This window comes from Ochrobactrum sp. SSR (assembly GCF_030067775.1).
Lineage (GTDB): Bacteria > Pseudomonadota > Alphaproteobacteria > Rhizobiales > Rhizobiaceae > Brucella > Brucella teleogrylli.
Window position 1 is genome coordinate 228,257 of the sequence record NZ_CP125969.1, and the last position, 57,671, is coordinate 285,927.

Consider the following 57,671-nt stretch of genomic DNA (forward strand, 5'->3'; position numbering starts at 1 on the left):
AACGCTGCAACAAATGCAAATGCTGCACAGATCATGAGGACATTCAAAGATCGTGTCAGTCCCATCGGTCTGTCTCCTTCATATGCGCCAGACAAGCGTCCGGTGCGCGCTGGTAGAGACTGGAATCTAAGCGCAAAAAGCCGAGAACAAAAGAAGATTTCGTGCTGCAACCTGGCGTGATTGCGAAAAAAACCTTCTGTTTACCACCTAAGTTATTGAAATTTTTAACCTGAAAAATCTGTTCACATTTCATGAAAAAGACACAGAACTGACAGGATTTACAGGGAAATAGCCACAATTCCCACAATCCGCTCCTACAATGCGCCTATGCGAAATCCCGCTTTTTATCAGCGGATCAAAGCCAGATAGGCGGAGAGTGTTACCACCGAAATTACCGTCGAATAGAGAATGACGTTGGAGGTGATGGCCGCCTCGCGCCGGTAATGTTCGGCGAGCATGAAAGGGCCGGTGCCTGTCGGCAAGGCGGCGAGAAGGGCGGCACTTTCCGCCATCAGCGGCGGCAATCCGAAGACATACACCGCGAGCAGCCATGTGGTGAGCGGCTGGACGATCAGCTTGATCGACACGAGGAATGCAATGGCGTTGACGCTTTCGCGTTCGACCTTGCGCGATTGCGCGAGGAACAGGCCAAGCGCCACGAGCGCGCAGGGCGATGCTGCGCCGCCGAGCATTTTCAGGAAAGTTTCGGCAGGGGCAGGGATCGTCAGCCCGAGGAAAGAGAAAATCGCGCCAAGCGCCGGAGCAAAAAGCAGCGGATTGCGGATAAGCGAGCGGACGACTTTCCAGACGAGATGAAACGGCTTCTTCTCGGTTTGCAGGCCGATCTCGATCAGCACGATTGCAAAGGCGAAAGTCACGCAAACGGTGATGATGATGGAAATGGTGGTTGCGGCCAGAACGCCGGAACCGAAAGCGATCATCGACAGCGGAATGCCCATATAGCCGGTATTGGGATAGGCGGCATTGAGGCCGTCCAGCGCGGTGTCGGCAAGCGGCAGCTTTCCGCGCAGCCGCACCAGAAAGGGCAGGACGAAGGCGACGGCGCTGCTCAAGAGGAAGACGGCGATGAAGCCCGGTTGCCAGAGTTCGCTGCCATGGGTGTTGGCCATAATGTCGAACAGCAGCGCAGGCAGCGCCAGATAAACCACGAAGCGGTTCAGCTCTGCTATGGCGTGCGGTCCCAGTATTTTCAGCTTGAACGCCCCCCAGCCGGAAAAAATCAGCGCAAATACGGGCAGGACGACGATCAGGGTGGTGAGCATGAGGCAGGCATTCGCAGTCAGGGTGTCGGAAAGGAAAAGGCGCGGGGATTAGCCCGCGCCTTCATTGTGTGACTCAGAGCTTGTCCAGCAGCTCCTGGGTTGGCCAGGAATCGGCCGGCATGCCAAGCCGCATCTGTTCGGCGCGCACGGCATCGCGGGTCAGGAGACCGTAAACGCCGTCGATCTTCGCGCCCATATCATAGCCGCGCGCCTGAAGCTTGGTTTGCAGCTCCTTCATCTGATCCTGCGTCAGACCCGGAATTGGATTGCCGGGATCGAATGCAGGTGCACCCGCGAGGCGGGTCGCAAAATAGGCTGCGGTTGTGGCGTAGACGATGGATTTGTTCCATTCGACGAAGACGTCGAAATTCGCATAGGACAGGAAGGCCGGGCCCTTGCGGCCCAGCGGCAGCAGCAGCGAAGCATCGCCGTCATCCGGCCCAAGCGGACCCTTCAGGCCGGTCACTCCCTGCGCGGCCCACCAGGAGTGCGGCTTGCGGTTGGTGCGGATGGCTTCTTCCCAAGGCAAATCCTTGGTGATGCGCACTTCTTCCAGCCACGGCTGGCCGCGTTTCCAGCCAAGTTCCGAAATCATGCGACCGGCGGTCATCATGGCGTCGGGAACGCTGTTCTTCAGATCGACCTTGCCGTCACCGTCGCCATCGACGCCGCGCTCCAGATAATCCTTGGGCAGAAGCTGCATCATGCCGATTTCGCCAGCCCATGCGCCGGTCGTGCTCGCATCGACAACGCCCGTGTCGAACAGCTTGAGCAGCGCGATCAACTGCGGACGGAAAAGGTCCGGGCGGCGACAGTCGTAGGAAAGGGTAACAAGCGCATTCAGCGTGTCGAAATCGCCCTGAATCGCGCCGTAGTCGGTTTCAAGGCCCCAGAAGGCAGCGAGAACGGGACCCGGCACGCCATAGGTGTCTTCGACTTTCTTGAAGACATCGGCATATTTAACCAGATTTTCCTGGCCTTTTTTCAGGCGCGCTTCGGAGATGAGGCGCTTGGAAAATTCGGTGAAGGTCAGGTTGAAGACGGTCTGCTTGCGATCCCGGTCGAGCACCTTCTGTTCAAGCGAGGCCTTGTGCAGCTCGCTGATGCCCTTGTCGCCGACGCCAGCTTCACGCGCTTCCTTGGCCAGATTTTCGACCCACTGGCCGAGATCGGTTTCGCATTCGGGCTTGGGCATGTTCACGGCAGTTTCAGCCGGAGCCGCAGGTGCCGGAGACGCACTTGCGGTCTGCGCATGCGACACAGCGGTCGAAGCGAGCAGGGCGGCTGTCATGATGGAAGCAACAAACTTCATCGGTAACTCACACTATTTTGCAGGGCACAGGCTTGCCCTTCCGGGAATTGTTAAAGCTATTGCCCCAACAAGACCCGGAAATGAAGCAAAACTTGGTGCGATCAGCCAAACAGGCCCGTCTTAACGGCCCTTGTTGCTTTCCAGCCACTTTTTCCATGTGGCTGCGTCGCCCGCGAAGACATTGATATCCGCGTCGCCCTTGATGCCCGGAATGCTGCCCGTGCCGGTATATTGCCAGAAAGTCCACGGATGCGGGCCGTATTTTTCGTCCGGGTGGCCCGCGACCGAACGCAGCCAGAACGGATAGTCTGGAAGCTGGCGCAGGTCGTTATCGTCGAAGAAATCGACGGTCGTGTAGATGATCGGACGCTTGCCGTAATGCTTTTCGAGCGCTGAAAGGAAGATGCGCATTTCCTTGCGCACAACCGCTGCATTGGGCCGCAATTTGCAGGTCGGCGATTGCGGGTTCCATTCCATGTCGAGAACGGGCGGCAGTGCGGACGGATCGCGCGGTACGTTCTGGATGTACCAGCGTGCCTGTTCGATGGCCGGGCGGCAGAAATAATAGAAATGATAGGCGCTGCGTGGAATGCCTGCCTGACGCGTGCCGTTCCAGTGCTCGGCAAAGCGGTCATCGAGCCGGTCGCCGCCTTCCGTCGCCTTGATGAAGGCAAAGGAAATGCCGCTGGCGCGGACCGCGCTCCAGTCCACACTGGTCTGATATTTCGAAACGTCAGTGCCGTGGATCGGATAGTGCCAGGGCGTCTTGCCGGTCCAGTCATGCGGATCGCGGTCGCCGAAGCGCGGCGCCTTCACCGAACCCGATGGAGGTGGGATGCGGGCGACCGTACCGTTCTTTTTCACATCGGAAAAATCGTAATCCACTGTCGTACAGGCCGAAAGCAGAAAAACGCCCATGCAGGAGGCAAAGCAGGGGCCAAGAAAATTGCGGCTGGCCAGACGGCTCATGAGACGTTTCATGCAGGGTTTCCGGTGTCGCGAATCAGTCCCTACAACGGTTACGCGATCCGCACCCGGTCGTCACCAGCCTGTGGCGTTGTTGCTCCTAATTTTATGCAAAAGCCCGGATGACGGCGATCCACGCAAAGCCGTGATAAAGCACGCGGCGTTCCACTGTGAGGCCGCGTTCGGCAGCAAGCCGTTCGCACACGGCGAACATGTCCTGACGCGGCGTGACATGAAACCAGTCGAGCCATTTATAGAGCCCGCGCTTGAACCATCGGGGCAGGCGGCTTTGATCGCCGAAATCGACGATATGCAACTCGCCTTGTGGTGCCAGATGGCGAATGCTCTCGCGGATGACCGATTGCCATTGCGGGATCATCGATATGGCATAGGAAATGAAGATACGGTCGAAGCCTGTTTGATGGAAAAGCTGTTCGGGATCGAACTGCGCCGCATCGGCGCGTTCCAGCCGGGTGCGGCTTTCGATGCCCGCACGTTTGGCGGCACTGCGGGCCGTATCCAGCATTTCTGCTGAAATATCGATGCCATAGAGTTTTGCATCAGGGTAGTGTTCGGCCGTCTTGACGAGGTTGCGGCCCGTGCCGCAACCGATTTCCAGAACGCTGCCGCCTTCCGGCACATTGAGCGTCGCGATCATCTGGTCGCGGCCCAGCAGGTAATATTTGCGGGTCGCATCATAAAAGTGGCGCTGGCGGCGATAGACCCGGTCCATCAGCCGCGCATGACTTGCGCCCTGACTGTTGCCCTGCCTGCCTTCAGTATTTTGCAGCATGTCACGCGTCCTTCAGGACGTAAAGGTGAAAGCCGCCATAAATCGACGAGCGGTCGCGGTCATGCAATGCGCGGGATTCGTCTTCGCGGTATTCCCAGTGGTCGAGAATTTCCGGCGCGACGCGACCGGGCAGCAGGCTCGGCTCGGCGGCAGTGCGGAAAATCACGCGAGCGCCCGGTGCGGCAGTGCGTGTGATTTCGCTCCAGACGGCATTCAGCTGGCTGTCGTTCATCCAGTCTTGCGCGTCGAGAAGGATATAGCGATCCACCGATGCGGCGGGTTTGGCGGCCAGAAAGTCGGTGTAATTGGCGTTCTGCACCGTCATGCGGTCGGCGCGGGCGCGGACTGTTTCGAAATTGGCGCGCGACAGATAAGGCGGCAGCGGGCCGGTTTCTTCGTTGCCGCTATAGCCGCGTCCGAAAGCCTGCCAGGCAAAGTAGTTTTCCGTCAGCGGAAAGCCGCAGGCGAGCTTTTCAAGGCGGCTGCGCAGCACCTCGGCCATATTGCCGTTTCCGGCGGTGGCCAGCGCATCATATTGCTGGGGCGGAATGCCAAGACCGAACAGCGAGGATTTTCGTGCGGTTGCCCAGCGCACCATGCGTTTTTCCAACAAGGGCGCAAGTGCGGTGTCGAAGAAGCTGCGCTGTTCTTCCATGGTGCGCGATTTGAGAATATCGCGCGGATCAATGCCATAGAGCCGCGCCACGCGATGGCCCATGCCGATGAATACGCCGAGCAGGCCGTGACGGTAAAGATCGCGCCAGAAGATCGAAATGCGCTGGCGACCGTTCCACTTGCGCTTTTCCCAGTAAGCGCGGCTTTCGGCATCAAGATGCGGACGCACGAAGCGCTTATAGGCAGCCAGATTGGTCTTGTCGTCAGCTTTGCCATAGAAGCGGTAAAAGGCGCTGTAATCTGGCAGGTTCTTGAGCGCGGCCAGCTTCAGCCGGTTGAAGGCGACATGAGCCTCGTTGAGATCAACGGCCTCGACGCGGGCGGGATCGGCGGTGAGATAGGAAAGCGCGTTACAGCCGCCAGACGCGATAGTGACGATGCGATGACCGGGCTGAATGGCGAGGGCCGCCATGTCCACATCCGGATCTTCCCAGATTTGCGGATAGACCAGCCCCTTAAAGAGCCAGGCAAACAACCGTTCCGAAAAACCCGCGCGGGAAAGCGCATGGTTCTGAGTTACTGCACGCTTCAGAATAGTACCGTCGGCTGATTGGTCGGCCATGAATTCCCCTTTGGGACGAATCCCGTGCTTGGTTTCAAAAAAGTTAAACACTGGGCATGACATCGCTGTGACATAGGGGATTGACGGATTAATGATCGCTTCTGACTGGGAAATGCGGGATTAAGTGTCTGCAATATTGGCGTTTTATTACGGACAGTAAGACTAATTGAGAGAACCTTTCCTTTGGTCTGCCGTTTTCTTCTGTGACGGTGGGTATCGACAGGAGTTCTGTGCCTGATCCAACCGCAAAAGTGCCCGACCGGTAAGAAGCCGGATGGACACGAAGAAAGCTATGAAAAGAGCAGAGGGGTGTCTGCGCAAACTGCGCCATGCTCAACAGGGATAAGCTCGGATCGAGCAACCCACGCTAGGAAGGAGAGCCAAAATGAAGAAGTTTCTGATTACATCTGTTGCCGCTGTATCGCTTCTGGGCCTTGCCGCCTGCAACGACAAGAAGGATGACGGCGCAAGCAACGCTCCGGCACCGGCCCCGACGACGCCGGCCGCACCTTCGAACAATGATACGAACACCACGCCTGCAACACCGGCTCCGGCAAATCCGGGCACGGGTACGGGCGGTACCGGTACTGCGCCTGCTAATTAAGCCCGGGTGCTATTTTGTATCAATAAAGCGCGGGCAAGTTACGGCTGGTGAGCTGTCATAGACCCGTGTGGTAAACGTCATACGAATGGCGATCCGGGAAACTGGATCGCCATTTGTCCCAGAAGGAAGTGTAATGCATGAACGATCCCGCGGCATTTTACGGGAAAGACGGCGCGCAAGCGATTTCCGTGTTTAAACGCAGGCTATCTTCGGTTATGGCTTTGGTCATGAACCGTAACACCCTGTTTTTCGTTGCCGCCATTGTTCTGGTTGCGCTTGCTGCTTGCGGCAAGGGCAACGAGGAAAAGGCTGCCGCTCCGGCGCAGGACGGCGCTGCTGTTTCCCAGCCTGCCGCACCAGCGGAAGGCGCATCGGAAAAAGAGGGGCCAGATCTGGTCAAGGCACTGCGCGAGAACGCCGGTGTGACCACGCCCGAGGAACAGGCGGCTGCCATCGAACGCGCCCGCACCAATGCCGAATCCGCCGCAAAGGCTGTCGGGCAAAATGCCGAGCAGGCCCAAGCCGCCGGAGAAGCTGCTGCCGCGACGGCACAACGCTCCTTCAATGAACGCCAGAACGCCGTTCAATCCAATTAATTGGGAACGGCGTTCTCCTTTTTTGGTTTACACCATAACAGTTCAGGGCATTTCTTATCACAGACCGGTGATAAGCGCATATAAATCATTGTTTTTTCGACTTCGCTTCATGCAGGCGGTTTCCAGCCGCGACGGAATTTTGTAGAAAAGCCCCATGTCGATTTGGGTTCGCATCGGTGAGTTTGTGGCGTCAGTGACGTCGAACGCCATTACAGGCGTTATCGAGGCTGTGCGCACCGTTTTTGAAGGCGATGCCGATACGCGCAGGCGGGTGGCCTTCTCGATTGCCATGATCGCGCTCTCCGCAAAAATGGCGAAGGCCGACGGCGTGGTCACGCAGGACGAGATACGCGCTTTCCAGGATATTTTTGCGGTGCCGCAGGAAGAAACCGCGCATGTCGCCCGGCTTTACGATCTGGCCAAGCAGGATGTGGCGGGTTTCGAAAGCTATGCGCGCCAGCTGGCCGGACTTTGTCAGGAAGGCCAGACCGAGTGCCATCTACTGGAAGATATTCTCGACGGACTGTTTCATATCGCCAAGGCGGATGGCTATGTCCATGAAAAGGAATTGGCATTTCTAACCGAAGTCGCCGGTATTTTCGGCTTTGACGAGGTTGCCTTCGACCGCATCGCGATCCGGCATGTGCAGCGTGGCGAGGGCGATCCTTATGCCATTCTGGGTCTTGAACGCGGGGTGTCGTTCGATACTGCGCGCAGCCGCTACCGTTCGCTGGTCAAGCAGCACCATCCCGACCGGCTGGTTGCCGAAGGTTTGCCGCTCGAATTTATTGCTATTGCCAATGCGCGCCTTGCTGCCATAAACGCGGCTTGGGCGAGCATAGAAAAGCATTTGGAGGCTGCGTGATGCAGACGTCGAGCGAGGCAACCGGATTTCAGGATGAGGAATTGGCGGAACTGGCGCTGGAAAAGCCCGATTTTCCCGATGCCACGCTCGATCCTTCGCCCAATTTCGGTCCGCGCCGCGACGGCAAGACGCCGGTTTTTCTGATCCAGCATTACACCGGCCTTGCGACCGCGCAGGAGGCGATCGACATTCTGAAATCGCCCGAAATGCAGGTCTCGGCTCACTATCTCGTTCTAGAGGACGGGAAGGTGTTGCAGATGGTTTCGGAAAAGGCCCGCGCCTGGCATGCGGGCAAGAGCTTCTGGAAGGGCGAGACCGACATCAATTCGGCATCTATCGGCATCGAAATCGTCAATCCAGGCGTTCTGCAAGACTATCCGCCGTTTAAGGATGCGCAGATCGAGGCGGTGATCCGTCTCAGCCGCGATATTTGTGCACGCCACGCCATCGCGCCGGAAAACGTGCTGGCGCATTCGGACATCGCACCGGCGCGCAAGACCGATCCCGGCCAGAGCTTTCCGTGGAAACGTCTGCATGAGGCGGGTGTCGGGCATTATGTGGAGCCGACGCCGATCCGCGGCGGACGGTTTTTGGCGCGGGGCGAACAGGGGCAGCCGGTGGAGGCTTTGCAGTCGATGCTGGCGCTCTACGGCTATGGAATTGAGATCACCGGTATCTTCGATGAAGCCACGGAAATCGTGGTTAAGGCATTTCAGCGTCACTTTCGGCCACAAAATGTAGACGGTGTTGCCGATGTTTCTACCATAGATACCCTCTACAGGCTGATTTTTTCCCTGCAAAATGTTACCGCCTGATCAAGCAGTATCCATCGGGCGTCTTTCGCAATTTAATTAGAATTTCGTTCAAAATTTCAAAAATTTAGCCGAATCGCCTTTTAGACCTCGCTTAAGTGACGGGGCGTCGACTCACGTCCGATTGAGTCGGTTTTGTTACAACCTGTAAGACGATTTTACTTTTGCAACCAATCTTCGGCTGCATTTCCCCTTCAGATCATCGATCAATCCCAGCGGAAATGGGCCTCGAGAGCTCATACCGGACGGGACCCGAATAAACGGATCGTCTCCCCCCAAGACGGGCGGTCCCCCATAAGAAACGTTCCAAGACGGTAGGTTATGAAAGTAAAATTTGTTATTGTTAGCGCCCTTGTTGGCGCGATGAGTTCGTTTGGCCTGAATCCGGCGCTTAGCGCCCCTGCAAGTGAACCAACCAACCTCGCAGCACTTCTCAAGGCGCGTCAGCAGAACAAAGTTGCTGAGGCCGACAAGGCGAAGCCTTCGGTCAAAAAGGCGTCCGTCATCACCAACCGCGCAGCCCCCGCAGGCAAGGGTTCGCGTTCCGGTTCGTCCAAGTCCGGTGGTGCCAGCCGTTCGGTCAAGAGCGGCAGCGGCTACTCACAGATCATCAACCGCTACGCTTCCACTTATGGCGTGCCGTCCTCGCTCGCTCATGCGGTCGTGCGTCACGAAAGCAATTTCCAGCCGAATGTGCGCGGTGCTGCAGGCGAAATCGGCCTGATGCAGATCAAGCTCTCGACGGCGCGCGCCATGGGCTATTCCGGCTCGGCCAAGGGGCTTTATGAGCCTGCCACGAACATCCAGTACGGCATGAAATACCTCGCCATGGCCCAGAAGCTTGGCGGCGGCAGCACCTGCGGCACGATCCTGAAATACAATGCCGGTCATGGTGCAAAGCGCATGAACCCGATCTCTGCGAAATATTGCAGCTCGGTGAAGGCATATATGGCCGGACTTTAAGCATCGCTTTTGGAGTTCGCTCCAGAATTTGCGTCGGCGGTTGCGTAGAGTTTCAAGCCGTTTGATGTGAACGAAAAGCCGGTAGCGGTTTTGCTACCGGCTTTTTTGTTGCTTTTTCGGGCAGAAGCGAATTTATACGCGGTGTCAGTCGGTCGGGCAGCCGCGCTTGTCATATGCCGAAAGGCGGCAGGTGAGGAAAGTCCGGGCTCCAGGGAAACACGGTGCCGGGTAACGCCCGGCGGGGGTGACCCCAGGGATAGTGCCACAGAAAGTAAACCGCCTCGTCTTCCGTATCGTTGTGCAGAAGCTGCAACGACAGGGATGACGAGGTAAGGGTGAAAGGGTGGGGTAAGAGCCCACCGCGTCTGCAGCAATGCAGACGGCACGGTAAACCCCACCGGGAGCAAAACCGAATAGGGACGGCGCGCCGGTTCGCAAGGACCGGCAATCGGTTTCCGGATCAGTCGTCCGGGTGGGTTGCAAGAGGCGGGTGGCAACATCCGTCCCAGATGAATGGCTGCCACGTCGGGCGAAAGCCCGGCCATACAGAACCCGGCTTACAGACCGGCTGACACTTCTTCGATAGCGAAAAAGCCCGGCTTTGAGCCGGGCTTTTTGCTTGTGCGCAGTTGCTTGGGAGGCGTTGCGCGGATCCTTCATTTTAACGCGCATCTTTTCCGAAAACCGTTTCACATTTTTCGGGATGCGCTGGATTAATCAGATCGGTACGCCGGTGAAGAAGTCATAGATGAGCTTCAGGTTCAAAACGACGATGATAACGGCAGTGATGGCAGCCAGAAGCGTGACCCAGCGCGGCGCGACCAGCGAGCCCATCTTCTTCTTTTCCGCCGTGAACATGACCAGCGGAATGACCGCGAAGGGCAATTGCAGGCTGAGTACAACTTGCGACAGGATCAGGAGTTCCGTCGTGCCCTGCGAACCGTACATGATCGTCACGACGGCGGCGGGCACAATGGCCACAAAGCGGGTGATGGCGCGGCGCAGCCACGGCTTCAACCGGATACGGATAAAGCCTTCCATGACGATCTGCCCCGCCATGGTGGCGGTGATGGTCGAATTCAGGCCGCAGCACAGAAGCGCGATGGCAAAAAGCGTGGGGGCAAGCGATGATCCGAGCAGCGGGTTGAGCAGGGCATGCGCCTTGTCCAGATCTTCCACGCCGGTATTGCCGGTCGCGTTGAAGCTGGCTGCGGCGAGGATCAGGATCGATGCGTTGACCAGCAGGGCGAATGTCAGCGCGATGGTGGAATCAAGCGTCGAATAGCGGATGGCTTCGCGCTTTTCAGCGGTCGTATGCCCATAGTCGCGGGTCTGCACGATGCCCGAATGCAGATAGAGATTATGCGGCATGACCGTCGCACCGATAATGCCGAGCGCTATATAAAGCATGTCCGGGTTGCGGATGATCTCGACCGTTGGCGCAAATCCGAGAATGACCTCGTTCCATTTCGGCTGCGCCATCAGGATCTGGATCAGGAAACAGAGCGCGATGACGGCCAGAAGCGTCATGATGAGCGCCTCGACGCGGCGGAAACCCTTATTTTGCAGATAGAGCACCAAAAGCACGTCGGCGGCGGTGATAATGACACCGAGTTCGAGCGGAATGCCGAACAGAAGATTGAGGCCTATGGCCGTACCGATAACTTCGGCAAGATCGGTGGCGCAGATCGCCAGTTCCGCCAGCAGCCAGAGCGGCCAGGCGAGAAAACGGGGATAGGCATCGCGGCAGGCCTGCGCCAAATCGCGGCCAGTCGCGATTGCGAGCCGTGTGCAGAGCGCCTGCAACAAAACGGCCATCAGGTTGGACAGCAGCACGACCGACAGCAGCGCATAGCCGAAGCGGGAACCACCGGCGAGCGAGGTCGCCCAGTTGCCGGGGTCCATATAGCCGACGGCGACCAGATAGCCAGGGCCGACAAAGGCCATGGCCCTGCGAAAGCGCGACCCGGAGCGGTTGACCGCCACGGAGCGATGAACATCGGACATTGAAGCTTCGCCGCGATCCCGCCGCCAGCCTTCAAAAGTGACGTCATGACCTTCGGAGGGGCCCGCTCCATGGGGTGTCATGCTAAATACCTTTATTACCAATATGCACTTGCAAACTATTTGCATTTAATAATGGCAGACGGGTGACGCGTCAATAGGGGGAGGAGGGAGGGCAGTAGGGCAGTAGGGGAATAGGGGGATAGGGGGATAGGGGAATAGGGGAATAGGGGAATAGGGGAATAGGGTAGGAACTCGTAGCCCCGAAAAAAACGCTTGCGCTGAAGAAGCGCCCGCGATCCTCTTCCCTTACTCCCTTACTCCCTTACTCCCTTACTCCCTTACTCCCTTACTCCCTTACTCCCTTACTCCCTTACTCCCCTCAATATTCCTGTGCGCTCATGTAAAGGATAACGCTTCATTAAGCTTAATATCCGATAACTGACGAACGAATCCGTCATGGCGACAAATGGTCGGAATCCGCAGACAGAAAACAGGATAGCGGGGGCAACTCCCGGGAAAGGAACGGAATGATGGCGAGCCTCGGCGGAGACAAATCTCAAGCCGAAGGGGCTGAAGTCCGTCACGTTCCGGTGTTGATCTCCGAGGTGATTGACGCTCTCAAGCCCAAGCCCGGCGAAGTCATCGTCGACGGCACCTTTGGGGCAGGCGGCTACACCCGTCGCATATTGGACGAGGGCGCCGAAGTGATCGCGATCGACCGCGATCCGACGGCCATCGAAGCCGGACGCGCCATCGAAAAGCAGTTTCCAGGGCGTCTGCATCTGGTGGAAAGCCGGTTTTCGGCACTGGATTCAGCCGTTGCGCAAGTGAAGGGAGCAGGCAGCAAAGTGGATGGCGTTGTGCTCGATATCGGTGTTTCGTCGATGCAGATCGATGAAGCCGAGCGCGGCTTCTCCTTCCAGAAGGACGGGCCGCTCGACATGCGCATGTCCAGCAAAGGTCCCAGCGCTGCCGATGTTGTTAATCGCCTGAAGATGGGCGATCTGGCGCGCATTTTCAATTTCCTCGGTGAGGAGCGTCATGCAGGGCGCATCGCGCGGATGATCGAGAAGCGCCGCGAGGCGCAGCCGTTCACCCGCACGCTTGATCTCGCCAATGCGATTGAAACGCTGGTCGGTCGTAATCCCAAAGTGCCTATCCATCCTGCGACGCGCGTGTTTCAGGCATTGCGCATCTACGTGAATGATGAGTTGGGTGAACTGGCCCGCGCATTGCTGGCAGCCGAACAGGTTTTAAAGCCCGGCGGTCGGCTGGTGGTGGTGACGTTCCATTCGCTCGAAGACCGCATGGTGAAGCGCTATTTCGCGGATCGTGCAGGCGGCAGTGCGGGTTCGCGGCATATGCCCGAAACCCATGTGCGCCATCCAAGTTTCACGCCCGCCGTTAAGGGCGCTGTCGGGCCGACGCCGGAAGAAGAAGCCCGCAATCCACGTGCGCGCTCGGCGAAGCTGCGCGCAGGAGTGCGGACTGATAATCCGTCGCTTGAAGATGATCTTTCGCTGTTCGGGCTTCCCAAACTGCCTGAAACGCATGAACTAAGCCGGAGTTGAACGAGTGCTGCGTACTTTCGATCTCATCATGATTGCGGCGATGTTGGTGGCAGCGGCTGTCACCTACACCATCAAGTATGACGCGGAAAAGCAGATCGCGGTCATTGCCAAGCTGACGCGTCAGATCAATTCCGAGCGCGACACGATCACGCTGCTGCGCGCCGACTGGGCGCTCATGACCCAGCCGGGCCGTCTGCAAAGCCTGACGGGCGTTTATGAAAAAGAACTGAACCTGCAGCCCATCGTGGCCGAGCAGCTCATTTTGAGCGCCGGTGACATTCCGGAGCGTCCGTTGGACGACATTCAGAAAATCATCTCCGGCACCGATGAACTGGTGGCAAGCGGCGTCCTCGAACAGGACAAGATCACGACCGGCAGCGTCAAGAAGAGCGGGGCAAAGCACTGATCATGCGGCTGAAACTCGGTCTTTCAAAAAAGAAAAAGCAGGATATGATGGACGGCATGGAGCCGGTCGGCGATGAAAAGCTGGCTGGCAACATGGCTTTTGTCGGGTCGCGTAAAAAGCACGGCAATCGTGCGCGCAACCGTTTGTGGATGGCGATTGCCTGCTTCGTCGGCATTTATGGCGTGATAGGCGGCAAGCTCGTCTATTTCGGCATGATTGGCGGTGAGGACGAAGATGCTTCCGGTCCAGCCGTGCAGCAGCTTGCCTCGCGCCCGGATATTCTGGATCGCAACGGCGAAATTCTCGCGACCGATATCAACACCGCTTCGCTCTACGCCGAACCGCGCAAGATCGTCGATCCCGACGAAACCATCGAAATGCTCTCCACGGTGCTACCCGATCTCGATTGGGAGGCGACCTATAAGCGCCTCAAGAGCGGCGCGGGCTTTGTCTGGGTCAAGCGCGGCCTGACGCCGAAGCAGCAGAGCCAGATCATGGCGCTGGGCGTTCCGGGCATCGGTTTCCGCACCGAAAAGCGCCGCTTCTATCCGGGCGGTCCTACCGCATCCCACATTCTCGGTCTGGTCAATGTCGATAATCAGGGCATTGCCGGTATGGAAAAATATATCGACAGCCAGGGCCTGACCGATCTCCGTCTTGCCGGTCTTGCGACCGGTCAGTCGCTGGAGCCGGTGCGTCTGTCCATCGATATTCGCGTGCAGCACATCATGCGCGACGTTCTGGTCAAGGCCATGGAGCGCTATCGCGCCATTGCTGCCGGCGCCGTTGTTCTCAACATCAAGACCGGCGAAGTGATCGCCATGGCCTCGGTGCCGGATTTCGATCCGAACAACCCGGTCAATGCGCTCGACAAGGATCGCCTCAACCGCATGTCGGCGGGCACCTATGAAATGGGCTCGACTATCAAGACCTTCACGACGGCGATGGCGCTCGATTCCGGCAAGTTCACCTTGCAGTCGAAGCTCGATGCGACGCGTCCGCTGGTGTTCGGTCGCCAGACCATCCGCGACTTCCACGGCAAGGGCCGCTGGCTGACGCTGCCGGAAGTCTTCATCTATTCGTCGAACATCGGTTCCGGTCGCGAAGCCGATGCCGTCGGCATCGAAGGCCACCGCGCCTTCCTCAAGAAGATGGGTCTTCTTGACCGCATGCAGACGGAATTGCCGGAAGTGGCGCGTCCCGTTGAGCCGCGCGTCTGGAAGAAGGTCCATTCGATGACCATCTCGTTCGGTCACGGCATGATGACGACCCCGTTGCAGACTGCGGTGGGTGCGGCAGCGTTGATGAACGGTGGCAAGCTGTTCAACCCGACCTTCCTGATGCGTTCTCAGGCTGAGACCGTCGCGCTGGGAGAGAAGCAGGTCGTTCATCCACAAGTTTCTGCTGATATGCGTTATCTCTACCGCCTCAATGCCACGGCGCCGGGCGGTTCGGGCAAGCGCGCAGCCGTTCCGGGCTATCGTGTCGGTGGAAAGACGGGTACGGCTGAAAAGGTGGTTCACGGTCGCTATTCGAAGGATTCGCGCTTTAACGCCTTCCTTGCCGCGTTTCCGATCGAAGATCCGGCCTATGTGGTGCTGACCATCATCGACGAGCCGAAGCCGGAACAGGGCAAATTCGGCGCGACCGCGGGCTTCAATGCTGCGCCGATGGTCTATGAAATCATCAGTCGCTCGGCATCCTTCCTCGGGGTCAAACCGAACTTCGAACTGGATGCGCTACCGGCAACTGTTAGCAATGTAAGCGGCGGGCCTGATTTAAAACAGGAATTGCCGCCAGCAATGGTTTCCAACGAATACGACTGATTCGTGTGGTGCAGCTTCAGGCCGCGAGGCCACTTTGGGTACGACGCAACGGAATTTGGATTTGATTGCCATGAAACTGAAGGAAATCGCTCTTTTTAAGGAACTGGCCTCCGGCAATGACGGTGAGGTTGAAATCACGGGCGTTACCTCGGATTCCCGCAAGGTCGAACGCGGTTTTCTCTTTGCCGCGCTGAAAGGCGTGAAGGCGGATGGAGCGGCATTCGCTGCGGATGCGATCAAACGCGGCGCTGCCGCCGTCATCGCCGCCAAGGATGCAACCATCGCCGATGCGGGCGTGCCAGTCTTGCATGTAGACGATCCGCGTCATGCGCTGGCCACCGCTGCGGCGCAGTTCTATGGCAAGCAGCCTGAAATCATGGTTGCCGTTACGGGCACGAGCGGCAAAACCTCCGTTGCTTCCTTCACGCGTCAGATATGGGCCTATGCAGGCTTCCCCGCTGCAAACATCGGCACGACAGGCGTGTTTTCGCCGACCCGCAGCGACTATAATTCGCTGACGACGCCCGATCCGGTGGAGTTGCAGCGCGTTCTGACCGAACTTGCCGATGAAGGCGTGACCCATGCCGCGATGGAAGCTTCTTCGCACGGGCTGGACCAGCGCCGTCTCGACGGCGTGAAACTCGCCGCTGGCGCCTTTACCAATCTTGGCCGCGACCATATGGATTATCACGCGACCATCGAAGAATATCTCGGCGCGAAAATGCGCCTGTTCGATACGCTGCTGCCGAAGGGTGCGCCTGCGATCATCTTTTCGGACGATCATTTCTCGCAACAGGCCATCGATGCGGCGACCGCTGCCGGTTGTGACGTGAAGACCGTCGGCCGCAAGGGCAGTTTCATCAATCTGAAGCGCGTCGAGCATGAGCGATTCCGCCAGCATGTGGAAGTGCGCATCGGCGACGAAATCTTTGAAATCGAGCTGCCGCTGGCCGGTGATTTCCAGGTGGCGAATGCGCTGGTCGCAGCCGGTCTCGCTATGGTTACGGGCGTGCCCGCTGCCGCCGCCATGCGCGCTCTGGAACGCCTGAAGGGCGCGCCGGGCCGTCTCGATCTGGTGGGTGCAACGGAAGACGGCGCACCGGCCTATGTCGATTATGCGCATAAGCCGGAAGCGCTTGAAAATGTTCTGACTTCGGTTCGCCCATTCACCACGGGCCGCGTGATTGTCGTGTTCGGTTGCGGCGGTGACCGTGACAAGGGCAAGCGCCCGATCATGGGCGAAATCGCCTCGCGTCTTGCCGATGTGGTGATCGTCACGGACGACAATCCGCGTTCGGAAGTGCCGGCGCAGATTCGCTCCGAGATCATGGCCGCGGCAACCGGAGCGACCGAAATCGGCGATCGCCGCGAAGCGATCTTCACGGCTGTGTCCATGATGATGCCGGGCGACACGCTGGTGGTTGCGGGCAAGGGACATGAGGAAGGCCAGATCGTTGGCAACATCACCTTGCCGTTCTCCGATCATGCGGAAGTCGCAGCCGCACTGGCTGCCCGTCTTGAGGAGCGTCAGGGATGAAAGACTGGCTGTGGTCATCGGCTGATATGGTTGAGGCCATGGGAGGCAGGCCCTTCGGCAAGCTCCCTAAAGGCATCACCGGCATTTCCATCGACAGCCGCACGCTGAAGCCCGGCGAGGCTTTTTTGCCATCAAGGGCGACCTGTTCGACGGCCACGACTTTGCCACGGCGGCAATGGCGGCTGGCGCAGGTCTTCTGGTGGTGGCTGAGCATCGCCTGCCTGCTTTCGGCAATCTGAAAGTGCCGATGATCGTCGTGGAAGACGTGCTTGAAGCGCTGACCAAGCTGGGCATTGCATCGCGTGCGCGCTCGAAGGCCCAGATCATCGCGGTGACGGGTTCGGTCGGCAAGACGACGACCAAGGAAGCGCTGCGCCATGTCCTGTCCGGCGTTGGCAAGGTTCATGCCTCGGTCGCATCCTTCAACAATCATTGGGGCGTGCCGCTGACGCTCGCTCGCATGCCAGCCGATACCGATTACGGTGTGTTCGAAATCGGCATGAACCATCATGACGAAATTCGTCCGCTGGTGAAGATGGTGCGCCCGCATGTGGCGCTGATCACGCTGATCGCGCCCGCGCATCTTGGCCATTTCGCCAATCTGGAAGAAATCGCGGTCGCCAAGGCCGAGATTTTCGAAGGCATCGTACCGGGCGGCTATGCGCTGCTCAACCGTGACGACAAGCGTTTCAAGCAGTTGGAAGAACTGGCGGAGAAAGCTGGCGTCGAGCATATTTCAACCTTTGGCGAAAATGCGCGCGCCGATTATCGCCTGCGCGAAGTCAAGCTGCACCCGACATGCTCCTGCATGACGGTGAAGATCGGCAATCACGAAGCCGTCGTGAAGGTCAGCATACCGGGCCGTCATATCGTGCAGAACATGCTGGCCGTCCTTGGCGCTTGCGATCTCGTCGGCGCCGATCTCGCCAAGGTGACGATGGCGATGGCGACCCTTTCAGCAGAAGGCGGGCGCGGCGCACAGCATGTGCTGCAACATCCCGATGGCGGCACATTCACGCTGATCGACGAAAGTTATAATGCCAATCCGACCTCCATGCGTGCGGCGCTGGCATTGCTCCAGTCGTCCAAGCCGGAAGGTCCTAAGGGACGGCGCATCGCCGTTCTCGGCGACATGCTGGAACTCGGTCGTCAGTCGGGCAAGCTGCATGCCGACCTCGCACGTCCGATCGTGGATGCCGAAGTCAGTTCACTTTTTATCGGTGGCCCTGAAATGTCGGTGCTTAAAAACGCCTTGCCGGTTGAAATTCACACCGAATACAGGCAGAGCACCGATGAATTACTGCCGCTGGTGATAAAGGCGGTCCGTCCCGGCGATGTCGTCATGGTGAAATCGTCCAAGGGAATCGGCTTCTCCAAAATCGTCAAGGCTTTCACTGCCCAGTTTCCGCCGGTCGAGCCGGCGGAATAGGCGATGGTCGAGGGAATTTTCTCCACATGCTGATGCTTCTCACCTTCTTCGCTGAACACATGACACCGCTCAACGTGTTCCGCTACATCACCTTCCGCACTGGCGGCGCGATGATTACCTCGGCGCTGATCGTGTTCCTGTTCGGCCCGACGATCATCAACTCGTTGCGCGTGCGTCAGGGGAAGGGGCAGCCGATCCGCGCCGACGGCCCGCAGACCCATTTCAAGAAAGCCGGTACGCCCACCATGGGCGGTCTGATGATCATGACCGGCATTCTCATTTCGTGCATGTTGTGGGCCAATCTCTCCAGCGTCTATGTCTGGGTGGTGCTGCTGGTCACCGTGGGCTTCGGTGCCATCGGTTTCTATGACGACTATCTCAAGGTGACGAAGCAGTCCGACAAGGGCTTTTCCGGCAAGGCGCGTCTGGGCATCGAGTTCCTGATCGCAGCGATTGCCGCTTTCGTCATCATGCGCGCAGGGCAGGAGCCTTTCTCCTCCTCGCTGACCTTCCCATTCGCCAAGCAGTTCGTTATCAATCTGAGTTGGTTCTTCATTCCCTTCGCCGCCTTCGTGATGGTCGGCGCGGGCAATGCCGTGAACCTGACCGACGGTCTCGACGGTCTGGCCATCGTGCCGGTCATGGTTGCTGCAGCTTCCTTCGGCTTCATCGCCTATCTTTCCGGTAATGCGATCTTCGCAGATTATCTGCAAATCCATTTCGTGCCGGGCACGGGTGAACTTGCCGTGGTCTTAGGCGCGGTGATCGGTGCAGGCCTTGGCTTCCTGTGGTTCAATGCGCCGCCTGCCGCTATCTTCATGGGCGACACGGGTTCGCTGGCGCTGGGCGGCATGCTCGGCACCGTGGCCGTTGCGACCAAGCATGAAATCGTGCTCGCCATCATCGGCGGACTGTTCGTGATGGAAGCGCTGTCGGTGATCATTCAGGTTGGCTCTTTCAAGCTGACCGGGAAGCGCGTCTTCCTCATGGCGCCGATCCACCACCATTTCGAAAAGAAGGGCTGGACCGAAAGCCAGGTCGTGATCCGGTTCTGGATCATCGCCATCATTCTCGCAATGATCGGCCTTTCCACCCTCAAGCTCAGATAGTCACAAGACCAGTATCGACAGGCAAGAAGAATGATCCCGATCACCGCCCTTAAAGACAAGACCGTCGCCCTCTTCGGATTGGGCGGGTCGGGCATCGCCACAGCCAAGGCCATCGTGGCCGGAGGGGCGAAGATCATTGCCTGGGACGATAATCCCGACAGTGTCGCGCGCGCGCAAGGCACAGGCATTGCAACCGGCGATCTGAGGCAGGCGGACTGGTCGCAGTTCGCCGCCTTTGTGCTTTCGCCGGGTGTTCCGCTGACCCATCCGAAGCCCCATTGGACGGTCGATCTTGCTCATGCCGCAGGCGTCGAAATTATCGGCGATGTGGAGCTTTTCGTGCGCGAGCGCAATCATATCGCACCCGATTGCCCGTTCATCGCCATTACCGGCACCAACGGCAAATCGACCACCACCGCGCTGATCGCCCATATTATCAAGGCGTCGGGCCGCGACATGCAACTCGGCGGCAATATCGGCACGGCAATCCTCACGCTGGACTCGCCAGCGGCCAACCGTTTCTATGTGGTTGAATGCTCGTCCTACCAGATCGATCTGTCACCCTCGCTGAATCCGACTGCCGGAATTTTGCTGAACCTGACGCCGGATCACCTCGACCGTCACGGCACGATGGAAAACTATGCGGCCATCAAGGCGCGGCTGGTTGCGGCCAGCGGCACCGCGATTATCGGCGTTGATGATCTTTACTGCACGGCGATTGCTGAAAATCTGGCGGCGAACGGCGTCAATGTTGCGCGGATTTCCAAGGAAAAGCACCTCGACAACGGCTATTTCGCTGATGGTCCGACCTTGATTCATGCCACCGATGGCAAGGATGAGGAACTGGCCTCGCTCGCCGGGGTCGGTTCGCTGCGCGGCGCGCATAATGCGCAGAACGCGCTCGCAGCCGTGGCGGCCTGCCTCGCTGTCGGCCTGTCGCTCGATGAAATTCGCGCCGGTCTGAAAAGCTTTCCGGGTCTGGCGCACCGCATGGAGCAGGTGGGGCGGCGCGGCAAGGTGCTGTTCGTCAATGATTCCAAGGCGACCAATGCCGATGCGACCGCACCGGCGCTGTCGTCCTTTTCGCAGAACATCTACTGGATCGCTGGTGGTGTGCCGAAAGCGGGCGGTATCGAGTCGCTCGGCGGGTTTTTCCCGCGCATCGCCAAGGCCTATCTGATTGGCGAAGCGGCTGCGCAGTTTGCTGCGACGCTGGGCGACAGCGTGCCGTTCGAAATTTCCGATACGCTGGCCGTGGCCGTCGATCATGCCGCGCGCGATGCGGGCAATGATGCAGCCGCAGAGCCGGTGGTGCTGCTTTCGCCAGCCTGCGCCAGCTTCGATCAGTTCCAGAATTTTGAAAAACGCGGCGATGCCTTCCGCAGCGCCGTATTGGCCCTTCCCGGTATCATGCCAATTGGAGGAGAAAGCTGATGGTAAGCCGTGTCGATCGCGGTCCTGTCGCCAACTGGTGGTGGACAATAGACCGCTTCTTTCTCGTAGCCTGTCTTGCCCTGATGGGGCTTGGTATTCTTCTGTCCTTTGCGGCAAGCCCGGCTGTGGCTTCGCGCATTGGTCTCGACAGTTTTCATTTCGTCGAGCGTCAGACCATCTTCATGATCCCCGCGGTTATCGTCATGGTGGGCGTGTCGTTCTTTTCGCCACGGCAGATTAGGCGTTTCGCACTGATCCTGCTCGCTATTTCCATGGTGCTGATGGTTGCGGCGCTCTTCTTCGGTATCGAAGTCAAGGGTGCGCGCCGCTGGGTCAATCTGGCGGGTATTTCCATCCAGCCATCCGAATTCATGAAGCCCGCTTTCGTGGTCGTCTGCGCATGGCTCTTCTCCGAGCGCGAACGTGGCGGCGACATGCCGGGCTATTTCCTCGCCATGATGCTGTTCTGCACGGTTGCCGGTCTTCTGGTGTTGCAGCCCGATCTGGGCCAGACCATGCTGACCACCGGCACATGGGGCGCGATGTTCTTCCTCGCCGGACTGCCGATGTTCTGGATTCTGGTTCTGGGCGGGCTTGCGGTTTGCGGCGGCTTTAGCGCTTATTTCGTGTTCGACCACGTGGCCGGTCGTATCAACCGCTTCATGACGGGCGAGGGCGATACGTTCCAGGTCGATGCCGGACGCGAAGCCATTCTGCGCGGCGGCTGGTTCGGGCAGGGGCCGGGTGAAGGCACCGTTAAGCGCATCATTCCCGACAGCCACACCGACTTCATCTTCTCCGTGGCTGCGGAAGAATATGGCATCATCCTGTGCATGATCATCATGCTGCTATTTGCCTTCATCGTGGTGCGTGGGCTTTCCATTGCGCTCAAGGAACGCGATGCGTTTACGCGTCTTGCCGTGTCTGGCATCGTGATCCTGTTCGGCTTCCAGTCGATCATCAACATGGCGGTGAACCTGCACCTGATGCCCGCAAAAGGCATGACGCTGCCGTTCATTTCCTATGGCGGCTCGTCGCTGGTGGCGATTGCCATCACCATGGGCATTTTGCTGGCGCTCACCCGTCGCCGCCCGGAAGCGCGCATGACGCACACGGTTGGGCATATCGGGTCAAATCGGGGCGAACGCATTCCGGCGCTGTGAGGGATTGATGGCTAAAGGTGTTATCGTATTGGCCGCCGGGGGAACGGGCGGCCATCTTTTTCCGGCGGAAGCGCTGGCGCATGAATTGAAGTCTCGCGGCTGGGATGTACATCTGGCGACCGATGCCCGGGCGCAGCGTTTTGCAGGCGCTTTCGATGAAAGCCATGTGCATGTGATCCGTTCTGCGACCATTGCGGGCCGCAATCCGATTGCGCTGCTCAAAACATTCTGGTCGCTGTGGCAGGGCAATCTCGATTCACGCAAATTGTTCCGCCGCTTGAAGCCGCAGCTTGTCGCTGGTTTCGGCGGTTACCCGACCTTGCCGCCGCTTTATGCGGCCAGCAATATGCATATTCCGACGCTGGTGCATGAACAGAACGCCGTGATGGGCCGCGCCAACAAAGGCCTTGCGGGGCGCGTCAAGGCGATTGCAGGCGGGTTTCTGCCGGAAACAGGCGGTGCCTTTGCCGACAAAACGGTCACGACCGGCAATCCGGTGCGCCCGCCTGTGTTGGCGGTAGCCGCCACGCCTTACAAGCAAGCCAAGCCGGACGAGCGGTTTCGTCTTTTGGTTTTCGGCGGCAGTCAGGGTGCGCAGTTCTTCTCAAACGCGATACCGGCTGCTGTTGCTCTTCTGCCCGAGAAGGAACGCGCGCGACTTCTGATCACCCAGCAGGCGCGCAAGGAAGACGAAGCTTCCGTGCGTGAGGCCTACAAGAAGCTTGGTATTCCTGCCGATGTGGCTCCGTTCTTCAACGATATGCCCGCTCGCATGGCGGATGCGCATTTCGTGATTTCACGTTCCGGCGCATCGACGGTTTCGGAAATCACCGTGATCGGTCGTCCGGCCATATTGGTGCCGTTCCCGCATGCGCTGGATCATGATCAGGCGGCCAACGCCGCGGCCCTTGCAAATGCCGGCGGCGGCGAGGTCGTGCGACAGGCCGATCTTTCACCGGAACGCCTCGCGCAAATCCTGCAAGCGGCGATGAATGAGCCTGAAAGGCTCGAAAATCAGGCAAAAGCTGCGAAAAGCGTTGGCAAGCCGGATGCTGCGCGGTTGCTTGCCGATCTGGCAGAGGCTATTGCAACTGGCAAATCAGTTCACGAATTCAAAGAAGGAACTCGGCCATGAAAATGCCGCTGAATATCGGGCTCGTCCATTTCATCGGAATCGGCGGCATCGGCATGAGTGGCATCGCCGAGGTGCTGCATAATCTCGGTTACAAGGTTCAGGGCTCGGACCAGTCGGACAGCGCCAATGTGCAGCGTCTGCGCGACAAGGGCATCGAGGTCTTCGTCGGCCACAAGGCGGAAAACCTTGGCGACGCGGAAGTCATCGTCGTTTCGACCGCAATCAAGAAGACCAACCCGGAATTGGCCGCTGCCCGCGAAAAGCTGCTGCCCATCGTGCGCCGCGCCGAAATGCTGGCCGAGCTGATGCGCTTCCGCCGCGCTGTTGCCATTGGCGGCACGCATGGCAAGACGACCACCACTTCCATGGTGGCAGCGCTTCTGGATGCAGGGCATCTCGACCCGACGGTCATCAATGGCGGCATCATCAACGCCTATGGCACGAATGCCCGCATGGGTGACGGCGACTGGATGGTGGTGGAAGCCGACGAAAGCGACGGCACCTTCCTCAAGCTGCCCGCCGATATCGCGGTTGTGACCAATATCGACCCGGAACATCTCGACCATTACGGCAATTTCGACAATGTGCGCGCGGCTTTCGCGCAGTTCGTCGAGAATGTGCCGTTCTATGGTTTTGGCGTCATGTGCCTCGATCATCCGGAAGTGCAGGCGCTTGTGGGCCGCATCGAGGATCGCCGCATCATCACCTATGGCCAGAACCCGCAGGCGGAAGTGCGTTTTGTCAATCAGCGCATGGAAGGTGCGGCGAACCTGTTTGACGTGGTCATCCGTTCGCGCAAGGGCGAGGCCGTCGAGATCAAGGATCTGCGCCTGCCGATGCCGGGCCTGCACAATGTTTCCAACGCCACGGCGGCGATCGCAGTCGCACATGAACTGGGCATTTCCGCTGACGATATCCGTCGCGGCCTTGGTTCATTCGGTGGCGTGAAGCGCCGCTTCACCCATACGGGTTCGTGGAACGGCGTCGAGATTTTCGACGATTATGGCCATCACCCAGTGGAAATCCGCGCGGTGCTGAAAGCCGCACGCGACGCAACAACTCAGGCAGGTGGTCGCGTGATCGCCATTGTGCAGCCACACCGCTACACCCGCCTGCACAGCCTGTTCGACGAATTTGCCGCATGCTTCAACGATGCCGACACGGTCATCGTCACGCCGGTCTATACGGCGGGCGAAGACCCTATCGAAGGCGTGAACTCCGAAACGCTTGTCAGCCGCATCAAGACGGCGGGCCATCGCGATGCGCGCTACGCCAGCGGGCCGGAAGCTCTGGCCCCGCTCGTTGCCTCCATCGCGCAGCCGGGCGACTTTGTCGTCTGCCTCGGCGCGGGCAACATCACGCAATGGGCCTATGCGCTGCCCAAGGAACTCGCCGAACAGGGTAAGAAGTAATGGACTATCACCCGATGGAAAGCGGCGAGGCGCTTCTGAAGAAGCTTGACGGCAAGCTGTCGGGCCTGCGCGGGCGTCTGACGCCCGATACGGGCATGGACAAGATCACCTGGTTTCGCGCCGGTGGACCGGCACAGGTTCTGTTCCAGCCCGCCGACGAGGAAGACCTGTCGAATTTCCTGAAGGCAGTGCCGGAAGAAATACCGATCCTCGTGGTGGGCATCGGTTCCAATCTGCTCGTGCGTGACGGGGGCGTTCCCGGCTTTGTCATCAGGCTTTCCGCTAAGGGGTTTGGCGAGGTCGAGCGCGTTTCCGAAACGCAGCTCAGGGCAGGCACAGCGACGCCAGACAAGCGCGTGGCAGCGGCGGCGCTGGAAGCGGGCCTTTCGGGCTTCCATTTCTACCACGGCATTCCTGGTGGCATCGGCGGGGCGTTACGCATGAATGCGGGCGCCAATGGTGTGGAAACGCGCGAGCGTGTCGTGGAGGTGCGGGCGCTCGACCGTAAGGGCGAACTGCATGTGCTTTCGAATGCCGATATGGGCTATGCCTATCGCCATTCTTCGGTATCGCCGGAGCTGATCTTCACCTCGGCGCTGTTCGAGGGCGTTCCGGGTGACCGCGAGGATATCCAGCGCGCCATGGACGAGGTGCAGCATCACCGTGAGACGGTGCAGCCTGTGCGCGAAAAAACCGGCGGCTCAACTTTCAAGAATCCTGAAGGCACGTCTGCCTGGAAGGAAATCGACAAGGCGGGCTGCCGTGGATTGCGTATCGGCGGTGCCCAGATGTCGGAGATGCACTGCAATTTCATGATCAATACCGGCACTGCGACCGGGCATGATCTGGAGACTTTGGGCGAGACAGTTCGCGCAAAAAGTTTTTGAGTCGTCAGGGATTCGCCTCCACTGGGAGATCAAGCGTCTCGGTTTGTTCCGCGACGGCGAGCGCGTAGAAGAGTTTCTCGGCAAAGTTTAATAAAAAAAATTGCCCGGATTTTCTGCCTGAAAATCCGGGCTTTTTTTGCCTTCGCAAGCGACGCGTAAGGTTCGTCCCTTTTGATAGGGTCTTGTCACGGAATCAATCCTCTGATTCTTTATGGTTAACCACACAGTGATTTGATTCGGCAGGATTTTCCTGCCGTGGACGTCTGCGGCCTCCAGTGTCGTGGTCTCGAAGTTCGCTAGGGTTCGATATCGTGCGTGAGTGCGAACTTCGAGATCAAAACGACACTGGCAGTTTAAAAGTAGCCGGTGTTCTTTCGGTCCCGAAATTCGTCGGTGATCGATATCGGTTGAAACGAATTTCGGGATCGGAACACCGGCCCGCTGGGCTACTCGGACTCTGTTCTTGATTCACCGCGCAGGGGATTGCGCAGAGGGGATGCTTAACATGACGGGAAAACACGTCGCCGTTTTGATGGGTGGGTTCTCCTCCGAGCGTCCTGTCAGCCTGTCGTCCGGCGCGGCCTGTTCGGCGACCCTGGAAGAGCGCGGCTACCGTGTGACCCGTATCGATGTGGATCGCAATGTCGCCAGTGTTCTCGCCGAGCTGAAGCCTGATGTCGCCTTCAATGCGCTGCACGGCCCATTCGGTGAAGATGGCGCCATTCAGGGCATCCTCGAATATCTCCAGATTCCCTACACCCATTCCGGCGTTCTCGCTTCCGCGCTCGCCATGGATAAGGATCGCGCCAAGAAGGTTGCTGCGGCGGCTGGCGTGGCCGTCGCGCCGTCGCGTCTGATGAACCGTTTCGATATCGGTTCCGAACACCCGATGGAGCCGCCTTATGTGGTCAAGCCGGTGCGTGAAGGTTCAAGCTTTGGCGTTGTGATCGTCAAGGAAGACCAGACCCATCCGCCGCAAATCATCGGCTCTGCGGACTGGAAATATGGCGACGAAGTTCTGGTTGAAAGCTACATCGCTGGCCGCGAATTGACCTGCGCCGTGATGGGCGACCGCGCCATGGATGTCTGCGAGATCGTTCCGGTCGGTCATCAGTTCTACGATTATGATTCAAAATATGTTGCAGGCGCATCAACTCACGTGTGCCCGGCAAAAATTTTACCAAATATTTACCAAAAAATACAAACAATGGCCCTTACGGCGCATCGGGCAATCGGGTGTCGGGGCGTAAGCCGGTCGGACTTCCGTTTCGATGATCGTTTTTCAGAAGAAGGCGAAGTTATCTGGTTGGAAGTTAACACCCAACCGGGGATGACGCCCACCTCGCTCGTGCCTGATATCGCCAAAGCGGCTGGTATCTCTTTCGGTGAATTGTTGAGTTGGATGGTGGAGGACGCGTCTTGTTTGCGTTGAACGGCAGAAATGATGGATATAGGCGCTCGGGCGCGATGCGAGACGCATCGGCGATGAATGTCGCATTCGTCCTGCCGCGCTTTCTGCGCAAGCCGTTTCGCTTCGCTGCCCGTCTGTTTCAGGGCAATGTCAGCATTCCACGTCATGCCGGAACCATTGGCATGCTGGGCTTCCTCGGCGCCACCGGCATTTACGGCATGGTTGTTGGCGGTCACTCGCAGGATGTGGTGAAGGCTACGGCCTCGACGCTCGGTTTCGCCATCGAGGACGTCAAGGTGGTCGGCAATCACGAGACCTCCGATATCGATATTCTGGGACAGCTTAACCTTGATGGCGAGACCTCGCTGGTCGGCCTGAACGCTGAAGAAGCGCGCGCCGCCATCGCACAGCTGCCATGGGTGCAGAGCGCCGAAGTACGCAAGGTTTATCCGGGTACGGTTCAGGTTGCGTTGCATGAACGTCAGGCCTTCGCCATCTGGCAGAACGACAAGGAATTGTCGCTGATCGATGCCGAAGGCGACACCATCGTGCCTTTCCGCGCCGGGCGCTACAACACGCTGCCGCTTGTGGTTGGCGACGGCGCTGAAAAGGTCGTTAAGGGCTTTGTCGACGAGGTCGCAAACTATCCGGCGCTGGCTGGCAAGGTTCGCGCTTATATCCGCGTCGCTGACCGTCGCTGGGACCTTCTTCTGGACAATGGCGTGCGCATCATGCTCCCGGCGGAAGATCCGCTGAAAGCGCTCGCACAAATCCAGAAACTCGATGAGGAAAAGCAACTTCTCACCCGCGATATCATGGCGGTCGATCTTCGTCTGGATGATCGTGTGACCGTTCAGCTGACGGCAAGCGGTATGGAACAGCGCCAGAAGTTCCTGGCGGAGCGTAAGAAAGAATTGGCCCGCACGGGGAAGCGCGTATGAGTATTCTGGGCGGTAAGGGATCATCTCAAGGCGGAACTGCAGGGCGCAAAGTGCGCCTGCTCACGGTTCTGGATGTTGGCTCAAGCAAGGTGTCCTGCGTCATCGCAAGGTTGCGTCCGCATGAAGGCGGCGCGCTTCTGCCAGGCCGCACGCACCGCATGGAAGTGCTGGGTATCGGTCATCAGCGTTCGCGTGGCGTGAAATCCGGCGTGATCATCGATCTCGATGCCGCCGAACAATCCATCCGTCTCGCCGTCGATGCCGCAGAGCGCATGGCCGGTCTGACCGTCGATAGCCTGATCGTGAATATTTCGGCCGGTCGCCTCAAGAGCGAAACCTTCACCGCGAGCGTGAATCTCGGCGGTCATGAAGTCGAACAGACCGATATTCGCCGCGTTCTCGCAGCCGGCGCGAAACAGGCTCTGGCCGCTGAACGTCACCTCGTTCACTCGCTGCCGATCGGCTACACGCTCGATGGCGAGCGCGGCGTTCGCGACCCGCAGGGCATGCTGGGCGACAGCCTCGGCGTTGACATGCATGTGCTGACGGCTGATGCCGCTCCGCTGCGCAATCTCGAGCTTTGCATCAATCGCTGCCATCTGTCGGTCGAGGCCATTGTTGCGACGCCTTATGCAAGCGGTCTGTCTGCTCTGGTCGGCGATGAAGCCGAAATGGGTGCGGCCTGCATCGACATGGGTGGCGGCACCACGACGATCTCTGTCTTCTCCGAAGGCAAATTCATTCACGCCGATGCAGTTGCCATCGGCGGCAATCACGTCACGATGGATGTGGCGCGCGGTTTCTCCACTCGCATGGAAGACGCCGAACGCCTGAAGGTCATGTATGGCTCGGCGCTGCCAAGCGCTGCCGACGACCGCGATCTCATCTCCGTCTCGCCAATTGGCGACGACGAGCGTGATGTACCCAATCAGTATCCGCGGTCGGTTTTGACGCGGATTATCCGCGCAAGAGTGGAAGAAACGCTGGAACTGGTTCGCGACAGGCTGAACCAGTCGGGTCTCGGACACATTGTCGGCAAGCGTGTGGTTTTGACCGGCGGCGCAAGCCAATTGCCGGGCATGCCGGAGGCCGCCAGACGAATCCTTGCAAGAAATGTACAGATCGGGCGTCCTCTAGGAATAGCGGGATTGCCTGAGGCGGCTAAGGGGGCAGCTTTTGCCGCGACCGTCGGACTTCTGATCTACCCGCAGGTGGCCGGGATAGAAGAGCGGTCGGTAAAAGCAGCTTCCTCCGGTCTTATGACCGGTACGGGTGGGCGCATTCAACGTGTCAGCCAATGGCTGAGGGAGAGTTTCTGAGTAACCGATCTTTGAGTGAACAGTCGAATTTTCCGGGACGTGACCATCTGGGTAACAACCAATCAGCACCGCAGCGGCGAAAAGCGGTGACGGGCTTTAAGAGGAACAAGGACCAATGACTATCAATCTGCAAAAGCCGGACATCACCGAGCTGAAGCCCCGCATCACCGTTTTCGGTGTCGGCGGTGGCGGCGGCAATGCAGTCAACAACATGATCAATGCCGGTCTTCGCGGTGTGGATTTTGTTGTGGCCAACACCGACGCGCAGGCTTTGACCATGTCGAAGTCCGACCGCATCATCCAGCTCGGCGCTGCCGTGACGGAAGGTCTCGGCGCAGGTTCCCAGCCCGAAGTCGGTCGTGCCGCTGCTGAAGAATGCATCGACGAAATCGTCGATCACCTCAATGGCACGCATATGTGCTTCGTCACCGCAGGCATGGGGGGCGGCACCGGCACCGGCGCAGCTCCAGTTGTTGCCCGCGCAGCACGTGAACGCGGTATCCTGACCGTCGGCGTCGTGACCAAGCCTTTCCATTTCGAAGGTGCGCGCCGCATGAAGACGGCCGATCTCGGCATCGAAGAACTGCAGAAGAACGTCGATACGCTTATCGTCATTCCGAACCAGAACCTCTTCCGCATCGCCAATGACAAGACCACCTTCGCCGACGCTTTCGCGATGGCCGATCAGGTGCTCTATTCGGGCGTTGCCTGCATCACCGATCTGATGGTCAAGGAAGGCCTCATCAACCTCGACTTTGCTGACGTTCGCTCTGTCATGCGCGAAATGGGCAAGGCGATGATGGGCACCGGCGAAGCTTCCGGCGAAGGCCGCGCAATGGCTGCTGCCGAAGCTGCCATCGCCAACCCGCTGCTCGACGAAACCTCGATGCGTGGCGCCAAGGGCCTGCTGATTTCGATCACCGGCGGTCGCGACATGACCCTGTTCGAAGTCGACGAAGCTGCAACGCGTATCCGTGAAGAAGTTGATCCGGAAGCAAACATCATCCTCGGCGCAACCTTCGACGAAGGTCTCGAAGGCGTCATTCGTGTATCCGTGGTTGCTACCGGCATCGACAAGCAGATCGGAGATGCGGCGCCTGCGCCGCTGGAATTTCGCCAGCCAGTAAAGCAGCCGACCTCGCAGGCCAAGCCTATGGCTCCGCATGGCGCTCTGCGTCCTCCGGTCGTTGAACAGCCGCGTCAGGCTGACCCGATTGCGCAGGCAATCCAGTCTGCCGAAGTCGATATGCCGATTGCAGCTGCGCCAGCCGCACCTGCTGCATCCGCAGAGCCTGATTTCCGTCCGCAGAGCCGCATTTTCCAGGCACCTGCACCGGAAGCCTTCGAACGCGCACCGGTTGCTCGCGCACCGATGCCTCAGGCTCACGCTGCTCAGGCCGCTCAGCCGCAGGCTTACCAGCAGCCGCAGCAGATGCATGCAGAACCGGCCCGCGAACCGCGCCCGGCTCCACGTATGCCAGCCGTTTCGGATTTCCCGCCGGTTGCACAGGCTGAAATCGCCGCCCGTCGCGCTCCGCAGCAGCCACAGCCTGCTCAGGAAGAGCCACGCGGCCCGATGAGCCTTCTCAAGCGCCTGACCCACGGTCTGTCGCGTCGTGAAGAAGAGCAGCCTGCAGCCCGTCTGGAGCCTGCGCAGCATCGCGAACCCGGCATGCGTCCGGCTGAACGCCGCCCGATGCAGCAGGACGGCTCGATCTACGCACCGCGTCGTGGCCAGCTCGATGATCAGGGCCGCCCGCAGCCGCGTGCAGCTTCGGAAGACGACCAGCTCGAAATCCCGGCCTTCCTGCGCCGTCAGTCGAACTGATCGAACACCGACATAAAATTTCAGAAAGCCCGCCTGTCTCAGGTGGGCTTTTTTGTATTTTGCGGGAAATGCTGGAATAAAACGGCTTTTATGGTAATAGAGCGTAAGAAAGCGTGATTTTGTCCGAACGTTCCGGCTCACTATTTTATATGTGGTCGGTTGTTTTGGGGCTCACACGGGGTTGTGATTCTTTTTGTCTTCCCTGCCGCTAATTTTGCCATATCTAACAGATTAATCCGTTTGAGGATTAGATGTGCGATTGCGGGAGCAGGGTACGCCAGCGAGCAAGTGCGGCCTGTTTACGCCTGCGCGTATATTCTTGATTATGAATAGATTGGAACAGTCTTGAGCGCTTATCAGAAGACAATTGGTCGTGCGGTGACCCTCTCCGGTGTGGGTGTCCATGGTGGCGCTCCGGCTTCGGCCACGTTTCTTCCTGCCGATGCGGATACGGGTATTGTCTTCCAGCGCTCGGACCTGAAAAGCAGCGCGCGCGAAATCCGTGCCCATGTTTCGGAAATCGGCGCGACTGACCTGTGCACCTCGCTTGGACCGAAAGAAGCGAAGATCGATACCGTCGAGCATCTGATGGCCGCTATTGCAGCACTTGGCATCGACAATCTGATCGTCGAGGTTGATGGCCCGGAAGTGCCTATTCTTGATGGCACCTCGGCGCGCTTCATCGAAGCGCTTGACGAGGCGGGCATTGTCACGCAGCAGGCCAAGCGCCGTTTCATCCGTATTCTCAAGACGGTTCGTGTGGAAGCCGGTGGCTCCTGGGGCGAGTTCCGCCCGTTCTCCGGCACGCGATTTGAAGTTGAGATCGATTTCGAATGCCCGCTGATCGGTCGTCAGAAATTTGCCAATGACATGGACGAGGCGGTGTTCCGCAAGGAAATTTCCACTGCGCGCACCTTTGGCTTCATGAAGGATGTGGAGCGTCTTTGGGCCTCCGGTCATGCGCTGGGTTCATCGCTCGACAATTCTCTGGTCATCGGCGACGACAATTCGGTCATCAATCCGGGTGGTCTGCGCTTCAAGGACGAGTTCGTACGTCACAAGACGCTGGATGCGGTGGGTGATCTGGCGCTCGCCGGTCTGCCGTTCATCGGCTGCTTCCGTTCCTATCGCAGCGGTCATCGCCTGAACGCAGAGACGGTGAAGGCGCTTCTTGCCGACAAGAGCGCTTTCGATATCGTCGAGGCATCTGGTGTGCGTCGCAATGCGAAGAGCTCGGATTTCGTTGCGGTGAAGCCGAATATCGCGGCACCCTGGGCGCTTTAAACCTCTCGCAGCATCGTCCACAATAATTTGGATGATCCCGGCGCATGGCCTTAATTGAGCCGTGTTCGCCGGTTCACCATTGCGATACGAGTCGCCTTCCGTTTTGCGGCGGGTCGATGAGGGGACCAATCTTCACGGTTCACAGGATGCGAAGGAGCCGTCCGGACAGTGTTTCGGCCAAAATCTGGCGATTGTAGAGCTAGACGATTGCGCCTGCATGTGGTTTATGGACGGCCAAAACAGCCTTGGCATTGTTTAATCTTTGCCAAAGTTGAATGATTTGGATGGATGAAGCACGGTTGCAATGCTACAAGCGCGCACGTTGCTTCAAACAGGAATGACGCTGCCAGAAGGCCGGAGACCGCATGACGAGTTTCAAATTCACGGGTGTGACGAAAACTGCGCTGTTGACTGGCGCTATCGCCGTTCTTATCCCGCTCGCCGGTTGTGCCAGCAAGGACGACGATATCGATCTCACCAAGTATGTTGAGACGATCGATCCTGCCGACAAGCTCTATAATGAAGGTCTGGCCAATCTGGATGCAGGCCGTCTCGACGAAGCCTCCAAGAAGTTCGCTGCCATCGACCGCCAGCATCCCTATACGGAATGGGCACGCAAGGCGCTCGTGATGGCTGCCTTCACCAATTACCGCAAGGGTAACTACGAAGAAGCGATCAGCATGGCGAAGCGTTACAACACGCTTTACCCGACATCGCCCGAATCGGCTTACGCTTATTACATCATCGGTCTTTCCTACTTCCGTCAGATTCCGGACGTGACACGCGATCAGGCTGCCAGCCGCCGCGCCATCGCCGCGATGCAGGAAGTGGTCGATCGCTTCCCGGATTCGGAATATACCGACGATGCGAAGGCCAAGATCCGCTTCGCCCGCGATCAGCTCGCCGGCAAGGAAATGCAGGTCGGCCGCTATTATCTGGAACGCAAGGAATATCTGGCCGCCATCAAGCGATTCCGCGGCGTGGTCGAGGAATATTCCAACACCCGTCAGGTGGAAGAAGCGCTGGCGCGTCTGGTCGAAGCCTATTATGCGCTCGGCCTGACCTCGGAAGCCCAGATGGCCGCTTCCGTCCTCGGCAAGAATTTTCCGGACAGCCAGTGGTACAAGGACAGCTACAAGCTCTTGCAGAGCGGTGGTCTGGAACCACGCGAAAACGGTGGCTCATGGCTGGCCAAGGCTTCGTCGCTCATCACGGGCGGCGGTTCATAACAGTTTGAGCCCGACATGCTGTCGCACCTCTCGATCCGCGATATTGTCCTGATTGAAAGGCTCGACATCGAGTTCAAGACCGGCTTGTCCGTGCTGACGGGCGAGACCGGCGCCGGTAAATCCATCCTGCTTGATTCGCTGTCGCTGGCGCTCGGTGCGCGTGGCGACGCTTCACTGGTTCGCCACGGGGCGGATCAGGGGCAGGTGACGGCGGTATTCGATGTGCCGGGCGGTCATCCGGCCCGACTTTTCCTTCGCGAAAATGGTTTTGACGATGACGGCGACGTCATCCTGCGTCGCCTCCAGATGGGCGATGGGCGCACGCGCGTCTTCATCAACGATCAGGCGGCAAGCGTTGCACTGTTGCGCGATCTGGGTCGCAGGCTGGTGGAAATCCACGGCCAGCATGATGACCGTGCGCTGATCGATACCGATCTGCACCGGACATTGCTGGATGCTTTCGGCGGTCTCGACGCCGAGGCGGTCGTGGTGCGCGAACGGCACAAGGCGTGGCGCGATGCGGAAACCGCCTTGTCGCGTCATCGCGCTCGCGTGGAAGCAGCCGAGCGCGAAGGTGACTATCTGCGCTCTTCCGTCGAAGAATTGACCAAGCTTGATCCGCAGCCCGGCGAGGAAGACGAACTCGCCGAACGTCGCGCGGTGATGATGAAATCCGAAAAGATCGCCGGTGATGTGAACGAAGCGGGCGAGCTTCTGTCAGGCAATGGTTCGCCAGTGCCGACACTGGCAAGTCTGGTGCGCCGTCTGGAACGTAAAATCCCGGAAGCGCCGCATCTGCTGGAGCCGGTCTGCAAAGCCATCGATGAAGCACTGAACAGTCTGGCTCTAGCGCAGGACGGCATCGACCACGCCATGCGGGAGATCGATTTCGATCCGCGCGTGCTGGAACAGGTGGAAGAGCGCCTGTTCGCGCTGCGTGCGGCTGCGCGCAAATATTCGGTCGCTGTGGAAGGCTTGCCTGCGCTGCGCGACAAGATGGACGCCGATCTAGCCGAGTTGGACGCAGGCGCGGAAAAGCTGGTGCAACTTGAAGCGCAGGCGACCGAGACACGCGCTGCCTATGACGCGGCGGCGGCGGAATTGTCCGCCCGGCGCAAGGATACGGCGGAGCATCTGAAAACTGCCGTCATGGCGGAACTGCCCGCGCTCAAGCTGGAACGCGCCGAGTTCCTCGTGGAGATGATCACCGACCCGCAAGCGCGCGCTGCCGAAGGCATCGATACGGTGGAATACTGGGTGCGCACCAATCCGGGCACGCGCGCCGGTCCGATGATGAAGGTTGCTTCCGGCGGCGAGCTGTCGCGTTTTCTTCTGGCGCTGAAGGTGGCGCTGGCGGATCGCGGTTCCGCGCCGACGCTGGTTTTTGACGAAATCGATACGGGTGTGGGCGGTGCCGTGGCGGATGCCATCGGCCAACGTCTGGCGCGGCTGTCGTCGCGGGTGCAGGTGCTTTCGGTCACCCATGCACCGCAGGTGGCGGCCCGTGCATCGACGCATTTCCTGATTGCCAAATCTGCGACCCATGAAGACCGCATGTCGACATCGATCCGGTCCATCGGCGTGGATGAGCGTCAGGAAGAAATCGCCCGTATGCTCGCCGGTGCCAGCATCACCGATGAGGCGCGCGCGGCGGCGGAGCGACTGCTCGCGGAAAACAGCGCTCTGGCCTCCTGACAGCTATCTGGCAGTATCCTCTGTTCGTAAAGTCAGGCGGCTGTAGGCTAAATGACTTTTCTTGGATATGTTTCTGGTCGATTCAGATAGCCAGGATGCTTGTCGCATATGTCCGAAACTCCCGTTGAAAAACTGACCGACCTTGAAGCTGCTGCCGAACTGGAGCGACTGGCGCGTGAGATTGCTCATCACGATGAGCTTTATCATGCCAATGACAGGCCGGAGATTTCGGATGCCGATTATGACGCGCTAAAGCGGCGTAATGAGGCGATAGAAGCGCGTTTCCCGAAACTGGTGCGCGATGACAGCCCTTCGCGCCGTGTGGGCGCAGCGCCTCTGCTGGCGACTTTTGCACCTATCGTGCATTCGCGGCCCATGCTGTCGCTGGACAATGCCTTTTCGGACGAGGACGTGCGCGATTTCGTCGGCAGCGTCTATCGGTTTCTGGGGCAATTGCCGGACAATTCCATCGCCTTTACCGCCGAGCCGAAGATCGACGGGCTTTCCATGTCGATCCGCTATGAAAACGGTGTTCTGGTCAGCGGCGCAACGCGCGGCGACGGTACGACGGGCGAAAACGTGACCGCCAATATCCGCACCATCGGCGAGATCCCAAACCGGCTCCCGGCGGGCGCGCCATCGGTGGTGGAAGTGCGCGGGGAGGTCTATATGGCCAAGAGCGACTTTCTGGCGCTCAACGCCCAAATGGAAGCCGAAGGCAAGCAGACCTATGTGAACCCGCGCAACACGGCGGCTGGTTCGCTGCGCCAACTTGACGCCAAGGTGACGGCAAGCCGCAAGCTCCGCTTCTTCGCTTATGCCTGGGGCGAGATGTCCGATATGCCAGCCGATACGCAGCTTGGCATGGTCGAGGCTTTTCGCAGCTGGGGTTTCCCCGTCAATCCGCTGATGAAGCGCCTGTCGAGCGTCGATGAACTGATCGCCCATTACCGTGCCATTGGTCTGGAGCGCCCCAATCTCGACTACGATATCGATGGCGTGGTCTATAAGGTCAATCGGCTCGATCTTCAGACGCGGCTTGGTTTCCGCTCGCGCAGCCCGCGCTGGGCGATTGCGCATAAGTTCCCGGCGGAACAGGCGACCACCATTCTGCGCGGCATCGATATTCAGGTCGGGCGCACCGGTGCGATGACGCCAGTAGCGCGACTGGAGCCGATCACCGTCGGCGGCGTGGTGGTGACCAATGCCACGCTGCACAATGAGGATTACATCAAGGGCATCGGCCAGAAGGGCGAGCCGATCCGCGAAGGGCGCGACATTCGCATCGGCGATACGGTGATCGTGCAGCGCGCTGGCGATGTCATTCCGCAGATCGTCGATGTGGTGCTGGAAAAGCGGCCCGCCGGTGCGGTGCCATTTCCATTCCCGCACCAGTGCCCGGTCTGCGGCAGTCATGCCGTGCGCGAGGAAGGCGAGGCCGTCTATCGTTGCACGGGCGGGCTGACCTGCGCTGCGCAGGCCGTTGAGCGTATTCGCCATTTCGTGTCGCGCAATGCCTTCGACATTGAGGGTCTCGGCGAAAAGCAGGTCGAGTTCTTCTTCCATGCCGAAGATGAAAACCTGAAGATCAAATCGCCTGCCGATATTTTCACGCTGCAAAAGCGTCAGGCTGCATCGCCTCTGAAGAAGCTCGAAAACATCGAGGGTTTCGGCGCAACGTCGGTGAAGAAGCTCTATGACGCGATCAATGACCGGCGCGAAATCGCGCTCAGCCGCTTTCTGTTCGGCCTCGGTATCCGCCATGTCGGCGAAGTCAACGCTAAGCGTTTTGCACGCGCTTATCTTTCCTATGCCGCTTTTGAGAAAGCGGCTCTGGAAGCTCAGCCTCCCAAAGGTGGCGACCGCACCGACAAGGGTAATGATGCCTGGCAGGAAATGCTGGCTGTCGAGGGCATCGGCTCCATCGTGGCGGAAGCGGTGGTGGATTTTTACGGTGAGCCGCATAATCGCGACGTGCTGGCCGCTCTTCTGGCGGAAGTGACCCCGCTGGACGAAGCGGCGCGTGTCGCCACTGGCTCGCCGGTGGAAGGCAAGACGGTGGTGTTTACCGGCAGTCTGGAACGCATGTCCCGTGACGAGGCCAAGGCCATGGCGGAGCGCTACGGCGCGAAGACCGCCGGTTCCGTCTCCAAGAAAACCGATCTTGTGGTGGCGGGTCCGGGTGCTGGCTCCAAGCTCGCAAAAGCCGCAGAGCTTGGCATCGAAGTTATCGATGAAGACGCCTGGTTCAAGCTCGTCGGGGAGGGCTGATCGAATGGCACCGTTCAAGGGGTTTGGCGACAAGGCTATTCCATTTTTGAAGGCGCTCGATTTCCACCAGAACCGGGAATGGTTTGTGGAGAACAAGGATCTCTTTGAGGAACACCTGAAAGAGCCGCTTGGCGATCTGATTGAAGAACTGAGTGCCCGCTTTGAAAAAGCGGGGCTTGGCTTCAAGGGCGACCGCGTCAAATCGCAGTTCCGCATCAAGCGCGATACGCGGTTTTCCAAGGACAAAGCGCCCTATAACCGGCACCTTTCGGCGCTGCTTTCACGCTCCGGTACCAAATGGGACGAAAGCGGCTGTTTTTATGTCTGCATCGGTCTGCCCGGCGTGCGCGATTGCTATGCCGGTGTTGCCTGGTGGGGGCCGAAGCCGAAGCTTCTGCTGGCCATCCGCAAAGCGATTTCCGAGAAGCCGGAAGACTATCGCGCCGTGGTCACAAAGCTGAAAAAGAACGGTTTGCAGATCAGCGACAATGACCGTTTGAAGCGCACTCCGCGTGGTTTTGAGAGCGTGACGGAAACCGATCTCGTGGAGGCGATTCGCAATCGCCATTTTGCCGTGCGCATGGAAATCGAACCGGACAGCATCACTGAGGCAGCGCTTGCGGACCGGCTGGTTGACTTTGTCGAGCGCGCGCGGCCTCTGGTCGATTGGATCAGAAAGATTGAAGGCACACTGCCGCCAGATCAGCCGGATTGATCGCCGCATCAATTATCTGCATGAGTGGTGCCTAAATGTTGCGTCAATCAGATAAACTGACCGCACCGTCTCTATTTGTATGATTTTTACCGGAAACGTATTCCAACACGTCATGGAATTGCCTAAGAGCCTGTTCCAAAAGTCGTTCGGTGTGGCTGCAAATGGCAATTTTCTACGTTCCGGTGCTCACGTACCTTAAGTACGCTCCGCTCCGGTATTCGAAAATCACCATTTTCGCACACACATGCCGCTTTTTGATTCAGGCTCTAATGGCTCCTTGGCTGAAGGAGGGGATTCCGTGGACCAGGGTTTCAGGCCTGCAAAGGTCTCTGCGAGCAGCGAGCTTATCGAAGGCGCGAAACGTGCAGTGCCGATTGTGCTGGCGGGTTCACCTTTCGGCGTGTTGTTCGGTGCGGTCGCTATCGATAATGGCCTGTCCGTCGGCGAAGCGGTGTTTATGAGCGCATCGCTCTATGCCGGCGCCAGCCAGATGGTCGGCCTCGACCTGTTCGGGCAGAATATCGCACCATGGATGATTGTTCTCTCCATCTTCGCGGTCAATTTCCGCAATGTGCTCTATTCCGCGACAGTAGGGCGGCGCATCCGCCACTTCTCATTCTTGCAGAAGGCCGTCGCCTTCTTCGTGCTGGTCGACCCGCAATATGCGGAGGTGGAGATTCGCAGCGAAGCAGGCAAGAAGATCAGCTTCTCGTGGTATATGGGGCTGGGGCTGACGACCTATATTTGCTGGATTCTGGAAACATGGGTTGGCGCGATGTTCGGCGACCTGATTTCCGATCCTTACGCGATTGGCGTCGACTTCCTGCTGCCGATCTACTTCCTCGGCATGGTGATGAGTTTCCGGCATCGCAGGCATTGGTGGCAGGTGGTTGTCGTCAGCGCGATTTCTGCCATCGCCGCCTATAAATTCGTCGGTTCGCCCTGGCATGTAACGCTTGGGGCCGCCGGGGGCGTGTTGCTTGCCGCGCTTCTCGCTAAGCCGCAGAATGCGAAGGTTTGACGCCCATGGATACCACGACCTGGATCATCATTGCCGCAGCCTTCTTCACCTATCTGACCCGTATTGGCGGGCATCTGGTTTTGTCGCGTTTTGAGCGTTTGCATTATCGTGTGGAAGCGGCGCTGAATGCAGTGCCTGCGGCTGTGCTGACGGCGATTGTCGCCGCGCCCGCATCCGATCATGGCTGGCGCGAACTGCTCGTGCTGGCCGTTTGCATCATCCTGTCCTTGCGGGTCAGCATGATGACGATGTTCTTTGCTGGCGCAGCGCTATTGATTGCGCTACGCCATTTTTTCCCAATTTGAACTTATAGCGGGGCGGTGGCGGTCTCCAGCCACTTGCGTTCCGCATCCTTCAGATGGCCTGACAGCTTTGCACGCACGCGGGCGTGGTAATTGTTGAGCCAGTCCAGCTCTTCCTGCGTCAAAAGCGCCTTGTCGATCAAACGACGATCAATCGGGCAGAAAGTCAGCGTTTCGAAGCCCATCATCGGAATGTCACCGCCTTCCGGCAGTTCCGGCTCGGTGACGATGATAAGGTTCTCGATACGAATGCCGAACGAGCCCGGCTTATAGTAGCCCGGCTCGTTGGAGAGGATCATACCCGGCAGAAGTTCGTGCGAACCCGTCTTGGCGATCCGCTGCGGTCCTTCATGCACCGAGAGATAAGCGCCGACGCCATGGCCGGTGCCATGGGCATAATCGAAGCCGTGTTTCCACAGCGCGATGCGGGCGAGAACATCAATATCCTGTCCACGCGTGCCTGCGGGAAAACGCGCCGTGCTGATCGCAATCACTCCTTTCAGCACGAGTGTGAAAGCCTTGATGGTTTCAGGCGCGATTTTGCCCACCGGAACCGTGCGGGTGATATCGGTGGTGCCGTCGCGATATTGTGCGCCGGAATCGACCAGATAAAGCTCACCATCCTGTAGCGTGCGGTTGGTGTCGGTATTGACACGATAATGGATCACCGCGCCATTGGGGCCAGCGCCCGAAATCGTGTCGAAGGACACGTCTTCCAGCGGCATCTGGAAATCACGTCCAGCGCTGGCGCGTGATTCTTCCAGTTTTTGTGCTGCGCCGATTTCATCCAGCGTGCCGGGCTTTTGCTCATCGACCCAGGACAGGAAATTGACCATCGCCACGCCGTCGCGCTCATGCGCGGCACGTGAACCGTCAAGCTCGGCTTTGTTCTTTACCGCCCGTGGAATGCGGGCAGGGTCTTTGCCTTCGATCACAATGCCGCCTGCGCCGGTGACAATCAGGCGCAGTTTTTCTGCCGCAAGTGCGGGGTCGAGCAGAATGGCTTCACCCTTTGCGGCGCGTGCGCTGAGATGGCCTTCCAGATTGCTGGGAGCCGACAGCTTGGCAAGCTGGGTCAGATAAGCGCGGGGCTCAATGGCAAGCTTGGCTTCGTCGATGAATATTTCCGGTTCGCCCTTGGCCGGAATGATGGCGAAGCTCAAGGGCAGGGGCGTGTTGGAAACATCCTTGCCGCGGATGTTGAACACCCATGCGACCGACGAGGGATCCGTCAGCACGGTGGCCGTGGCGCCGCTGGCAGTGACCGCCTTCTGCATGTCCCTGATCTTGTCTGCGGCTTCATGACCCGCAAAACGTGCGGGCTGGATGGTCACGGCAGCGGTTGGCGCGGCGGGCTGATCGTCCCACACCGCATCGACCAGATTGGTTTCGACCGGAACCAGCGTGCCGCCCTGCTTTTCCAGCGCCTCGCGAAGCGCATGGGCTTCGGAAATGGTGTGGAGCCATGGATCGAAACCGATAGTCAGGCCCTTGCCGTTTTCGGCCAGCCAGACGGATGGCGGCGTGCTGACCAGACTTTCATAGGAAAAGATTTTCGGGTCGGTCTGCGCGCGAACCTGCAATTCGTAACGTCCGTCGATGAAGACATAGGCCGATTTCTTCAGGATGAGAGCCGCACCTGCCGAGCCGGTAAAACCCGTCAGCCAGGCGAGGCGCTGCGCATGAGGCGGCACATATTCGCCCTGATGTTCGTCGGCGCGAGGCACCAGAAAACCATCAAGGCTGAGGGCCGCCATTTTCTCGCGCAGCTTCGCCACGCGGGGCGCGCCATTGGCCGGATTGGTGGTGACGTCAAAGGACTGAAAAGCCATGGGTCTAACTCACAACAGATGGAAGATAACCGTTCTTGCGTCCCGTCTCCGGGATCGCATTATTTCAGATGGATCGCCACCCAACCTTCGCGATGCAGCGTCTTTTGATGCGTCAGGCCCTGCGCCTGATAGGCGGCGAGCACTGCATCATGCTGGCTGTCGAGGATGCCGGAGAGAACAATCGAGCCGCTCGGAGCCAGATGCTGTTTCAGCGAGGGCGCAAGTTCGATCAGCGGATTGGCGAGGATATTCGCGACAATCAGATCGAAAGGCGTATAGGAGCGGAAGATCGAATGGTCGAAACCTTCTGCCGTCGCCGTGATGACATGCTCGGCAACGCCATTTTTGGCGGCGTTTTCTGCCGCGACGGTGACAGCAATCGGGTCGATGTCGGTGGCAAGGACCGGGATCGGCGCGAGCTTTGCAATGGCGATGGCCAGCACGGCGCTGCCGGTTCCAAGATCGAGCGCATTGGTTGGATGTTCGTTCTCAACGACTTCCTCGATCAGTTCGAGGCAGCCAGCGGTGGTGCCATGATGGCCCGTGCCGAAGGCCAGACCCGCATCGATCTCAATCGGAATGTCGTTCGGTTCTATTTTGTCACGGTCATGCGAGCCATGGACGAAGAAACGCCCGGCGCGAACCGGCTTCAGACCTTCCAGCGAATGGGTGACCCAATCAATATCCGGCAGTTCCTCGGTTTCGAACTTGTCGGCACCGACAAGCTCATCCACACGGGCCGCGACCTCTTCAGCGCCGTCCTCGACATAGACCGAAACTTCGAAAATCTGCCGGTCTTCATCAATTTCGGTGATGGCGATGGGAAAGCCGTCATCCTCGAAAGCCTGCTCGAGAATATTGTAAACGCGCTCGGCTTCCGCCTTGTTCGCCGAAAAGAAAAGTCGTGACTGGGCCATGAGGTAAAAAGCTCTCTAAAAGTTCAAGAGCTTCTGTTTAGCTGTCAGAGCGCCGCGCGTCCATCCGAACACATAAATGGCGCTCCGAATCTTTGGGATTTACATGCCCGCCAAAGGGCGGTTGCCAAAGAAAGCAGGGTTCGGCTTTGAACTAGTGGATTGAATTTGACGTTTGAATCCCGGCTGACATAGATGCTGTTTCAAACGTCAAATTCGAAAAATCCACTACATACATATACTTGCTAGTGGTCTTTTTGATTCCAACATTTACTCAGCGCGTGAACCGAGGGATGCAAATGTTGGAATCAGACCACTAGCCGGCGGAAGCGCCCTTGGCGAGGTTCTTCAGCTTTTGCAGTGCGGTGTCCGGGTTTTCCTGATAGGCGATGGTGCTGCGGAAACGTCCGCCCTTGTCGAGCAGGAAGACGGATGCGGTGTGATCCATGCTGTATTCGCCGTCTTCGCCTGGAACCTTCTTGGCGTAGACATGGTACGACTTGACCATGTCGGCGATATTTTCCGGCGTGCCGGTGATGCCGACAATGCGCTTCGAGACATTGCCGACATAGGTTTTCATGATGTCTTGCGTGTCGCGCTCAGGATCGACGGTGATGAAATAGGCCTTGAGGTCCTGACCTTCATCACCCAGCTGGTTCAGCCAGCCGTCAAGCTCGTAAAGCGTGGTGGGGCAGACATCCGGGCAATGGGTGAAGCCGAAGAAAATGACCGAAGGCGTGGCGCGCAGGTCTTTTTCGGTAAAGGGCTGTCCATCCATCGTGACGAGATTGAGCGGTCCGCCGAAGGGTTCCTTCGCCGCCTGACGGTCCCGAAACATGTTGAAACCAGCAGCGCCGACAATCACGACGATGAAGGCAATGATGAAGATGGGCAGAAATTTTTTCATGTCCGATGAACCCTGCATTTCTGAGCGCGCCTTCGCGTGCTTTATAATCACGCACTTCTAGAGCATTTCCAGCAAAAGTGCGTAGCGGCTTTGCGTAGGATAATGCGTAAAAATAAATAGATAGAGCGGTTGCCCGATACCGTTTTAACCGGAACCGCTCTAAGTGGGCCTAATCTACGGTTCTTTTCTCAGTTTTCAATAATTTCTGAAATTTTTGTTCAATCATTTTGTTTGCCGGACAACCAAAGTTGAACGTGGAAGTCTGCTATTTCGTTTGGTATCGACCGGCGGATTGTTATATTTCAGTTATAAAACTGCAATACTTCAAGAGAACCGCATTGGAAATCGATTACGTAATTGCGTGGGTGGATGGTCAGGACCCGGCGCATAAGGCCTCGCGGCAGAAATTTGCGCCAGATTCCGAAAAGACACATTTCGAAGCGGTAACCAGTGAGCGCTACTTCGACAATGGCGAAATCTATTACAATATCGCCTCGGTGATTAAGTTCGCGCCGTTCATACGGCGTATCTTCATCATCACCGACAATCAGAAGCCGCGGCTGCTCGATGCTTTCGCGACCGAGGGAAAATGCGATCCGTCCTTCATCCAGATTGTCTCGCATGACGATATTTTCAAAGGTCTGCCCGCGGCTCGCCCGTCCTTTAATGCGAGAGCGATTGAAGGCGCAGTGTGGCGCATACCGGGCCTTTCGGAACATTTCATCTATTCCAACGATGATTTCTTTCTGAATGCCCCGTTGGACGTGTCCGACCTTTATGAAAACGGACGCCCCAGATTGCATGGCGACTGGGTGCGACCAGAAAATTCCCGCTGGAAGTACAAGCTACGGCGCTTTCTCGGAAAGATTTCCCGATACGAATATACGTTCCCGAAATTCCGCCTTGCGCAATGGAAAGGCGCTGTCACAGCCGGGGTGAAGGACAGGTTCCTGAGCATCCATCATCACCCGCATCCACTGAGACGCAGCACGCTGGCCTCGTTCTTTGCCCAACGCCCCGATGTCCTGAACCGGCAGGTGGGGTTCCGCTATCGCAATATCGAACAGTTCAACACGGTTTCGCTCGCCAACCATCTGGAAATTGCGCAGCACAACATGCCCGTCCACCCGGCACGGGAACTGGCTTATCTCGACTTTGTGCAAGCCAGGCATTGGGGCGAGGAGCTGGACAAAATCCGAAACGGTTCGGCTCCGTTCGGCTGTGTGCAGGGCTTCGAACGGTTCGAGCCGCAGTTTCAGGCGCAAATTCATGCAGCGCTGCTCGCAAAGTTTGACGATGTGCTGCCGAATGTTATCAAGGCATACTTATCGAGCGAACAGAGTTCGCAGCAGGCGGCTTAAGTCGCCTTCAAAACCCTGAGACTTTTGATGGCCAATTCCGACGATCTTCGTTTCCAGAACAGCGAGCCGCGCATTCATTCAACGGCGCAGCTCAAATCCTCGAAGCTCGGACGCTATGCTGATATCGGCGAGCGGGTCATATTGCGCGAAGTGACAGTCGGCGACTTCACCTATTTCGAGCGCAACGGCGAAGGCATTTATGCCGAGATCGGCAAGTTTTGCTCCATCGCGGCCAATGTGCGGATCAATGCGCTGGAACATCCGATGGAACGGTTGACCACGCATAAGCTGAGCTACCGCCCCAATGAATATTTCCGCTATCTGGGTGTCGATGGCGATTTTCGCGCGCGCCGTCAGGCGAAACGGGTGGTGATCGGCAATGATGTCTGGATCGGCCATGGCGCGGTTATCACGCCGGGCGTGACGGTCGGCCATGGCGCAGTGATCGGCGCGAATGCGGTCGTGACCAGGGATGTCGCGCCCTATACGGTGGTCGGCGGCGTTCCGGCCAGACTTATTCGCCCGCGTTTTGACAATGCCACTATCGAACGCCTTCTGAAACTTTGCTGGTGGGACTGGTCGGTTGAAAAGCTCTATGAGGCTGTGCCCGACATTCAAGCCATGGCAATCGGCGATTTTCTGGACAAATGGGAAGAGGGTGGTCGTTGACGGGCGTGTTTCAGTAACCTCTTGCAAAGAGGGGCAAGCTGCGCCACTTCTCCTGACAGGATTTCAAGGAGACCGAGATGAAGCAGACTTTCGCCGCTTTGGCTTTTTTGGGCGTTTCGATCCTTCCAGCCGCTGCCGAACAGGTCGGCAAGGTTGGCGTGGACTGGGTCGGCAACGACATCGTCATCGATGCGGTGCCCGATCCGAAGGTCAAGGGTGTGACCTGTCATCTCGCTTCCTTCTCGCGCAGCATGATCGACCGTCTGCAAAAGGGAAAATGGTTTGAAGACCCGTCCAATGCCTCGATTTCCTGCGAGCAGACCGGGCCGATGATCATTGGCGATATCGAACTCAGCCAGAAGGGCGAGCGCGTCTTTTCCGAGCGTACCAGCCTGATCTGGAAGAAGCTCGTCATCACGCGCATCTATGACAAGCAGAACAATACGCTGCTTTATCTGGCCCACGCCAGTCAGGTGCAGGACGGTTCGGCCAAGACCTCGCTCTCGACCGTGCCGCTCTTCAGGGGCGATGTGACGTGGGAAAAAGGCAAGCCGGAATAATCCGGCTCGCTGCATTTCGTATTAGGCTGGCTGGACGAAGCTGTCGAGCACGCGTTTCTGTCCGGCCTTGTCGAAGTCGATGGTCAGCTTGTTGCCGTCGACGACGGCGACCTTGCCATTGCCGAATTTCAGATGGAACACGCGGTCGCCGACCTTGAAAGCCGATGGCTTGTCGGCCACCGATTTCGCGACCAGTTCGCCTTCGATGGTGCGGCCCTTGACCGAACCGCGTCCGGCGCCGAAACCGGAATCGGTTTCGCCATAGCCGACGCGCTCGACGCGGCTGCCGGAGCGTGAACCCCAATTGTTGCGGGTGGCGTCCGAGCGGTTCTGCTGCGCGCGCTGCCAGCCCGGCGTCGAATAGCTATTCTGGAACGGATCGGCCCGGTCGAAGCGGGACTGGCCGTAACCACCACCATAGCCGCCGTAATTGCCTTCCAGCTCGGCGACCTCGACATGGGCTTCCGGCAGTTCTTCCAGAAAACGCGACGGAATGGTCGATTGCCACATGCCATGAATGCGGCGGTTGGACACGAACCAGATATGCAGGTTTTTCTTGGCGCGGGTGACACCGACATAGGCGAGGCGGCGTTCTTCCTCCAGCCCGGAGCGTCCGCCTTCATCGAGCGCGCGCTGGTGGGGGAACAGGCCTTCTTCCCATCCGGGCAGGAATACGGTTTCGAATTCCAGACCCTTGGCCGAATGCAGCGTCATGATGTTGACGGCATCCATATCTTCATTCTGTTCGGCATCCATCACCAGAGCGATATGCTCAAGGAAGCCGCGCAAGCTTTCATAATCCTCCATGGAACGGATCAGTTCCTTGAGGTTTTCCAGCCGTCCGGGCGCTTCCGCCGACTTGTCGTTCTGCCACATCGCCGTGTAGCCGGATTCGTCGAGAATGGTTTCGGCCAGTTCCGTATGCGGTGTGTTGTCGAGCAGCGACTGCCAGCGGAGGAAGTTTTCCACCACTTCGCGCAAGGCGGAGCGCGGCTTTGGCTTCAGCTCTTCCGTTTCGATCAGGTCACAGGCGGCGGCGAACATGGAAATGTCACGCGCGCGGGCATAGTCGTGAACCTGACGGATGGCCGCTTCGCCCAGACCGCGCTTCGGTGTATTGATGATGCGCTCCAGCGCCAGATCATCGGCTGGCTGCGCGACGACGCGCATATAGGCCAGCGCATCGCGGATTTCGAGCCGCTCATAGAAGCGCGGGCCGCCGATAACGCGATAGTTGAGACCAAGCGTCACGAAGCGGTCTTCGAATTCGCGCATCTGGAAGGAAGCACGCACGAGGATCGCCATGTTGTTGAGCATATGGCCCTGACGTTGCGCCTGTTCGATCGCTTCTCCAACGGCGCGGGCTTCTTCTTCCGAATCCCACGCTGCATGCACTTTCACGCGCGGATCGTCGGGATTTGGCGCTTCGGTGAAAAGCGTCTTGCCCAGACGGCCTTCGTTGTGAGCGATCAGATGCGCGGCGGTGCCAAGAATATGTGCGGTCGAGCGGTAGTTGCGCTCAAGCTTGATGACAACCGCGCCCGGAAAATCCTTGTCGAAGCGCAGGATGTTGTCCACTTCCGCCCCGCGCCAGCCGTAAATCGACTGATCGTCATCGCCAACGCAGCACAGATTGACGCGCGAACCCTCACCCTGAGGTAAGGAAAGCGGGGTACGGCTATCAGGAGCGTTTCTTGGCTGCGGTCGTTGTGCGAGCAGGCGCAGCCAGAGATATTGCGCGGTGTTGGTGTCCTGATATTCGTCCACCAGAATATAGCGGAACTTGGCGTGATACTCGCGCAGTATATCGGGATGGTTGCGGAAGATGCGGATCGGATGCAGCAGCAAATCGCCGAAGTCGCAGGCGTTGAGCGTGCGCAGGCGCTCCTGATAGGCCTGATACAATTCGCGGCCCTTGCCATTGCCGAACGAGCGCGCATCGCCTTCCGGAATGTCGGAGGGACCAAAGCCCTTATTCTTCCAGCCGTCGATCATATTGGCGAAAGTGCGCGCAGGCCAGCGCTTGTCATCCAGACCTTCCGCCTGAATGAGTTGCTTGATCAGCCGGATCACATCGTCAGTATCGAGGATGGTGAAATCGGATGTGAGATTGACCAGTTCCGCATGGCGGCGCAGCAATTTCACGCCGATGGAGTGGAACGTGCCAAGCCATGGCATACCTTCCACCGCGCCGCCGACCAGATGACCGATACGCTCCTTCATTTCGCGCGCGGCCTTGTTGGTGAAGGTCACGGCGAGAATCTGGCTCGGATAGGCAAGGCCGGTGGTGATGATATGGGCGATGCGGGTGGTCAGAACACGGGTCTTGCCGGTGCCCGCACCCGCAAGCACCAGAACCGGGCCTTCGGTCGTCAGCACGGCCTGTCGCTGTTCCGGGTTCAGCCCTTTCAGGTAGTCAGGCTCGCCACGCTGTTGGTTGCGCGCGGCCATGGCGCGCGCCGCAATACCGCCGGTAGCTGGCGCGCGGCCAGCCGGTGCATCATCGCCGAAAAACGGCATATCGTCGGGAAAATCGGACATCTGACCCCGAATGTAATGATTCGTGGCTGAAAGACCAGCGAAACGGTTAAAATATTCGACTACTCTAATTGAGTAACGCGCCGGTCCGTGAAGTTTAGGCGATGGGCGGCCAGCGCTTCCACAAGGCCGCGCAGTTCCGGCTCGCGCTGCAGCAGGTCATCCAGCTCCGTCATCTGGTTCATGGCGATCAGCCGCAGGATATCGTCGCGAATGGTGCCGTCTTCACGACGCGGCAGGTGCGCGACCGGCTGGATCAGCTCCACCTTCTGGCTTTTCAGACGCGCCCGCAGGCTTTTTCGTCCGCATCCAGCGTTTCCACGAAAGCATAGAGACCCACGCCCTTGGCTGGCAGCGAATAAAGCGCCAGCGCCACGTCCTTGACGCGCGGATCAGACTTGAGTGCGGCCAGAATCGCCGGGCCTTCATTGTCGATACGGTCGCCCGTGCCTTCACCATCCGACCAGCTGAAAATGCCGCGTGTGATGAAGTTGTAGACCTTCTTGCCGGTGGCGAGCCAGATGCGCGAGGGCAGCGAACGGCGCGCCAGAATGCGCTTTTCCGTCGGCGTCATCAGATCCTTGGCGAATGCCCGTTTCTGCTTGATGAGGTGGCGGAAGTCTTCATACGCCATCAGCCGATAGAGCGCGCCACGACGACGATGGACGCTGGCAAGCTGGAAGTCGATTACCGCGGCTTCGCCTTCCGGCGTCATCAGCCAGTTTTGCGGCTTGGCAAGATCGTTATGCGTGACGCCAAGACGGCGCATATCGCGTAAGATTCGATGCGCGGTGCGATACCATTTCGGATCGGACGGGCGCGCAAGATGCAGCGGCGTGCCTTCCGTCCACGAACGATAGAGGCCGTCGCGATCCGTTGCGATCAGCTGCGGCACACCTTCAATGCCGCGCACGGTCTTCAGACCGCGAATTTCGCGCCGGGCGAGAATCCATGCAAGCGGGCTCGACCACCAGGGAGCAGCGCTCACCACACGGCGGATAATGCGCGTGTCGGGATCGTTCGCAAAATAGCCCGCGCGCGTTTCGGAAAACACGTCGCGCTTAAACACGGCTGTCTCCACAAACGGGGGAATTTGGTCGCCCTTCAAAGGCACATCGATATTGGGGTTCTGAGCCATAAGGTTCCACTAGCGTCTTGTGTACCATCAATCAAGTTTGGCGATGAACGTCGGTGGATATCCGCTGTTGCAAACATGTGAATGAAGGGGCACAAGAAACCCATCTGAGTTTCCATGGAGCGATAAACGTGGCGCAAGGCGACGACACCAAATTGGCGATCGGGCAGATCATCCGTCAGGAACAGGCACTGATTTTTCCGTCTTTCGACGAGAACGACGCTTTTGCGCTCGGCCATAGAATTCGCGATATCGCCGTGAAGGAAAAGCTCGGCGTGGGCATCGATATTTCGCTGTGGGACCGACGTTTGTTCTTCGCGGCGACTATCGGCACCACGGCGGATAATTCTGAATGGCTGCGCCGCAAGTTCAATGTCGTGCGCCGTTTCCATGCTTCGACCTATCGTCTGGTTCTGGAACAAAATCGTGAAGACCGGATGTTTGCGCCGCATAAGGCGCTGGATGTAACTGATTACGCGCTGGCGGGCGGTGGATTCCCGATCCGCGTTGCGGGCGTTGGTGTGATTGGAGCCGCCATCGTTTCGGGCTTGCCGCAGCGCGAGGATCACAATCTCGTCGTGCGCGCCATCGCCTTGCAGCTGGGGCAGGACCCGGCAGCATTGGCTCTTCCTGCTGTTTAATATTCCGGAGAATGAACAATGTCGCTTGAGCATGTGATCGCGCTTCCACGCAATGAAGAGGGGATCGCCGCTGTTGTCGGTATCCTCAAGCAGCGTTTTGGCGAGCGGGCGCAGACCGGGCAGGCCATGCGTGAGCAGCACGGCCACACCACCAGCTATGTGCCGACGCAGGCGCCGGATATCGTGGTGTTCGCTGAGAATACACAGGACGTGCAGGATGTGGTGCGCATTTGCGCCGAACATCGCGTACCGCTGGTGGCTTTCGGCGCTGGTTCGTCGCTGGAAGGTCAGGTCAATGCGGCGGCGGGCGGCGTATCGCTCGATCTGACGCATATGAACCGCATTCTGGCCGTCCATGCCGAAGATCTCGACTGCGTCATCGAGCCGGGCGTCACGCGTAGGGAACTTAACGAATATCTGCGCGATACCGGCCTGTTCTTCCCCATCGATCCAGGCGCCAATGCGACGCTCGGCGGCATGGCCTCGACACGCGCATCCGGCACAAATGCGGTTCGCTATGGCACCATGCGCGAGAATGTTCTGGCGCTGAAAGCCGTCATGCCGGATGGTCGCCTGATCGAAACGTCCAAGCGCGTCAAGAAGACCGCCGCCGGTTATGACCTCACCCGCCTGCTGATCGGCGCGGAAGGCACGCTCGGCATCATTACGGAGCTGACCTTGAAGCTTCAGGGCATTCCGCAGGCAATTTCCGGCGGCATCTGTCCGTTCCCGGATGTGGAATCGGCCTGTCGCGCGGTGATCGATACGATCCAGATGGGCGTGCCGGTGGCGCGTATCGAGCTGGTCAACAAGTTGCAGATGGAAGCGCTGATCCTCTATTCGAAGCTGCCCTACGAAGCGCAGCCCTATCTGTTCGTGGAGTTCCACGGCACGGAAACCGGCGTTGCGGAACAGGCCGAGATTTTCGGCGAAATCGCCGCCGGACATGGCGGCGGACCGTTCCACTGGACACAGGACGCCGAGGAGCGTGACCGTCTGTGGCGGGCACGCCATGACGCCTATTTCGCCTCGTCGCTGCTGCGCCCCGGCTGCAAGGGCATTTCGACCGATCTCTGCGTGCCGATTTCGCGTCTGGCCGATTGTATCACCGAGACCGAACGCGATCTGGCGGAGAGCAACATCATCGCGCCGATCGTCGGTCATGTGGGGGATGGCAACTTCCATCTGCTTCTGCTGCTCAATACGGAAGACCCGGAAGAAATGGCGCGGGCAGAAGCTTTTATGGACCGGCTCGTGATGCGGGCGCTGGCCATGGAAGGAACCTGTACGGGCGAACATGGCATCGGTCAGGGTAAGATGAAATATCTCGCCATGGAGCTTGGTGAAGCGACCGATTATATGCGCATGATCAAAAAAGCGCTCGATCCGCTCAATATCATGAACCCCGGTAAAATCCTGATTTCCTGAATCAAATCAGCCTTTTGCGCCGCTCGGCTCAGAGGGTGATTCAGCGAGCGGACCTATTTGGATCGGTTGGGCGGCAGCTTGCCTTGTTGTCGCCGAACCGATGCTGTTTTTTGTTGCCGCGCAATCCTGAAAACCGCTTCGCACTTTGTGCGATGATGCACTATGTTGCGTTGGTAAATATGGCGTGATTCACCTGTTGTCTCGCGCCTGACCGAATTCACCTGACTGACCGGAGCTGCTTCTTGGGCCGCATATTCGTCATTGTCGGCGGGCTTCTGGTGCTGCTTTTGACAGCGGCGCTGGTGGTGCCGCCTTTTGTCGACTGGAGTGGCTATCGGGCCGATTTCGAGCGCGAGGCGAGCCGCATTCTGGGACGTCCTGTCAAGGTGGCGGGCGATGTGAATGCGCGGCTGCTGCCGTTTCCATCTGTGACCTTTTCCGATGTCCGCGTCGGGGCCGATGCAACGCATCCGGTGATGACGCTCGCCCGGTTTTCGATGGATGCGGAACTGATGCCTTTCCTGCGCGGTCAGGTGCTGATTTTCGACATGCGCGTCGAGCGTCCGCGCGTTTCGATCTCGCTGGATAAGGACGGCAAGGTGGATTGGGCCATTCGTCCGTCCACGCCGCTCGATCCATCGCAGATCAAGGTCGAACGGCTGTCGATCAGCGACGGCACCGTGACGCTGCATGACTTGGCAAGCGGGCGCGTTCATGAGGCCACGGGCCTGAATGCCGTGCTGTCGGCCAACAGCCTCGCGGGGCCATGGCAGGCGCAAAGCAGTTTTAGCCTTGCGGGCCGCAAGCTTTCCGTCGATCTGACGAGCGGCGAGGCGAAGCCTGACGGTTCTCTGCGATTGCGGGCGCGTGTTTCGCCGGAAGCTATTCCCGCCGCATTCGAAACCGATGGCGATATCGTCCTCAAGGACGGCCGGTTGAATTATGCGGGCGATTTTTCGCTGCGCTCCTCCGATATGGTGGCGCAAAACGCCAAAAGCCAGAAAGACGCGTCCGCCGACAAGCCGTTTTTCAGTGGCCTGCGCCTCACCGGCAAGTTTGCCGCCGATACCGACCGCTTCGATGCAAGCGAATTCCGCATGGAGCAGGGGCCAGCCGACAATCCTTACGTGGTCAATGGCAAGGCGCTGATTGATTACGGCAATGTGCCGCGCTTTGAAATCAGCGCCGATGGGCAGCAGATTTTTTGGGGCCCAAGCGAGACGGCGGAAGACCAGCAGGTTGCTTCCGCCATGCCGCTGACGGACCGCATCGCCATTGCGCGCCGCGTTCTCGAACAATTGCCAATCCCGACCATACCGGGCCGTATTGACCTTCGTTTGCCAGCGGTCGTTGCCGGTGGAACCACCATTCGCTCCGTAACGATCAACGCCGAACCCGATGGCGGCGACTGGAATATTCGCCAGTTCGCGGCTGACCTGCCGGGGCGCACCAAGGTCGAGGCCAAGGGCAGGCTTTCGGTTGGCGATGATTTCGGTTTCAAGGGTGAGATGCTGGTGGCATCGCGCCAGCCATCCGGTCTTGCCACCTGGCTCAATGAGACCGTGGATGAATCGATCCGCGCGCTCGACGGGGCCGGCTTCTCCGGCAAGGTCGATTTGCGCGACGGCATGCAGCGCATCGACGATCTGGAAATCGGTCTGGGCAAGACGTGGCTCAAAGGATCCCTGCTGCGGCAGGTCAATGGGGCGGCGCAGCCGACCATCGACGTCAATCTCCAGGGCGGCGCGGTGGAGAGCGATGCCTTGCAGGCTTTCGTTTCGTTCTTCTCCGGCGGCGAGGGGCTGGCGCTTCTCGATGCGCAAACGCTCAATGTCGGCTTCAAGGCCGGGCCTGTGCGGTTCAAGGATATGGAAGCGGCCAATGTCGATCTGGCGATGCGCCTTCACGATGGACGCTTCGATTTCGACCGGCTGATGATCAGCGATGTCGCCGATGCGACGCTGACGGCAACCGGCGCCTATGAGCCTTTCGCCAATTCACCGTCGGGCAAGCTCGACGCGACGATCCTTTCGGGCGATCTGTCCCGCTTTATCGCGTTGATCGCGAACCGTTATCCGCAGTTGCCGCTGTTCCATGCCTTGTCGGCGCGCGCGGCCAATTTCCCCGGTCTGTTTGAAGACAGCGAGATCAACGTGATCGCCAATGCGGTTGCGCCGGTCAGGCCGGAAACGCAAGCCAATCCCGTGAAGAACGGCGCAGCCAAGGGTAAAAGTGCGCGACCAGCCGAGACTAGGCCCAAGACTTCGCCCGGCAGCGGCGAGTTCTCCTTCAGCGTCACTGGCAAGACCGGTGGGATGAAGCTCGACCTGTCGGGAACGGCCAGCGGTGGCGAGACGGAAGCAGACCCGTTGCAGATGCAGATGAACGGCACGGCTAGTTCCGAGCAGGGAGAGGCAGTGCTGGCGCTGATCGGCCTGCCGTCGCTGCCATTGGGCCTTGCCGGTGAACTTACCGCCGATCTGACCATGCAGGGCGCGCCAAGCGCCGGAATGCGGACGCTTCTCAAGCTGACGGCGCCGGATGGCACGGCTTCGGCTGACGGGGTGATTTCGCTGATCGGCAACGATATTGCCGCAAGCGGCAAGGCGCAGGTCAAATCAGCCGATCTGCAGCCATTCATCGCGACAGCGGGCTATGCATTGCCGGGTTATGGCGCGGGGCTTTCCGCTGAGCTTTCCAGTGATTTCCAGTTTGCCAAAGGCATTTTGCGCTTTCCGAATCTTGCTGGCCAGTTGGGTGGCGAAGATGTTTCGGCGCGGCTGGAGGCGAACTTTGCCGATAGCGGATTGCCGCAATTGAAGGGCGAAGCGAAGCTCGCTTCGCTTGAAGTCGATGGTCTGGCGGCCATCATGCTCGGTCAGGACGCGTTTGAACCAGCCAAGCCGACAGAAAAGTCCATCTGGCCGCGTGGGGCCTTTGCGGTTCGTCCGTCGCTGCCGCTGCTGATCGATGTGAAGTTGAATGTTGCTGAGGCGCATATGCAAGGTTTCGGCACGGCGACCGAGTTTTCGACGCGGCTGCAAAAGACGATCGATAGTCTGAGCCTCACCGAACTGACCGGAAACTGGGCAGGGGGTTATCTCGTCGGCACCCTGTCGTTGCGCAACAGCGACAAGAATGCGCTGCTTTCGACCGATCTGAAATGGAGCGGTGCGGACCTCGCCAATTTCTACCATCTGGAAGATGGTTCGGCCCCGCTGGGTGGTGTCGTCAAGGCTGCGGTGACGCTGAATGGCAGTGGCGAAAACGCTGCCGCGCTGGTCGGTTCTCTGGCGGGAACCGCGACCGTGGATGTCGAGAAATTCGCGGTCGCTGGTCTTGATGGTGCGGCGCTGCCTGCCATGGTCGCAGCCGCTGACGGCATTGGCGATCAGCCTGCGGGCGACGAAAAACTGGATGTGAAGCGGTTTGCCGCCATTGCCGACAAGGCCGTCGCCCCGGATGCGCGGTTTACGCCCGGCGACGCGCGTTTCGAATTCACGGTAGCGGGCGGTACGGCGCGGATGTCTGCCGCCAACCTGTCGGACGGCAACGCAGCTTTGTTGAGCGATTTGCAATTCGATCTTTCGACGCTCGGCGTCGGGGGCAGCGGAACTTTTACCTTCCAGGGTGATGAGGGCGCGCAGACCGGCCTTGCGCCGCAGGTGGCCTTCACCATCGGCGGAACCTATGACCGGCCAGAAGTGAAGCTCGACCGGCAGCCGCTTGTGCAGTTCCTGACCCAGCGCGCATTGGAGCGCGAGCAGGAACGCGTCGAGGCCATGCAGGCCAGTCTAATGGAAAAGCAGCGTCTGCGCCGTCAGCTTGGCGTATTGGAAGCTGATGCGGCGGAACGTGAACGTGCTCAGCAGGAAGACGAGACGCGCCGTCGTTCCGAAGCGGCGGCACGGGTTGCAGCAGAAAAACAAGCTGAGGAGAAGAAGCGTCGCGAGTCGGAGCAGCCGCGGCCAGCCAATCCGGAAGGCGGGGCCGAAAATGGCGCGGCGATGCCGTTGGCCAGCCCACAAGGTGGACAGTCGCTGAATGAATTCCTGAAAAGTCTGGAGCCAGCACCGAGCGCACCCGTGCCGCAGCCCTGATCGGTTTGCTATCAGCTGGCTGGTGGTATCTGCGATTTGAGCCAGTTCAATACGTGGAGCCGCAGCGCCGATGAGAGGTTGGTGGTGCGCTCACGCTTGCTGTCCACCTCGGCCACCAGTGATGCAATCGACTGGCCGCGCATTTCGGCGATCTGGTGGAGAATCTCGAAGAATTCGTCTTCCAGCGTATAGCTGGTCGCATGGCCGCGAATGCTGACCGAGTGCTTGCGCAGGCCGCCGGTGCTCAAAGCTCACCATCCGCGTCGTCTTTGCGCTCCAGGCGATTCACGTCCAGAAAGCGTTCGCTCTTGCGGGTCTCTTCGCGCGCGAAGTCTTTTTCCACTTTCGTTCGTCCGAAAAGAATGCGGTTTTGATCCGCCTGCTTTTCCTTGGCGTCACGCGCTTTCTTTTTCTTGAACTGCCGCAGATTGACGATGTCGCTCATGTCGATGTCTCGGATGGCTTAGAGCGCGTTTCGATCTGATTGCATCAGATCGGCGCTCTAATTCTTTGTTTTAACGCGCATCTAACCCGAAAACCGTTTCACACTTTTCGGGATGCGCTCTTAGTGCGTTGACACACGCTTTTATAACGCGGCGCTCCGACGGGCTGCAAGCTGTCGGCTTGGCTTACTGTCTCGGTTCCTTGGGATTGGTGAACCACCAGATCGCGACTGAAACCGCGACGAGCAGCAAAAGGCCGATGGTCATTTGCCAGAGGGGAAAGTTCGGCGCGTCGCTCGCGATGAAAAACGCAGCGATAACGCCGCTTATCCAGAGAACTGCCTGCGCTAACAAACGGACCATGAGATTCCCGCCTTGATTTCCACTGCCGTAATGGCCGCTATCCTATCATTTTAAAATTCGGTTGCCTTGATCGAAGTCAAAACGAATGGTCTGGTCAGTACGATACTATGAAATAACGCCCTGTCTGACGACAGTTTTATACGAACGGTTTTTGGCCACAGCAACATACTCGCAGCGCAGCCAAAGCCTTTATGAAATCATGCAAAGTTGGGAAGAAGATTTACTTCTTGCGGAAAGCGTCCAGCGATACCACGTCGGCGGATGGCTTCGGCGTATCTTCGCCCTCAGCATTATCTTTCGCGGCTGCTGCCTGCTTTTCAGCAGCAGTCTTGCGCGACTTCGCCTTGGGCTTTTCCGGCTTTTCGGGCGCGGTTTCCACCGGCATCATCTCGATTGGCGCGATATTGTGGTCTTCGTCATTGTCGCTGGTCGGCTGAACTGCCGCAACATCGAACTCAAGTTCGAAATTGACGGACGGGTCGTAGAAACCACGCACTGCCGAGAATGGTATCACCAACTTTTCGGGAATATCACCGAAAGACAGGCCAACTTCGAACAGCTGATCGGTGACATTCATGTCCCAGAACTGATGCTGCAACACGATTGTCATCTGCTCGGGATATTTCTCTTTCAGGCGCGTGGAAATACGCACGCCCGGCGCTCCGGTGAGGAACGTGATAAAGAAATGATGATTGCCCGGCAGGCCAGCCTTGGCCACCTCCGCAAGAACCTTGCGGATGACGCCACGAAGGGCTTCCTGAGCGAGAATGTCGTAACGGATCAGATCCTGTACCATGGGTTTCTTATCCCACGGATTCGCAGGCAGATGTCAAGTTCGTTCTCGCAGGAAACGATGATATATATCGCGAAAGTGCGGCAGCACTGCTCGATCTGTCAGGGGAGAGGGGCAGCTTGCGGCGACGAAGCGGTCCCGCCAAATGCCAGCAGAAATGTCCTGACGCCATTGATGGCGCTGCGTTCGATGATGTCGTCATCGATTGCGCATCCGTGCAAGGCGTGCAGCTGCGTATCGGCGCTGATCAGGGCCATGAAATGCAGTGCCGCCAGATCAGGATCATTGAGGCGCAAATGTCCCGCCAGCGCCAGACGGGACAGGCACGCGGCAATGGCCGGGACAGCCTGCGCCGGACCCTTGGTCTTGCAGATATAGCCCGCGAAAGACATGTCGGGCGTACTCGACTGCAAAAGCTTGCGCAGAAAAGCACCCGATGGATCGTAAACGCAGTTCCGACTCATGCGGATCGCGAAGGCCGTCAGATCCCGCTCAAGATTGTCACCGCTCTGTGGAAAAGTGGACAGCACGGCAAACAGGCTTGCATTCATGCGGTCCAAGGCGTCTTCAACCACAGCGGCAAGCAAAGCTTCCTTATCGCGGTAGTGGTTATAGATGGTCTGG

At 58.6% G+C, this 57,671-nt stretch carries 45 protein-coding genes, 1 other RNA gene and 4 pseudogenes (1 of these 50 cut by a window edge); 34 read left to right on the forward strand and 16 right to left on the reverse strand.

The window, feature by feature from the left end:
- Positions 1-347: 347 nt before the first annotated feature.
- From QLQ11_RS01060 to QLQ11_RS01080, 5 genes are all read right to left on the reverse strand, one after another.
- A complete protein-coding gene (locus QLQ11_RS01060; RefSeq protein ID WP_121536416.1) occupies positions 348-1,283 on the reverse strand; it encodes an AEC family transporter in 936 nt (311 codons plus the stop codon).
- A 73-nt stretch (positions 1,284-1,356) separates the two neighbouring features.
- Positions 1,357-2,595, reverse strand: a complete 1,239-nt coding sequence (locus QLQ11_RS01065; protein ID WP_109369427.1) for a lytic murein transglycosylase — start codon at positions 2,593-2,595, stop codon at positions 1,357-1,359.
- A 120-nt stretch (positions 2,596-2,715) separates the two neighbouring features.
- Entirely contained in the window at positions 2,716-3,564 is an 849-nt protein-coding gene (locus QLQ11_RS01070) for a GH25 family lysozyme (protein WP_109370266.1), read from the reverse strand.
- A gap of 103 nt (positions 3,565-3,667) precedes the next feature.
- Positions 3,668-4,354, reverse strand: a complete 687-nt coding sequence (locus tag QLQ11_RS01075) for a class I SAM-dependent methyltransferase (RefSeq protein WP_109369426.1) — start codon at positions 4,352-4,354, stop codon at positions 3,668-3,670.
- Between the two features lies 1 nt (position 4,355).
- Positions 4,356-5,591, reverse strand: coding sequence for a DUF3419 family protein (locus QLQ11_RS01080; protein WP_283735919.1), 1,236 nt, complete (start codon positions 5,589-5,591; stop codon positions 4,356-4,358).
- A gap of 385 nt (positions 5,592-5,976) precedes the next feature.
- Between QLQ11_RS01080 and QLQ11_RS01085 the strand changes: the two genes are divergently transcribed.
- From QLQ11_RS01085 to rnpB, 6 genes and pseudogenes are all read left to right on the forward strand, one after another.
- Positions 5,977-6,195, forward strand: coding sequence for a hypothetical protein (locus tag QLQ11_RS01085; protein ID WP_109369424.1), 219 nt, complete (start codon positions 5,977-5,979; stop codon positions 6,193-6,195).
- Positions 6,196-6,339: 144 nt separating this feature from the next.
- Positions 6,340-6,791 (forward strand): annotated as a pseudogene (locus tag QLQ11_RS01090) (antifreeze protein).
- A 154-nt stretch (positions 6,792-6,945) separates the two neighbouring features.
- On the forward strand, positions 6,946-7,656 hold the full coding sequence (locus QLQ11_RS01095; RefSeq protein WP_109369422.1) for a DnaJ family molecular chaperone: 711 nt from the start codon (positions 6,946-6,948) through the stop codon (positions 7,654-7,656).
- Complete coding sequence (locus QLQ11_RS01100) at positions 7,656-8,471, forward strand: N-acetylmuramoyl-L-alanine amidase (protein ID WP_109369421.1); 816 nt, start codon at positions 7,656-7,658, stop codon at positions 8,469-8,471. Before QLQ11_RS01095 ends, QLQ11_RS01100 begins: the two co-directional genes overlap by 1 nt.
- A 318-nt stretch (positions 8,472-8,789) precedes the next feature.
- A complete protein-coding gene (locus QLQ11_RS01105) occupies positions 8,790-9,431 on the forward strand; it encodes a lytic transglycosylase domain-containing protein (protein ID WP_109369420.1) in 642 nt (213 codons plus the stop codon).
- A gap of 144 nt (positions 9,432-9,575) precedes the next feature.
- An RNA gene (gene rnpB / locus QLQ11_RS01110) (RNase P RNA component class A) lies at positions 9,576-10,007 on the forward strand.
- A gap of 141 nt (positions 10,008-10,148) precedes the next feature.
- On the opposite strand, the gene QLQ11_RS01115 is transcribed toward rnpB, so the two are convergent.
- A complete protein-coding gene (locus QLQ11_RS01115; RefSeq protein ID WP_109369419.1) occupies positions 10,149-11,519 on the reverse strand; it encodes an Nramp family divalent metal transporter in 1,371 nt (456 codons plus the stop codon).
- Positions 11,520-11,965: 446 nt separating this feature from the next.
- Between QLQ11_RS01115 and rsmH the strand changes: the two genes are divergently transcribed.
- From rsmH to QLQ11_RS01225, 22 genes and pseudogenes are all read left to right on the forward strand, one after another.
- Complete coding sequence (gene rsmH, locus QLQ11_RS01120; RefSeq protein WP_171318237.1) at positions 11,966-13,009, forward strand: 16S rRNA (cytosine(1402)-N(4))-methyltransferase RsmH; 1,044 nt, start codon at positions 11,966-11,968, stop codon at positions 13,007-13,009.
- 4 nt (positions 13,010-13,013) lie between these two features.
- Positions 13,014-13,415, forward strand: coding sequence for a hypothetical protein (locus tag QLQ11_RS01125; RefSeq protein WP_109369417.1), 402 nt, complete (start codon positions 13,014-13,016; stop codon positions 13,413-13,415).
- A gap of 2 nt (positions 13,416-13,417) precedes the next feature.
- On the forward strand, positions 13,418-15,241 hold the full coding sequence (locus tag QLQ11_RS01130; protein ID WP_109369416.1) for a penicillin-binding protein 2: 1,824 nt from the start codon (positions 13,418-13,420) through the stop codon (positions 15,239-15,241).
- Between the two features lie 64 nt (positions 15,242-15,305).
- Positions 15,306-16,778: a UDP-N-acetylmuramoyl-L-alanyl-D-glutamate--2,6-diaminopimelate ligase gene (locus QLQ11_RS01135; protein ID WP_109370265.1), complete on the forward strand. Its 1,473-nt coding sequence runs from the start codon at positions 15,306-15,308 to the stop codon at positions 16,776-16,778.
- Positions 16,775-18,207 (forward strand): annotated as a pseudogene (locus QLQ11_RS01140) (UDP-N-acetylmuramoylalanyl-D-glutamyl-2,6-diaminopimelate--D-alanyl-D-alanine ligase). Before QLQ11_RS01135 ends, QLQ11_RS01140 begins: the two are co-directional and overlap by 4 nt.
- A gap of 26 nt (positions 18,208-18,233) precedes the next feature.
- Entirely contained in the window at positions 18,234-19,316 is a 1,083-nt protein-coding gene (gene mraY, locus QLQ11_RS01145) for a phospho-N-acetylmuramoyl-pentapeptide-transferase (protein WP_109369414.1), read from the forward strand.
- 30 nt (positions 19,317-19,346) lie between these two features.
- Positions 19,347-20,750, forward strand: coding sequence for a UDP-N-acetylmuramoyl-L-alanine--D-glutamate ligase (murD, locus tag QLQ11_RS01150; RefSeq protein ID WP_109369413.1), 1,404 nt, complete (start codon positions 19,347-19,349; stop codon positions 20,748-20,750).
- The gene (gene ftsW / locus QLQ11_RS01155; protein ID WP_109369412.1) at positions 20,750-21,913 is read left to right on the forward strand and encodes a putative lipid II flippase FtsW; all 1,164 of its coding nucleotides are present in this window, start codon (positions 20,750-20,752) and stop codon (positions 21,911-21,913) included. The genes murD and ftsW overlap by 1 nt, the downstream gene beginning before the upstream one ends.
- 7 nt (positions 21,914-21,920) lie before the next feature.
- Positions 21,921-23,048: an undecaprenyldiphospho-muramoylpentapeptide beta-N-acetylglucosaminyltransferase gene (gene murG, locus QLQ11_RS01160; RefSeq protein WP_283735917.1), complete on the forward strand. Its 1,128-nt coding sequence runs from the start codon at positions 21,921-21,923 to the stop codon at positions 23,046-23,048.
- Positions 23,045-24,460: a UDP-N-acetylmuramate--L-alanine ligase gene (murC, locus tag QLQ11_RS01165; RefSeq protein WP_109369410.1), complete on the forward strand. Its 1,416-nt coding sequence runs from the start codon at positions 23,045-23,047 to the stop codon at positions 24,458-24,460. The genes murG and murC overlap by 4 nt, the downstream gene beginning before the upstream one ends.
- 14 nt (positions 24,461-24,474) lie before the next feature.
- A pseudogene (murB, locus tag QLQ11_RS01170) lies at positions 24,475-25,438 on the forward strand (UDP-N-acetylmuramate dehydrogenase).
- Positions 25,439-25,852: 414 nt separating this feature from the next.
- Complete coding sequence (locus QLQ11_RS01175) at positions 25,853-26,779, forward strand: D-alanine--D-alanine ligase (protein ID WP_109370263.1); 927 nt, start codon at positions 25,853-25,855, stop codon at positions 26,777-26,779.
- Positions 26,767-27,699 (forward strand): cell division protein FtsQ/DivIB, encoded by a 933-nt coding sequence (locus tag QLQ11_RS01180; protein WP_109369409.1) that lies wholly within the window; start codon positions 26,767-26,769, stop codon positions 27,697-27,699. Before QLQ11_RS01175 ends, QLQ11_RS01180 begins: the two co-directional genes overlap by 13 nt.
- Positions 27,696-29,018, forward strand: coding sequence for a cell division protein FtsA (ftsA, locus tag QLQ11_RS01185; protein WP_371835886.1), 1,323 nt, complete (start codon positions 27,696-27,698; stop codon positions 29,016-29,018). Before QLQ11_RS01180 ends, ftsA begins: the two co-directional genes overlap by 4 nt.
- A 115-nt stretch (positions 29,019-29,133) precedes the next feature.
- Positions 29,134-30,846: a cell division protein FtsZ gene (gene ftsZ / locus QLQ11_RS01190; protein ID WP_109369407.1), complete on the forward strand. Its 1,713-nt coding sequence runs from the start codon at positions 29,134-29,136 to the stop codon at positions 30,844-30,846.
- 345 nt (positions 30,847-31,191) lie between these two features.
- Complete coding sequence (gene lpxC, locus QLQ11_RS01195) at positions 31,192-32,130, forward strand: UDP-3-O-acyl-N-acetylglucosamine deacetylase (RefSeq protein ID WP_109369406.1); 939 nt, start codon at positions 31,192-31,194, stop codon at positions 32,128-32,130.
- 365 nt (positions 32,131-32,495) lie between these two features.
- On the forward strand, positions 32,496-33,359 hold the full coding sequence (locus QLQ11_RS01200; RefSeq protein ID WP_109369405.1) for an outer membrane protein assembly factor BamD: 864 nt from the start codon (positions 32,496-32,498) through the stop codon (positions 33,357-33,359).
- A 15-nt stretch (positions 33,360-33,374) separates the two neighbouring features.
- Positions 33,375-35,054, forward strand: coding sequence for a DNA repair protein RecN (recN, locus tag QLQ11_RS01205; RefSeq protein WP_121536394.1), 1,680 nt, complete (start codon positions 33,375-33,377; stop codon positions 35,052-35,054).
- Between the two features lie 108 nt (positions 35,055-35,162).
- Entirely contained in the window at positions 35,163-37,325 is a 2,163-nt protein-coding gene (gene ligA / locus QLQ11_RS01210; protein WP_109369403.1) for an NAD-dependent DNA ligase LigA, read from the forward strand.
- Between the two features lie 4 nt (positions 37,326-37,329).
- A complete protein-coding gene (locus QLQ11_RS01215) occupies positions 37,330-38,040 on the forward strand; it encodes a DUF2461 domain-containing protein (protein ID WP_109369402.1) in 711 nt (236 codons plus the stop codon).
- A 298-nt stretch (positions 38,041-38,338) separates the two neighbouring features.
- A complete protein-coding gene (locus QLQ11_RS01220; RefSeq protein WP_109369401.1) occupies positions 38,339-39,061 on the forward strand; it encodes an AzlC family ABC transporter permease in 723 nt (240 codons plus the stop codon).
- A 5-nt stretch (positions 39,062-39,066) separates the two neighbouring features.
- Entirely contained in the window at positions 39,067-39,366 is a 300-nt protein-coding gene (locus tag QLQ11_RS01225; RefSeq protein ID WP_109369400.1) for an AzlD family protein, read from the forward strand.
- A gap of 2 nt (positions 39,367-39,368) precedes the next feature.
- Here QLQ11_RS01225 and QLQ11_RS01230 read toward each other — a convergent pair whose 3' ends face one another.
- From QLQ11_RS01230 to QLQ11_RS01240, 3 genes are all read right to left on the reverse strand, one after another.
- Complete coding sequence (locus QLQ11_RS01230) at positions 39,369-41,195, reverse strand: aminopeptidase P family protein (protein ID WP_283735916.1); 1,827 nt, start codon at positions 41,193-41,195, stop codon at positions 39,369-39,371.
- A gap of 59 nt (positions 41,196-41,254) precedes the next feature.
- Positions 41,255-42,112 (reverse strand): 50S ribosomal protein L11 methyltransferase, encoded by an 858-nt coding sequence (locus tag QLQ11_RS01235; protein ID WP_109369398.1) that lies wholly within the window; start codon positions 42,110-42,112, stop codon positions 41,255-41,257.
- A gap of 313 nt (positions 42,113-42,425) precedes the next feature.
- Complete coding sequence (locus QLQ11_RS01240) at positions 42,426-43,016, reverse strand: SCO family protein (protein ID WP_109370262.1); 591 nt, start codon at positions 43,014-43,016, stop codon at positions 42,426-42,428.
- Between the two features lie 338 nt (positions 43,017-43,354).
- Here QLQ11_RS01240 and QLQ11_RS01245 point away from each other — a divergent pair, with 338 nt between their 5' ends.
- From QLQ11_RS01245 to QLQ11_RS01255, 3 genes are all read left to right on the forward strand, one after another.
- Positions 43,355-44,377: a Stealth CR1 domain-containing protein gene (locus tag QLQ11_RS01245; protein ID WP_109369397.1), complete on the forward strand. Its 1,023-nt coding sequence runs from the start codon at positions 43,355-43,357 to the stop codon at positions 44,375-44,377.
- Between the two features lie 27 nt (positions 44,378-44,404).
- A complete protein-coding gene (locus tag QLQ11_RS01250) occupies positions 44,405-45,046 on the forward strand; it encodes a DapH/DapD/GlmU-related protein (protein ID WP_109369396.1) in 642 nt (213 codons plus the stop codon).
- Between the two features lie 77 nt (positions 45,047-45,123).
- Positions 45,124-45,606, forward strand: coding sequence for a CreA family protein (locus QLQ11_RS01255; RefSeq protein WP_109369395.1), 483 nt, complete (start codon positions 45,124-45,126; stop codon positions 45,604-45,606).
- Between the two features lie 21 nt (positions 45,607-45,627).
- On the opposite strand, the gene QLQ11_RS01260 is transcribed toward QLQ11_RS01255, so the two are convergent.
- Entirely contained in the window at positions 45,628-48,147 is a 2,520-nt protein-coding gene (locus QLQ11_RS01260; protein WP_109369394.1) for an ATP-dependent helicase, read from the reverse strand.
- Between the two features lie 59 nt (positions 48,148-48,206).
- A pseudogene (locus QLQ11_RS01265) lies at positions 48,207-49,282 on the reverse strand (serine/threonine protein kinase).
- A 128-nt stretch (positions 49,283-49,410) separates the two neighbouring features.
- On the opposite strand from QLQ11_RS01265, the gene QLQ11_RS01270 reads away from it, so the two are divergent.
- From QLQ11_RS01270 to QLQ11_RS01280, 3 genes are all read left to right on the forward strand, one after another.
- Positions 49,411-49,920, forward strand: coding sequence for a heme-degrading domain-containing protein (locus tag QLQ11_RS01270; protein ID WP_109369392.1), 510 nt, complete (start codon positions 49,411-49,413; stop codon positions 49,918-49,920).
- Between the two features lie 18 nt (positions 49,921-49,938).
- Positions 49,939-51,348: an FAD-binding oxidoreductase gene (locus tag QLQ11_RS01275; protein ID WP_109369391.1), complete on the forward strand. Its 1,410-nt coding sequence runs from the start codon at positions 49,939-49,941 to the stop codon at positions 51,346-51,348.
- Between the two features lie 242 nt (positions 51,349-51,590).
- A complete protein-coding gene (locus QLQ11_RS01280; RefSeq protein WP_371835887.1) occupies positions 51,591-55,448 on the forward strand; it encodes an AsmA family protein in 3,858 nt (1,285 codons plus the stop codon).
- 11 nt (positions 55,449-55,459) lie between these two features.
- Here QLQ11_RS01280 and QLQ11_RS01285 read toward each other — a convergent pair whose 3' ends face one another.
- From QLQ11_RS01285 to QLQ11_RS01305, 5 genes are all read right to left on the reverse strand, one after another.
- On the reverse strand, positions 55,460-55,696 hold the full coding sequence (locus QLQ11_RS01285) for a ribbon-helix-helix domain-containing protein (protein WP_109369389.1): 237 nt from the start codon (positions 55,694-55,696) through the stop codon (positions 55,460-55,462).
- Positions 55,693-55,893 (reverse strand): DUF4169 family protein, encoded by a 201-nt coding sequence (locus tag QLQ11_RS01290; protein WP_109369388.1) that lies wholly within the window; start codon positions 55,891-55,893, stop codon positions 55,693-55,695. The genes QLQ11_RS01285 and QLQ11_RS01290 overlap by 4 nt, the downstream gene beginning before the upstream one ends.
- Before the next feature lie 184 nt (positions 55,894-56,077).
- On the reverse strand, positions 56,078-56,254 hold the full coding sequence (locus QLQ11_RS01295; RefSeq protein WP_167836041.1) for a hypothetical protein: 177 nt from the start codon (positions 56,252-56,254) through the stop codon (positions 56,078-56,080).
- Between the two features lie 220 nt (positions 56,255-56,474).
- On the reverse strand, positions 56,475-57,050 hold the full coding sequence (locus QLQ11_RS01300) for an SspB family protein (protein WP_109369387.1): 576 nt from the start codon (positions 57,048-57,050) through the stop codon (positions 56,475-56,477).
- Positions 57,051-57,148: 98 nt separating this feature from the next.
- Positions 57,149-57,671: the 3' portion of a TetR/AcrR family transcriptional regulator gene (locus QLQ11_RS01305; RefSeq protein WP_109369386.1), read on the reverse strand. 215 nt of this gene lie beyond the right edge of the window; the window shows 523 of its 738 coding nt (coding positions 216-738); the start codon falls outside the window, past its right edge; its stop codon occupies positions 57,149-57,151.

Excerpts from the sequence above, each read along its gene's own strand:
- ftsZ (WP_109369407.1), top strand. The coding sequence starts at position 29,134 with ATGACTATCAATCTGCAAAAGCCGGACATCACCGAGCTGAAGCCCCGC.
- QLQ11_RS01290 (WP_109369388.1), bottom strand. The coding sequence starts at position 55,893 with ATGAGCGACATCGTCAATCTGCGGCAGTTCAAGAAAAAGAAAGCGCGT.
- QLQ11_RS01255 (WP_109369395.1), top strand. The coding sequence starts at position 45,124 with ATGAAGCAGACTTTCGCCGCTTTGGCTTTTTTGGGCGTTTCGATCCTT.
- ligA (WP_109369403.1), top strand. The coding sequence starts at position 35,163 with ATGTCCGAAACTCCCGTTGAAAAACTGACCGACCTTGAAGCTGCTGCC.
- mraY (WP_109369414.1), top strand. The coding sequence starts at position 18,234 with ATGCTGATGCTTCTCACCTTCTTCGCTGAACACATGACACCGCTCAAC.
- QLQ11_RS01175 (WP_109370263.1), top strand. The coding sequence starts at position 25,853 with ATGACGGGAAAACACGTCGCCGTTTTGATGGGTGGGTTCTCCTCCGAG.
- rsmH (WP_171318237.1), top strand. The coding sequence starts at position 11,966 with ATGATGGCGAGCCTCGGCGGAGACAAATCTCAAGCCGAAGGGGCTGAA.
- QLQ11_RS01065 (WP_109369427.1), bottom strand. The coding sequence starts at position 2,595 with ATGAAGTTTGTTGCTTCCATCATGACAGCCGCCCTGCTCGCTTCGACC.
- QLQ11_RS01080 (WP_283735919.1), bottom strand. The coding sequence starts at position 5,591 with ATGGCCGACCAATCAGCCGACGGTACTATTCTGAAGCGTGCAGTAACT.
- QLQ11_RS01230 (WP_283735916.1), bottom strand. The coding sequence starts at position 41,195 with ATGGCTTTTCAGTCCTTTGACGTCACCACCAATCCGGCCAATGGCGCG.
- QLQ11_RS01105 (WP_109369420.1), top strand. The coding sequence starts at position 8,790 with ATGAAAGTAAAATTTGTTATTGTTAGCGCCCTTGTTGGCGCGATGAGT.
- QLQ11_RS01225 (WP_109369400.1), top strand. The coding sequence starts at position 39,067 with ATGGATACCACGACCTGGATCATCATTGCCGCAGCCTTCTTCACCTAT.
- QLQ11_RS01070 (WP_109370266.1), bottom strand. The coding sequence starts at position 3,564 with ATGAGCCGTCTGGCCAGCCGCAATTTTCTTGGCCCCTGCTTTGCCTCC.
- ftsW (WP_109369412.1), top strand. The coding sequence starts at position 20,750 with ATGGTAAGCCGTGTCGATCGCGGTCCTGTCGCCAACTGGTGGTGGACA.
- QLQ11_RS01200 (WP_109369405.1), top strand. The coding sequence starts at position 32,496 with ATGACGAGTTTCAAATTCACGGGTGTGACGAAAACTGCGCTGTTGACT.
- murC (WP_109369410.1), top strand. The coding sequence starts at position 23,045 with ATGAAAATGCCGCTGAATATCGGGCTCGTCCATTTCATCGGAATCGGC.
- QLQ11_RS01075 (WP_109369426.1), bottom strand. The coding sequence starts at position 4,354 with ATGCTGCAAAATACTGAAGGCAGGCAGGGCAACAGTCAGGGCGCAAGT.
- QLQ11_RS01130 (WP_109369416.1), top strand. The coding sequence starts at position 13,418 with ATGCGGCTGAAACTCGGTCTTTCAAAAAAGAAAAAGCAGGATATGATG.
- QLQ11_RS01275 (WP_109369391.1), top strand. The coding sequence starts at position 49,939 with ATGTCGCTTGAGCATGTGATCGCGCTTCCACGCAATGAAGAGGGGATC.
- QLQ11_RS01085 (WP_109369424.1), top strand. The coding sequence starts at position 5,977 with ATGAAGAAGTTTCTGATTACATCTGTTGCCGCTGTATCGCTTCTGGGC.
- QLQ11_RS01095 (WP_109369422.1), top strand. The coding sequence starts at position 6,946 with ATGTCGATTTGGGTTCGCATCGGTGAGTTTGTGGCGTCAGTGACGTCG.
- QLQ11_RS01240 (WP_109370262.1), bottom strand. The coding sequence starts at position 43,016 with ATGAAAAAATTTCTGCCCATCTTCATCATTGCCTTCATCGTCGTGATT.
- QLQ11_RS01115 (WP_109369419.1), bottom strand. The coding sequence starts at position 11,519 with ATGACACCCCATGGAGCGGGCCCCTCCGAAGGTCATGACGTCACTTTT.
- recN (WP_121536394.1), top strand. The coding sequence starts at position 33,375 with ATGCTGTCGCACCTCTCGATCCGCGATATTGTCCTGATTGAAAGGCTC.
- QLQ11_RS01295 (WP_167836041.1), bottom strand. The coding sequence starts at position 56,254 with ATGGTCCGTTTGTTAGCGCAGGCAGTTCTCTGGATAAGCGGCGTTATC.
- QLQ11_RS01060 (WP_121536416.1), bottom strand. The coding sequence starts at position 1,283 with ATGCTCACCACCCTGATCGTCGTCCTGCCCGTATTTGCGCTGATTTTT.
- QLQ11_RS01215 (WP_109369402.1), top strand. The coding sequence starts at position 37,330 with ATGGCACCGTTCAAGGGGTTTGGCGACAAGGCTATTCCATTTTTGAAG.
- murD (WP_109369413.1), top strand. The coding sequence starts at position 19,347 with ATGATCCCGATCACCGCCCTTAAAGACAAGACCGTCGCCCTCTTCGGA.
- ftsA (WP_371835886.1), top strand. The coding sequence starts at position 27,696 with ATGAGTATTCTGGGCGGTAAGGGATCATCTCAAGGCGGAACTGCAGGG.
- QLQ11_RS01100 (WP_109369421.1), top strand. The coding sequence starts at position 7,656 with ATGCAGACGTCGAGCGAGGCAACCGGATTTCAGGATGAGGAATTGGCG.
- QLQ11_RS01300 (WP_109369387.1), bottom strand. The coding sequence starts at position 57,050 with ATGGTACAGGATCTGATCCGTTACGACATTCTCGCTCAGGAAGCCCTT.
- murG (WP_283735917.1), top strand. The coding sequence starts at position 21,921 with ATGGCTAAAGGTGTTATCGTATTGGCCGCCGGGGGAACGGGCGGCCAT.
- QLQ11_RS01250 (WP_109369396.1), top strand. The coding sequence starts at position 44,405 with ATGGCCAATTCCGACGATCTTCGTTTCCAGAACAGCGAGCCGCGCATT.
- QLQ11_RS01235 (WP_109369398.1), bottom strand. The coding sequence starts at position 42,112 with ATGGCCCAGTCACGACTTTTCTTTTCGGCGAACAAGGCGGAAGCCGAG.
- QLQ11_RS01260 (WP_109369394.1), bottom strand. The coding sequence starts at position 48,147 with ATGTCCGATTTTCCCGACGATATGCCGTTTTTCGGCGATGATGCACCG.